This is a genomic window from Streptomyces sp. NPDC001157 (genome assembly GCF_053598255.1).
This window is the reverse complement of the sequence record NZ_JBSFJW010000052.1, coordinates 1-49021: the sequence shown is the minus strand read 5'-3', so window position 1 is coordinate 49021 and position 49021 is coordinate 1. Positions and strand designations below refer to the sequence as shown.

The 49021-nt window shown below is 71.0% G+C and carries 32 protein-coding genes and 1 pseudogene; 18 read left to right on the top strand and 15 right to left on the bottom strand.

The features are described 5' to 3' along the window. Positions 1-476: 476 nt before the first annotated feature. Positions 477-1502, bottom strand: coding sequence for an ArsR/SmtB family transcription factor (locus ACWDAG_RS44180; protein WP_450701226.1), 1026 nt, complete (start codon positions 1500-1502; stop codon positions 477-479). Positions 1503-1796: 294 nt separating this feature from the next. On the opposite strand from ACWDAG_RS44180, the gene ACWDAG_RS44175 reads away from it, so the two are divergent. From ACWDAG_RS44175 to ACWDAG_RS44165, 3 genes are read left to right on the top strand one after another with little or no spacing between them, the layout of a single operon-like run. Further along, positions 1797-2783 carry a hypothetical protein gene (locus ACWDAG_RS44175; RefSeq protein WP_450701225.1) on the top strand — a complete coding sequence of 329 codons (987 nt, stop codon included), beginning with the start codon at positions 1797-1799 and terminating at the stop codon, positions 2781-2783. Positions 2784-2832: 49 nt separating this feature from the next. Then, a complete protein-coding gene (locus tag ACWDAG_RS44170; protein WP_450701224.1) occupies positions 2833-4680 on the top strand; it encodes an HSP90 family protein in 1848 nt (615 codons plus the stop codon). A 2-nt stretch (positions 4681-4682) separates the two neighbouring features. Continuing rightward, complete coding sequence (locus tag ACWDAG_RS44165; RefSeq protein WP_450701223.1) at positions 4683-7628, top strand: hypothetical protein; 2946 nt, start codon at positions 4683-4685, stop codon at positions 7626-7628. Between the two features lie 15 nt (positions 7629-7643). Here the strand turns inward: ACWDAG_RS44165 and ACWDAG_RS44160 are convergent, their stop codons facing one another. Together ACWDAG_RS44160 and ACWDAG_RS44155 are read right to left on the bottom strand one after the other, a co-directional pair. Next, the gene (locus ACWDAG_RS44160; protein WP_450701222.1) at positions 7644-7997 is read right to left on the bottom strand and encodes a hypothetical protein; all 354 of its coding nucleotides are present in this window, start codon (positions 7995-7997) and stop codon (positions 7644-7646) included. A gap of 170 nt (positions 7998-8167) precedes the next feature. Next, positions 8168-9229, bottom strand: a complete 1062-nt coding sequence (locus ACWDAG_RS44155; RefSeq protein ID WP_450701221.1) for an oxygenase MpaB family protein — start codon at positions 9227-9229, stop codon at positions 8168-8170. A gap of 90 nt (positions 9230-9319) precedes the next feature. On the opposite strand from ACWDAG_RS44155, the gene ACWDAG_RS44150 reads away from it, so the two are divergent. The 3 genes from ACWDAG_RS44150 (at position 9320) to ACWDAG_RS44140 (ending at position 13842) form a co-directional block, all read left to right on the top strand. After that, entirely contained in the window at positions 9320-9970 is a 651-nt protein-coding gene (locus tag ACWDAG_RS44150; protein ID WP_450701220.1) for a TetR/AcrR family transcriptional regulator, read from the top strand. 249 nt (positions 9971-10219) lie between these two features. After that, positions 10220-10498, top strand: coding sequence for a hypothetical protein (locus ACWDAG_RS44145; RefSeq protein WP_450701219.1), 279 nt, complete (start codon positions 10220-10222; stop codon positions 10496-10498). Between the two features lie 8 nt (positions 10499-10506). Continuing rightward, on the top strand, positions 10507-13842 hold the full coding sequence (locus ACWDAG_RS44140; RefSeq protein WP_450701218.1) for a BTAD domain-containing putative transcriptional regulator: 3336 nt from the start codon (positions 10507-10509) through the stop codon (positions 13840-13842). Here the strand turns inward: ACWDAG_RS44140 and ACWDAG_RS44135 are convergent. From ACWDAG_RS44135 to ACWDAG_RS44125, 3 genes are all read right to left on the bottom strand, one after another. Further along, a complete protein-coding gene (locus tag ACWDAG_RS44135) occupies positions 13826-14494 on the bottom strand; it encodes a hypothetical protein (RefSeq protein WP_450701217.1) in 669 nt (222 codons plus the stop codon). The genes ACWDAG_RS44140 and ACWDAG_RS44135 overlap by 17 nt on opposite strands. Continuing rightward, the gene (locus tag ACWDAG_RS44130) at positions 14491-16296 is read right to left on the bottom strand and encodes a serine/threonine-protein kinase (protein ID WP_450701216.1); all 1806 of its coding nucleotides are present in this window, start codon (positions 16294-16296) and stop codon (positions 14491-14493) included. Before ACWDAG_RS44130 ends, ACWDAG_RS44135 begins: the two co-directional genes overlap by 4 nt. Before the next feature lie 170 nt (positions 16297-16466). Further along, positions 16467-19853 (bottom strand): BTAD domain-containing putative transcriptional regulator, encoded by a 3387-nt coding sequence (locus ACWDAG_RS44125; protein WP_450701215.1) that lies wholly within the window; start codon positions 19851-19853, stop codon positions 16467-16469. Positions 19854-19930: 77 nt separating this feature from the next. Here ACWDAG_RS44125 and ACWDAG_RS44120 point away from each other — a divergent pair, with 77 nt between their 5' ends. Next, positions 19931-21601, top strand: a complete 1671-nt coding sequence (locus ACWDAG_RS44120) for a serine/threonine-protein kinase (RefSeq protein ID WP_450701214.1) — start codon at positions 19931-19933, stop codon at positions 21599-21601. Between the two features lie 11 nt (positions 21602-21612). Here the strand turns inward: ACWDAG_RS44120 and ACWDAG_RS44115 are convergent, their stop codons facing one another. Next, positions 21613-22398, bottom strand: a complete 786-nt coding sequence (locus ACWDAG_RS44115) for a helix-turn-helix domain-containing protein (RefSeq protein ID WP_450701227.1) — start codon at positions 22396-22398, stop codon at positions 21613-21615. An 82-nt stretch (positions 22399-22480) separates the two neighbouring features. Between ACWDAG_RS44115 and ACWDAG_RS44110 the strand changes: the two genes are divergently transcribed. Then, positions 22481-23299, top strand: a complete 819-nt coding sequence (locus ACWDAG_RS44110) for a phytanoyl-CoA dioxygenase family protein (protein WP_450701213.1) — start codon at positions 22481-22483, stop codon at positions 23297-23299. Beyond that, positions 23296-23571 (top strand): hypothetical protein, encoded by a 276-nt coding sequence (locus tag ACWDAG_RS44105; RefSeq protein WP_450701212.1) that lies wholly within the window; start codon positions 23296-23298, stop codon positions 23569-23571. Before ACWDAG_RS44110 ends, ACWDAG_RS44105 begins: the two co-directional genes overlap by 4 nt. A 231-nt stretch (positions 23572-23802) precedes the next feature. On the opposite strand, the gene ACWDAG_RS44100 is transcribed toward ACWDAG_RS44105, so the two are convergent. Further along, positions 23803-26256, bottom strand: coding sequence for a SpoIIE family protein phosphatase (locus ACWDAG_RS44100; protein WP_450701211.1), 2454 nt, complete (start codon positions 26254-26256; stop codon positions 23803-23805). 394 nt (positions 26257-26650) lie between these two features. Here ACWDAG_RS44100 and ACWDAG_RS44095 point away from each other — a divergent pair, with 394 nt between their 5' ends. After that, entirely contained in the window at positions 26651-26851 is a 201-nt protein-coding gene (locus ACWDAG_RS44095; RefSeq protein WP_450701210.1) for a hypothetical protein, read from the top strand. Between the two features lie 69 nt (positions 26852-26920). On the opposite strand, the gene ACWDAG_RS44090 is transcribed toward ACWDAG_RS44095, so the two are convergent. The 5 genes from ACWDAG_RS44090 to ACWDAG_RS44070 form a co-directional block, all read right to left on the bottom strand. Continuing rightward, complete coding sequence (locus tag ACWDAG_RS44090; RefSeq protein WP_450701209.1) at positions 26921-28687, bottom strand: cellulase family glycosylhydrolase; 1767 nt, start codon at positions 28685-28687, stop codon at positions 26921-26923. Positions 28688-28733: 46 nt separating this feature from the next. Further along, complete coding sequence (locus ACWDAG_RS44085; RefSeq protein ID WP_450701208.1) at positions 28734-30242, bottom strand: glycoside hydrolase family 43 protein; 1509 nt, start codon at positions 30240-30242, stop codon at positions 28734-28736. 41 nt (positions 30243-30283) lie between these two features. Then, positions 30284-32422, bottom strand: a complete 2139-nt coding sequence (locus ACWDAG_RS44080) for an alpha-galactosidase (RefSeq protein ID WP_450701207.1) — start codon at positions 32420-32422, stop codon at positions 30284-30286. A 16-nt stretch (positions 32423-32438) separates the two neighbouring features. Beyond that, positions 32439-34424: a beta-galactosidase gene (locus ACWDAG_RS44075; RefSeq protein ID WP_450701206.1), complete on the bottom strand. Its 1986-nt coding sequence runs from the start codon at positions 34422-34424 to the stop codon at positions 32439-32441. Between the two features lie 283 nt (positions 34425-34707). Then, complete coding sequence (locus tag ACWDAG_RS44070; RefSeq protein WP_450701205.1) at positions 34708-35667, bottom strand: expansin EXLX1 family cellulose-binding protein; 960 nt, start codon at positions 35665-35667, stop codon at positions 34708-34710. Positions 35668-36299: 632 nt separating this feature from the next. Here ACWDAG_RS44070 and ACWDAG_RS44065 point away from each other — a divergent pair. Beyond that, positions 36300-36752: a hypothetical protein gene (locus ACWDAG_RS44065; protein WP_450701204.1), complete on the top strand. Its 453-nt coding sequence runs from the start codon at positions 36300-36302 to the stop codon at positions 36750-36752. Positions 36753-36763: 11 nt separating this feature from the next. Here the strand turns inward: ACWDAG_RS44065 and ACWDAG_RS44060 are convergent, their stop codons facing one another. After that, on the bottom strand, positions 36764-39652 hold the full coding sequence (locus ACWDAG_RS44060; RefSeq protein ID WP_450701203.1) for a glycosyl hydrolase family 95 catalytic domain-containing protein: 2889 nt from the start codon (positions 39650-39652) through the stop codon (positions 36764-36766). 135 nt (positions 39653-39787) lie between these two features. Further along, the gene (locus ACWDAG_RS44055) at positions 39788-42019 is read right to left on the bottom strand and encodes an alpha-L-fucosidase (RefSeq protein WP_450701202.1); all 2232 of its coding nucleotides are present in this window, start codon (positions 42017-42019) and stop codon (positions 39788-39790) included. Positions 42020-42453: 434 nt separating this feature from the next. Here ACWDAG_RS44055 and ACWDAG_RS44050 point away from each other — a divergent pair, with 434 nt between their 5' ends. From ACWDAG_RS44050 to ACWDAG_RS44020, 7 genes and pseudogenes are all read left to right on the top strand, one after another. Continuing rightward, positions 42454-43518 carry a sugar ABC transporter substrate-binding protein gene (locus tag ACWDAG_RS44050; protein ID WP_450701201.1) on the top strand — a complete coding sequence of 355 codons (1065 nt, stop codon included), beginning with the start codon at positions 42454-42456 and terminating at the stop codon, positions 43516-43518. Positions 43519-43561: 43 nt separating this feature from the next. Next, positions 43562-45124, top strand: coding sequence for a sugar ABC transporter ATP-binding protein (locus ACWDAG_RS44045; RefSeq protein WP_450701200.1), 1563 nt, complete (start codon positions 43562-43564; stop codon positions 45122-45124). Then, entirely contained in the window at positions 45117-46160 is a 1044-nt protein-coding gene (locus ACWDAG_RS44040; protein WP_450701199.1) for an ABC transporter permease, read from the top strand. The genes ACWDAG_RS44045 and ACWDAG_RS44040 overlap by 8 nt, the downstream gene beginning before the upstream one ends. A gap of 91 nt (positions 46161-46251) precedes the next feature. Beyond that, positions 46252-47595 carry an L-fuconate dehydratase gene (locus tag ACWDAG_RS44035; RefSeq protein ID WP_450701198.1) on the top strand — a complete coding sequence of 448 codons (1344 nt, stop codon included), beginning with the start codon at positions 46252-46254 and terminating at the stop codon, positions 47593-47595. Then, positions 47588-48490: an amidohydrolase family protein gene (locus tag ACWDAG_RS44030; protein WP_450701197.1), complete on the top strand. Its 903-nt coding sequence runs from the start codon at positions 47588-47590 to the stop codon at positions 48488-48490. The genes ACWDAG_RS44035 and ACWDAG_RS44030 overlap by 8 nt, the downstream gene beginning before the upstream one ends. Continuing rightward, the gene (locus tag ACWDAG_RS44025) at positions 48481-48918 is read left to right on the top strand and encodes an RbsD/FucU domain-containing protein (protein WP_388929000.1); all 438 of its coding nucleotides are present in this window, start codon (positions 48481-48483) and stop codon (positions 48916-48918) included. The genes ACWDAG_RS44030 and ACWDAG_RS44025 overlap by 10 nt, the downstream gene beginning before the upstream one ends. Then, positions 48915-49021: pseudogene (locus tag ACWDAG_RS44020) on the top strand (Zn-dependent alcohol dehydrogenase); the annotation flags it as partial. The gene ACWDAG_RS44025 and the pseudogene ACWDAG_RS44020, both read left to right, overlap by 4 nt.

Genomic DNA, 49021 nt, shown 5'->3' with positions numbered 1-49021 from the left:
CCGCTACGACAAGACCGCGACCGTCTACCTCGCGGGACTCCACCTCGCCGCCATCTTCATCTGGTCGGCGAGGTGATCCAAAGGAAACGGCCTAGACCAGGCCTCCATGCGGCCACCACGGATCCGTCCGGACCACGGCCTTGGCCTCCTTACCAAGCGAAGACCCAGACGTCGAGGGGGCTTGCTTCCCCCTCTCCACTCGGGCTCGCCTCACCCCCGAAGCACATGCCTGCCGGAGTGCTCGGCGGACCGTCCGGCTCTGGCGTGACGTCACATGCCGATCTTCTCTTTCACCTCCTCGTCGGGAAGGCGTGTCGGTCTCACGGCCTTGGTGACGGCCCTCTGACTGGGCGCCGGGCCGGTGGCGACCGCGCACGTGGCGCAAGCGCGCTCTTTGCCGCATGCGGTCCGCACGACCAGGTGCGTCGGGCGCTGGACGTGCCCACAGAGCCGCCGAGCGCCGGCCGCGACTCCCGTTACGGGATGCCGCCGACGGTCTGACCCAGCTGCTGCAGCCGTCCTTCGTCCCCATCCAGCAGCCGGTGCCCCATGAGCGTCACCGAGTGCCGTACGTACTGTCCCTCGCGCCGGCTCGCCACCAGCCCCCCGTCCCTGAGGACGGCGAGCTGGTAACTGGCGCTGGGCAGGGCGATGCCGACAGCCGTCGCCACTTCGGAGGTGGTCCGGGGGCCGCCGCGGGCCACCTCGGTGAGGACCGAGGCCCTGGTGCGGCCCAGTAGACGGTCGAGTCCGTTGTCTTTGAGGGTGATCGAGTCGAGCGGCCGTGCGGTGACCGGGTAGACCAGGACCGGGCCGAGGGCCGGATCGGCAAGGGCGGTGGGTCTGCGCCAGCAGAAGTAGGACGGGACCAGAAGCAGCCCGCGGCCCTCCAGATGCAGGTCGCGATGGGTGGGATAGTCCACTTCCAGAACGGGAGCCCGCCACCGTGCGAGCGGACGCAGGCTCTCCAGCAGCGCCAGGACACCGCCGTCGAGGAGGACACGGGAGCGCAGGTCGACCTCGTCACGGATGGCTCTGCGGGCGTGGGCCCAGCGCGGTTCCAGCAACGTCGTGGCGGAGATTTCCAGAGCCTTCGCCAGCGACCGCATGCCGCGGTCTCCCGGTCGGCCGAGCGCCGTGGTCCACCCGGGGAGGGGACGCGCGGCAGCGAGCCTGCCCAACTCGTGTCGCAGTCGGCCGGGGGGAGTGGCCTGTATCTCCTCCAGGGCCGCGGGCAGACCTCCTTCCAGGACGGTCGGGGTGAGGAAGTCGGGGATGTAACCGACGGGCGGGACGAGTGTCTGCAGTGTGTGCAGGGCATGGCCGGCCACCGGGTCCGTGGCGAGGCGCTCACGGACGGAGCGACGCCACGCCCCGAACTCGAGCGGTCCCTGGTGGGTGGCCAACCGGCAGGTGGCACAGATGAGTTCCCACAGCGGGTCCGGCTGACGTGAGATGCGGATGTTCTGTAAGTCGTGGCTGGTGAAGTGGATACGGAGCATGCGGCCTCATTCACGGACAGTGGGGGGTTGGCCGAGGGCGAAGAGCGCTGAGCGTCATCATGGGGGACTGTCAAGTACGGTGCTTGGTTGCGGCGTTGAGACCGACGCCCGGGGAGACCGGCCGGACGCCGCCTTGCTCGGCTGCCCCTCGCAGACCTCGGTCGGACGAGCCGTCGGACGGCTGGGCACGCAGCGTCGCACCGTGAAGCGCCCGTGAAAACCCTGTGGAAGAGGTGTCAGTGGTGCCGTTTATGCTGCACCGGACGATCACGCGGACCAGGGGAGGGGCGCGGCATGTTGGGGAGGCTGTTCGGCAGGGGTGCGGGGAGAGCGGTGGCGGATCCGCACGCCCTTCCCGTTCCGCGCCGGCAGAAGAACGGGATGTACACGCTGCGCGCGCTGGGGGACACGCGGGTGCTGGCGCTGGTGGAGGCAGCGGAGGCGGGTGACTGGGAGGCGGTCAGGGCGGCGCTGGCCCCCTTCGATCTCGGCCGCGACCACCAAGTGCTGGGCGAGCTCGCCGACTTGGACGGTGTGCAGGACTGGATCGGCCGGGCCGTCGAGCAGGACAAGGAACACCGGGCCACGGCCCTGCTGATATCAGGGGCGCGTCACATCATCTGGGGCTGGGAGGCGCGCACCTCAGCCCGTGCCGTGAACGTGAGCCAGGAGCAGTGGCGGGTCTTCCACGAGCGGCTGGACATCGCCGAGGAACAGCTGCTGGAGGCCGCGGAGTTGCGGCCGGAGTGGCTCACGCCATGGCGCCGCCTGCTCACCTCCGGCCGTGGCATGTCACTGGGCCGCGCCGTCAACGAGACCCGGCTCGACGCCGCCCTGCGCCGCGACCCGCTGGACCTGGAGACCCACATCGAGTGGGTGTCGCAGCTCCAGCCCCGGTGGAGCGGCGAGGCCGGCGAGGCCCTGGCGTTCGCCCGTGAGGCGTTCACCGGCGCGCCCGAGGGCCATCGCATCGGCTGTGTCATCGCGATGGCACACATCGAGGACTGGGTCGAGTCCGACAACAAGAACTGCCTCGTCACTCCGGAGATCCAGGACGAGCTGCTGGAGGCGGCCGAGCACAGCATCCTCCATCCCGCCTACGAGCGACGCCCGGGCTGGCAGGAGGACTTCAACATCTTCGCCATGGCCCTGTCGCTGGCCTCCGAGCGCATCGCGTTGCCGCGCGTCTTCCGCGAGCTGGAAGGCGCCTACACCGCGTGGCCCTGGAAGTACATGGCGAAGCCGGAAGAGATGTACGCCCGCGCCCGGCGCAACGCCTGAACCACCACCCCGACCGTCGCTTGTCGCTCACCTCACCCCGGACTGCCCGATGACTCTGCCCGACACCACCGTCAACCCGGCCGGCGCCGACCGCACCTTCCAAGTGGACCTGCGCGGCCTCGTCGATCTCCTCTCCCATCACCTCTACTCCAGCCCTCGCGTCTACCTGCGGGAACTCCTGCAGAACGCGGTGGACGCACTGACCGCGCGGCACGGCCTCGAACCGGGCGCCCCCGCCGACGCCTTCGGCATCCGCCTGTACGCCGACGGTTCGGTGGTACGCGTCGAGGACGACGGCGTCGGTCTGACCGAGGCCGACGTGCACACCTTTCTCGCCACGATCGGCCGCAGCAGCAAGCGCGCCGACCGGATCGCCGAGCAACGCGCGGACTTCATCGGCCAGTTCGGCATCGGTCTGCTCTCCTGCTTCCTGGTGGCGGACGAGATCCACGTCCTGAGCCGCTCCGCCCGCACGCCCGACGCCCCCGCCGTGGAGTGGCAGGGACGCGGCGACGGCAGCTACACCGTCCGCACCCTGCCCGCCTCGGCCCGTCCCCGGCCCGGCACCACCGTCACACTGACGCCGCGCGCCGACGCGGGCGAGTGGACCCGCCCGGTCCAAGTGCACGCACTGGCCCGGCACTTCGGCTCGCTGCTGCGCCACCCGGTGACCTTCGACGACGGCACGGCCGGCCCGGACGCCCCCGTCAACCCCGAGCCCGCACCCTGGTCGCGTACCTACCCCACGCCGGGAGCCCGCTCGCGGGCGCTGGCCTCCTACGGCGAGGAGGTCTTCGGGTTCAAGCCGTTGGACACCATCGAGCTGGACCTGCCGGCCGTGGGCTTGAAGGGCATCGCGTGCATCCTGCCCGAGGCGGTGCCGGCCGGACGCCGCCACGGCCACCGCGTGCACGTCAAGGGCATGCTGCTGTCCGAGCAGGCCGAGGAGATCCTGCCCGACTGGGCGTTCTTTGTCCGCTGCGTCGTCGACGCGGAGAGCCTGCGCCCGACGGCCTCCCGCGAGTCCCTGTACGAGGACGACACCCTCGCCGCGGTCCGTGACGCCCTCGCCGAGCGGCTGCGCGCGTGGATCGCCCGGGCCGCCGCCAGCGACCCGGACCTGCTCGGCCGCTTCCTCCAGGCCCACCATCTGGCCGTGAAGTCGCTCGCGGTGCACGACGACGAGATCCTGCGGATGCTGCTGCTCTGGCTGCCGTTCGAGACCACCGACGGACACGCCACGCTGGACGAGTTCGCGCGCAGCCACCGCACGGTGCTCGTGACGTCGAGCGTGGAGGAGTTCCGGCAGGTCGCGGCGATCGCCTCGGCCGCCGGGCTCGGCGTCGTCAACGGCGGCTACACCTACGACCGTGAACTGGTCCACCGGCTGCCGGAGATCAGGCCCGAGGTCAGCGTCGCCGACCTCGACCCGGCGACCCTGACCGCCCATCTCGACCCCGTCGACCGGGAGACGGAACTGGCCGCCGCGGCCTACCTCGCCCAGGCCCGCGACGCGCTCGCCGTCTTCGACTGCGATGTCGCGCTGCGCACCTTCCAGCCCGCCTCCGCCCCCGCTCTCCTCCTCGACAGTCGCGAGGCCCGGCACGAGCGCACCCGCTCCCAGCTCGCCCGCGAGCAGCAAGGCGGCGTCTGGGGCGACATCCTCGGCGCCCTGCGCCAGGAGGCACCGAAGGCCCAGCTGATCCTCAACCAGCTCAATCCGCTGGTGCGCACCGCTGTCACCATCGACGAGCCCGAGCTGGCCCGCACCAGCGCCGAAGCCCTCTACGGGCAGGCCGCGATGCTGTCCCGGCGCCCCCTCAGGCCCGCCGAGTCGAGCCTCATCAACCGCTCGTTCCTCGACCTTCTCGCCCACGCCCTCCGCAAGGACAGCTGACGATGCCGACCGCACCCCAGAACACCGACGAGCTGTACCAGGCGCTCCAGGAGAACGACCGGCGCCCCTACGGCCGCACCCGCTCCGTCACCGCCGAGGAACTCGTCGACGCCGCCGAGCAGTTCGGGGAGTCCCTCCCGCTGGTCCACGCACTTCTCGAACTCCAGGAGGCGTACACCTACGGCTCCGAACCCCGGAAGTCGCCCGTCGTCTTCGCCCGCCTGCTCACCCTCTTCGACGAGCAGCCCGACGTCTTCGACGACCGCCTGCGCCACCAGCTGTTCTGGCGGTTCAAGTGGGTGGCCCACGCCCTGCTTCAGCTGCCCGAGATACCGCTGGCCAGCCTGCGCCAGTGGCTGACGGAGATGCGCGACCGGTACGAGAAGGCCGACCTCGGCCTGCAGCCCTACTACGGACAGGCCTACCAGCTCGCCGCCCATGTGGGCGAGGACACCACCCTCGCCTACGAGCTGTGGGCGGGCCGCACCCGCACCAGGCTCAGCGACTGCGAGGCCTGCGAGACCTGCGAGCGCGCCCTGTACCACCTGGAGGCGGGCGACGACGAGCGGGCCCTGCGCACCTGGGAGCCCGTCCTGGCCGGGAAGGAATCCTGTCACGAGGAGCCGGCCCGCTCCATCTCGTACGCACTGCTGCCCCTGCTGCGCACCGGCCGCAGCGACCAAGCCCGCGAACTGCACCTCGCCGGCTACCGCGGCTGCCGCCGCAATCCCTCCATGGCCCAGGAGGTCGCCCGGCACCTGGAGTTCTGCGCGCTCACCGGCAACGAGGCGCGCGGCCTGGAACTGCTCGCCGAGAACCGCAGCCTGTTCGACGACGTCGACTCGCCGCTGGATCTGCTCGGCTTCCTCACCGGCGTGGAGGTCCTCCTCCAGCGCGTCGAGCTCCTCGGCCACGGCGAGCAGCCCGCCGCCGGGTACGCGGGCCGCACCTGGACGGTGGCAGGACTGCGCGCCGAGGTGAGCGGCCGCGCCGACGACCTCGCCGCCCGTTTCGACGCCCGCAACGGAACCACGGCCCACACCGACCGCCGCCGCGCCCGCCTCGACCGTGCCCCGCTCCTGGACGCACTGGAACTGACCCTGCGCCCGCGCAGCCTCGACGACGTGGCCCCGGCCGCCCCGGTCGCCGCGCCCGCCGCCCGTACCCCCGCTGCCGTTCCCGACTCGCTGCCCGAACTCATCCTCCAGGCAAGGAAGTCGGACGAGCTGGGGCACCCGGACGCACACGCCTGCTGGGCACGGCTGCGCACGCTCGTCGCCGCCTCCGACTACACCCACCCCGACGACCCGGCCGTGGGCCCGCTCGTACGGCTGCGCGCCGACCTGCTGGCCGACGAGGCGAGCCGGGCCGGCAACAAGAACGAGTTCGCCGTCGCCGCCGAGCTCCACGAGGAGGCCGCGGCCCTGTACGACGCGGCCGGTCGGCCGGGTGACGCGGCGTCGGCCCGCGCCTGCGCGCTGCTGGCCGGCGCAGAGATCCCCGCGGAGAGTGCCACGGAAGGAGCCGACGAAGCCGAGGCGAAGGCCGCCGCGCTGACCGCAGCCCACGCGTCCATGGTCCGCCTGCACGAGGAGACGCCCGACCTGGCCCCGTTCCAGGAGGCCCGCCTGCTGCGACTGCGGGCGACCGCGCTCGCCCTGCGCCTGCAGACCTCACGGAGCGACGAGCACGTCGCGCCGGTCCTCGCCGAGGTGGACCTGCTGCACGACTTCGCCACCCGGCACGACATCGTCGGGCAGATCTCCGGCGCCCTGCAGCTGCGGGCCAGCACGTACGCCATCTCCGGCCACCTGCCCGCCGCGGTCACCCAGACCGACGCTCTCCTCGACCGGCTGAGGGAGCACGGTCCCGCCTGGCACCTGCCCCGCACGCTCGGTCTGCGCGGCCGCCTCCAGCTCGGCCTGCGGGACGCGAAGGCCGCACACGCGGACCTCACCGAGGGCCTGCGCCTGGCCGCCGACTGGCCGGCCGACTCCGTCGACACCACCCGCCTCCACGGTGATCTGGCCGAGGCCTGCATGCACCTGGGCCGGCCCGACGAGGCCCTGCGGCACCTGACCCGCTCCGCGGAGCTGGACCTGCGCCACGGCAGCCGGACGGACGCGTACTGCACCTACAGCAACGCGGCCCGACTCAGCCTCGACCTGGGCCGTGTCGAGGACTGCATCGCCCTGCTCGACTCCCTGCTGGCCGAACCGGACATCGCCGCCGGAGAGGTGGACGACCGGCTCGTCGCCCAGCTGCGCCTGACCCGCGCCCGCGCGCTGCACGCGGGCGAGGACCTCAAGGCCGCCACGGCGGAGTTCGTCGCCCTCGCGGCCGAGTCGGCCGGCTGGGACGACGACCCGGGAAGCCATGCCATGATCGCCGCGGAGACGGCCGTACTCCTGGGGGAGTCCGGCGAGTTCACCCGGGCGCGCGAGGCCGCGGACCAGGCGCTCGCCGCCCACGCCCGGGCTCCGCGGTACGAGCAGCTCAGCAACTGCCTGCGCGAACTCGCCCGTCTCCAGGCCCAGCAGCAGGGCCCCGACGGCCTGAGTGAAGCCCTCGCCTTCCTCGGCGACGCCGGCCGGATCGCCGACGAGGCCCGCACGGCCGGATACGAGGCCCACGGCCGCTCCCTGGACACCGCCCTGGCCTACGAACACGGACGGGTCAACGCCTACGCCGGCGAGTACGAGGACGCCCTGTCCGCCCTGGACAAGGCCCTCGCACTGCTCGGCGAACCGGGAACGGACGACGACCGGGCCGCAGAGTGGGCCGAGTGCATCCGCCTCGCAGCCGCCGTCGAGGGCCTCTACCTGGAACGCCCCGCCCCCGCCCTCACCCGCCTCGATGCGGCGATCTCCCACCTCACCGCCCTGGGCCACACCGAGGAGACCGAGTCGTTGACCTCTTTGGCGGCCCGGCTGCGCGACGAGGAGTGAGCAGGACGGTGCGGGTCAGGCTCGGTTCAGCCGTGCGGCGATTCCGTGACCGATCAGCAAATACATGACTGCCGGGAGGCCGTAATTGAGGATGACGCGTAGACCCTCCGTGTCCATCGTGAAAATGTCCTGCGACCACCCGGCCAGCCAGTCCGCCATTCCGTGCACGAACGTGACGAATACATTCGCCTGGTTCGCGTCGAGCAGGAACAGCAGAATCCACAGGGCCAGCAGCCCCGCCGCCGTGTCGGCGATCGTGCAGATCGTCAGCGCCGCGCGCCGGCCGGTGGCCCGACGTTGCGCGGAGCGGTCCGGCCCCGGGGGCTGGTTGTACGTCTGGTATCCGGAAACCGGGTCTGTGTTGCTCACGGGAAATCCGATCTGACGAGTTGTCGTGTTGGCACGGTCGCCCGGGGCGTCTGAATTCAGTCCGAGGTTTTTCCCACGCCTCTGTTCCTCAGCGCCCTGCCGACGTGTCCGCGTTACACCTCCATCCGCGATGTCCCAAATATGGTTGCCTATTCGGTCACTTACCCAAATTACGAGAGCGGCCCGAGAATGTCCTGGGACTCGATGAGTCCTTGGTCGCTGGGTGCCTTGCCGTCGTCGAAGACCCGGGCGGCCTGGCGGGCCCGGAATTCGAGGTGGGCCTCGGAGGGCTTGGCGTAGCCGTGGCGGGCGCGGGCCTCCGCAGGCGTCAGTACCTCCTCCTTGCGGGGAGGGACGCCGAGCTTCATCGGTGCGATCACCGCAACGGTGGAGGGCGAGAGCCGTGCCAGCAGGCGTAGTTCGGCCTTGGGGCTGAGGTGGGCGAGCGCGAAGGCCGTTCTCATGACGGGCACGATGAGTGTGTCGAGGAGACGTGACTGCCGGATTCCCGCCATCTCGCGCATCCAGCGCGGCATGGTGGCGATCGTGGCGATCCGCTGTGCCTTCGCGACGGCCAGGCTCGCCGGTTTCGCCCACCATGGCGTCGGTGGCAGCACGAGCTCACTCCTGAGCAGGTGGTTCATGGCCTGCCGGGCGATCGGGCTGGCGGACAGCCGTGGGCGCATGTGATCGAAGTACGTCCGGACGCCTTCACGGCTGCGGGGGATGTCGTCGGGGGAGCAGGTCTGCAGTTCCGCGGCGACCGCGCAGGCCTGCCAGTACTCCTTCTCCTCCTGTGCGGTGAGCTTCCCGGGGCCGTACTTCTCGTATGCGTAGAGGATCGAGTGCCAGCCGGTGAGCTGGATCCACAGCTGCGATGCAGGGTCGTTGGCGTCGTAGGTCCCGCCGCCGTAGGGCAGTTCGCCGATCGCCTTGGAGTGGACCTTGACCAGGACGTCCGCGGCTTTGCACACCTCCCGGGAGCCGGCGAAGGCCACCATCGCGAAGTAGCGCAGGGTGCGGTCGTAGCGGGTGCGGGAGCGCCGGTAGATGCCCTGGGTCGCGTGGACGGCGGCCACCAGTGGCGGGTCGAGTTCCTCCACCACCACGGCCCGCTGAAAACCCACCGTCGGCGCGGTCGGATAGCTCCAGACCTTCCACACCACCGAACCCGGGCCGAAGAAGCCGTAGTCCTCGTGCGGTGCGACCTCACTCCACTTCGACTTCGCCATGGAGCCGCTCCTCATGCGTCCGGGCGTCCGCCGCCCTCGATTACGACACTACTGTCTTAAATTAAGACACGCATGTCGTAAGATGCCAAGGTGTCAGCACCCGCAACCTCGGAAGACAGGCCGCGCAAACGACGCCCCTACGCCCCACGTGTCCCGCTCGCGGAACGCCGTGAGCAGCTGCTCGACGCGGCCCTCGCCGTGATCGTGAGCGACGGCTACGACCGGGTCTCCATCGATGCCATAGCGAAGCGGGCCGATGTCGCCCGGTCGGTGGTCTACGGCGCCTTCGAGAACCTCGACGCCCTCCTGACCGCGCTGCTCGACCGGCAGCAGGCGCGCGCCTTCACACGCCTGCTGGAGACCATCCCCGGCGCGCGGGATCTGCGCGACCCCGCCGCCTTCGTCTCCGAGGCGGTGCGCCGGATGTCCGCGATGCTCCGGGAGGACCCCGACACCTGGCGGCTGATCCTGCTGACCCCGGGCAACATGCCCGCGGTCGTCCGCGACCGCATCGAGGCGGACCGCGAGCGGTTCCGGCTCCGGGTCGAGCAATGGATCTCCATCGTCCTGGCCGACAGGGGCGGCCCCGCACTCGACCCGCAGGTCCTCGCCCATGCCCTCGTCGCCTGCGCGGAACACTTCGGACGCATCGCCCTCACCGATCCCGGCAGATTCGACCCGCCGCACCTGATCGACCAGGTACAGGTGATCCTCGACGCCCTCTGGCCGCCGACGCGTTGACGGTACGTCAGCTGAATCGGGCGATTCCGTGCCGGCTGGCGAGGGCCGCGACGATGCCGGTCCCGCGGCCGTTTTCGTGGTGTCCGGCGAGGTGCGGGCCGCCGGGTATGGGACGTCGTCGTCGACGTACCGGCCCTGCATCGGTGGCCTCGATACGGAGCCCGCGGCAGGTGCCGTGCTCCGGCATGGACAGCCCCAGCACTACCGGCGGCGGCGCGCGGACGATCGCCCGCCCGCCCGCCGGCGGCGGTGGCCGCCGGCCTCGCGAGCATCGAGAAGCTCGGAGCGGCCGCACCCGACGACCAACTCCCTTACTTCCTCAACAAGTTGCTTGACGAACTGCTCGGCACTGCCGGCCTCGACGAAGGCCCGATCATCGCCCAGCAGGTCATCGACGGCGACCGCATCCGCACCTCCGACGTCCTGGCACCGTGCCACTCCGCTGAGGGCGGATCGGGCGGGCACCGGCGGGAGAAGTGTCTTTGTTGTGAGACTGCTGTGGAGCAGTGTGGCGAAGTTCTGGTTTGATGCCCCACGTGTCGCTGCACGAACTGCGCATGACGGTGCTCGGCGAGGTCGGTGCCGGAATCCGGGCCCGGCCGCTGGAGCTGGGTGGGCGGCGGCAGCGTGCCGTGCTAGCCCTGCTGATCGTCGCCCGGGGCTCGGTCGTCACCCGTGACCGGCTGGTCGAACGCGTCTGGCGCGGTACGCCGCCGCCCAGTGCCGCCGCCTCGCTGCACGCCCATGTCTCCCACCTCAGGCGCTGCCTCGAACCGGAGCGGGAGGCGAGGGCGCGCGCCGGAGTCATCGTGAGCGAGGGGGCGGGATACGCCTTGCGGCTGCCGGACGACGCGGTGGACGCCTGGCGGTTCGAGGCGGCGCTGCGGTCCGCCGCCGTGCACTCCGACCAGGGCCGGCCCTCGGCGGCGGTGTCCGACCTGGAGGCCGGGCTGGCGCTGTGGCGGGGCCCCGCCTACGCGGAGTACGCCGGCGAACCCTGGGCACGCCCGGAGGCCGTGCGTCTCACCGAACTGCGCGAGCTGGCCCGCGAGCGTCTGCTCGCCGCCCGCCTCGCCCTCGGCGAGGACGCCGTTCTCGTGCCCGAACTCGAATCCCTGGTCGCAGAGGACCCCCTCCGTGAGGAGCGCCGGCGTCTGCTCGCCCTCGCCCTCTACCGCTCCCACCGCCAGGCCGACGCCCTGGAAGCCCTCCGACGCGCGAGGAAGCTGCTGCCCGCTGGGTCGTGTGCTCCAGGCACGGCCCTGGGCGACCTGGAAGCCGGCATCCTGGCCCAGTCTCCTGCCCTGGACGCCCCTTCCCGCCGGATACCGGCCCCCCGCACAGACGTGCTCGTGGAGCGCGACCTCCACCTCGCCGAGCTGCGCGACAGCCTGCGCGACGCCCTGGAGGGCAGACCCGGCGTCGTGCTCATCGAGGGCCCGGCCGGCATCGGCAAGAGCCGCCTGCTCGGCGAGGTTCCCGAACTGGCCGCCGGAGAACGGGTCCTGACCCTGACCGCCAGGGGCAGCCAGCGGGAGAGGGACTACGGCTTCGGGGTCGTACGCCAGCTGTTCGAGCGGGTGGTGAGCGGCAGCGAGGAGTCCTTCCTCACCGGCGCCGCCGTCGCGGCGGGCGCGGTCTTCGGAGGGATACGGGGGCAGCAGCCGCAGAGCTTCGCGGTGCTCAACGGCCTGTGCGAGCTGACGCGGAAGCTGGTGCGAGCCCGTGGGCCGCTGGTGCTGGCCGTGGACGACGTGCAGTGGTGCGACAGCGGTTCGCTGCGTTTCCTGGCGTATCTGGCGGGCCGGCTCGAAGGGCTGCCGGCGCTCATCGCCCTCACCCTGCGGACGGGGGAGCAGCAACAGGGCGAGGAGCTGCCGGGGACGTTGACGACGGATCCGTCAGTGGTGCGGATCAGGCCCGCACCGTTGACGGCGAGCGGGGTCGCAGGCCTCGTACGCCGGACGCTCGGCGAGGAGCCCCAGGAGGAGTTCACGGCGGCCTGCCATCGCGCCACGGCCGGAAACCCGCTGCTGCTACGGCAGTTGCTGCGCGCGCTGCACACGCGCGGAACGCGGCCCGATGCCGCGCACAGCGGGGAGGTCGCGGAAACCGGGGCGCGGGCGGTGTCCGGGCTGGTGCTGGGCCGGATCGCGCGGCTGCCCGAGGGGGCACGGGCCGCGGCGCAGGCCGTCGCCGTGCTGGGAGACGGGGCGGCAACGCTCGCCGAGGTCGCTGCGCTCATGGAGCGCCCGGAGGCCGAGTCGGCGCAGGCGATCGTGCCGCTCGTGCAGGCGGACATCCTGCGCGACGGCCGGCCCTACGCCTTTGTGCACCCCCTCGTCGGTGAGGCCGTCTACCGTGAACTTCCGCCCGGGGAGCGGCAGTTGCGGCATGAGCGGGCGGCCCGGGTGCTGTCCGCCGCGGGCGCACCGCCGGAGCGCACGGCGGCCCAGCTGCTGCTCGCCCCGCACCGCGGTGATCCGGGTGTGGTGGAGATCCTCTGCGCGGCGGCCCGCGAGGCCGTCGGCCGGGGCGCCCCCGACGCCGCCGCCACCTACCTCACCCGCGTTCTCGACGAACCGCCCACCCCCGAACGCCGCCCCGAGGTCCTTCTCGAACTCGGGCGCGCCGAGATGCCCGGCAACGGCCCGGCCGCCGTCGAACACCTCCGTCAGGCCTACGACACCCTCGCCGATCCGGAACGCAGAGCGGTCGCCGCCCTGCTGCTCGCCCGGATCCTGGTCTTCGCCGGCGGCCACGGCCAGGCCACCGAGTTCGCCCGCCGGGCGGCGGCGGAACTGCCCGCCGAGCTGAGCGACGAACGGCAGGGGCTGCTGGCCCTGGAGCGCATCAGCGGCTTCATGCACGGCCTGGACCAACGGCTGTGGCGCACCGTCGAGAACCCGGTCGTCGAGGGCGAGGGTCCCGGCGCGCGGATGCTCGCCGCCAACCTCGCCCGGGAGGCCGCCTCGGACGGCAGCGACCGGGCCCGAGCCGTCGAACTGGCCCGCTTCGCCGTCGCCGAAGGAGTGCTCCAGGCCGCCGGGGAGGAGATGCTCTGGTACACCGCCGCCATCGTGCTGCACCTCGCCGACGAGGACGTCGGCGAGCTGTGGGACGCGGCGGTGGCCCGCGCCGTCGAGCGCGGCTCACTGTTCTCCGTCCTCGCCACACACCTCTGGCGCGGCTTCACCCAGTGGAACCAGGGGGACCTGAACGCGGCACGGCAGTCGCTGGAGACCGCGGTCGGGCAGTCGGAGATCTGGGGTCTCGCGCCGGGCGCCCCACAGGGCCGCACCTTCCTGACCGCCGTCCTGCTGGACCTCGGCGACACCGCCGGGGCTCGCGCCTGTCTGGAGCGGATGCGCGGCTGGATTCGGGGAACGGAGGGCCAGCGGCTGCTGGGGGAGAGCGAGGCAGGCGTGCTGAACGCGGAAGGGCGCTACGAGGAGGCGCTGGCCGCCCTCGACGGCGTGGGGCACCTCCAGCCCGCGGTGGCCAACCCGGCCTGGTGGCCCTGGTCGCTGCTGCGGGTACGGGCGCTCGCGGGCGTCGGTCGGCGGGCCGAGGCGCTTGCGCTGGCCGAGGAGCAGCTGACGGTCGCCCGCGGGTGGGGAGCCCCCAGCACGCTGGGGCGGCTGCTGCGGATCGTCGGACAGCTGCGCGGGAGGGAGGGCGAGTCCCAACTGCGTGAGGCGGTCGCCCTCCTGGCACCCGGCCCGGCACGCCTGGAGCACGCCCGCGCGCTGTGTGCGCTCGCCGCACATGCCTCGGAGGACGAGGCCGGCTCCCTGCTGAGCCGGGGGCGGAGCATCGCGCGGGAGTGCGGGGCCGTGGGCCTCGCGGAACGGTCTAACAGTCGTACGTGAAGCTGGTCGAGGCCGTCACCCGGTCCGGCGACAGCACTTCGAGGGTGGCGGTGGCCTTCATGGTGCCGCGGCCGTCGAAGCTCCAGCGCAGCACGACCTTCGAGCTTCTGACGTTGCGGCCGACTTCCTGGTGGAGGACGGCCGACGCCGTGCCGTCGCTGCGCTTCCAGCGGTAGTCGACGGTGCCGGCATGGCCGTCCGTCCTGAGGACTCCGGTGACGACGACCGTCTTCGCGCAGTGGCCCACCTCGGGCGCCGTGACCGTGGCGTCCAGCACGTTCAGCGGTGACCCGGCAGCCGTGCAGGAGCGCATGGCCAGCACGACGGCCACGACCAGGGCGATCACCACCACCAGGGACCGCAGTTCGCGTCGCCACCACGGCCGGGGGCGCCGAGCGGTCACGCCTGACGGGACCTCCGGGGTGACCGTGCCCCGCCAGATGCCCGTCGCGCGGTTGTCGGCCGTGCCCGACGTACCGGGTACGCCGGGCCCGAACCGGGTCTCCCCCTCGGCCGCTTCCGAGGGCGGAAGGTGCAGGGTGGCGGCCGGATCCGTCGGCGGGAGGGTGGCGGTGAGGTCGGGATCGCCGGGCCGGGAGGCCGGGTCGGTACGGGCGAACCGCAGCCGGGGGTCCTCGGAAGGTGTGCTCATCGGGGCGGGTCGCAATCGACGGGAGCCGCAGTGGACTGGAAGGAACCGTTGCCGGAGTCGGCCGCGGGATCGGTGGTGATCCTGACGCCGAGGTAGTCGGAGCGCGTCGGGACGGGGAAGGCGTGGGTGTAGCGGCCCGAGATCTGCGTCTTCCCCTTGGGCAGTGCGACCGGGTCGGTGGCGACGACGGTGCCGACGGCACCGGCCGAGTCGCTGACGTACCAGCTGAGGTAGAGGGTGCCGTCGGCGGCGCCGTCGGTCGTCGCGCTGACGGAGGCCACGATCGTGCAGGCGGCCGAGGTCGGGCCTACCGCGTTGATCTGCGCCGAGGTGACGTCGAGGGCGGGCGGCGGTGAGGAGGTGCCACCCCCGCTCGTGGAACCACCGGCTGTCGTCGTCCCGCCGCCGGTGGCGCCACCGCCGCTCGTGCTCGTACCGCCGGTGGAGGTGCTGCCGCCGACGGTCCCACCGCCGCCCGTGCTGCTCGTACCGCCGCCCGTCGTGGACGTCGTCCCACCTGCGCCCGACGATCCGCCGCCCGAGCCGGCGGAGGTCCCGTCGGCACTGGGTGAGGCGCCGTCTTTTCCGGACGCCGACGCGGACGGCGAATCGGTGCCGGAGGGCGACGCGGAGCCGTCCGATGCCGAGGGACTGCCGTCCGGGGAGTCGGCCGACCCGCTCGGACCGGTCCCGTCGGCGGAGCCGCCCGATCCCGCACCGGACCCGGCACCGTTCGTCGTGCGGTGCCCACCGCCCCCACCCGTGGCGACCGCCGTCACCGCGACCCCGCCGACCACCAGCACAACACCCGCCGCCAGTCCGGCCAGGATCTTCCCTCTCCTGCCGGGCAGCCGACGGGCGCCCGCCCCGAGGGTGGTCGTGGCCAGGGCGGTCGTGCCCGAGGCCGTACCGTCCGCCAGCGGGAAGAGCAGGAAGAACAGAGCGGCGAGGGCGGCGAGTTCGCGTCGGCCGTTCTCCTCCCACTCCTCTCCGTACGCGCCCGCCGCGACGGCCTCCAGCTCCTCGACGAACGCCGCCGCGCTCTCCGGACGCTCCTCGGGCGTCTTGGCCAGGCCCCTGCGGATCAACGGGCGCACCGGCTCGGGAGCCAGCTCGTCCGGGATCGGCGCCTCGATGTGCTGGATCGCCAGCTCGGCCAGCGTCTGACCCGGGTAGGGCTTCATTCCGGTGAGGCACTCGAAGAAGGTCGCGGTCGCCGCGTACACATCGGTGGCCGGCCCGGCCGCGCCTCCGGTCCACTGCTCGGGTGCCATATAGGTCGGGGTGCCCGAGGCATTGGCGGCCACCCCGCTCGGCACGGCGATGCCGAAGTCCACCAGCTTGGAGGAGCCGTCGGCGGCGACCAGGACGTTGTCCGGCTTGTAGTCGCGGTGCACGACCCCTTCCGCGTGGGCGGCCGCGAGGCCGAGCAGCGAACCCTTGAGCACGACGAGCGCGGCTTCCGGGGTGGTGGCGCCGTGCTCGCGCAGCAGCTTGCGCAGCGGCACGCCGTCCACGAGCTCCATGACGATGGCGGCACCGCGCGGACTCTCGACGTACTCGTACAGCGCCACGACATGGGGGGAGCGGAGCTCGCCCAGCAGCCGGGCCTCGGCGCGGAAGACCTCACGGAAGGCGGGGTCGTCACAGAGCTGTTCGGCGAGGTACTTGATCGCCACGTGGGTGCCGGTGGTGTCGTGCGTGGCCAGGACCACCCGCCCGCTGGCCCCCGAACCCAGCTCCTTGATCCGTGTGTAGCCGGGGACCGCCCACGGGTCCCCACCGCGTGTCGCTTCGCTCATGTCCTCTGCATCCGGCCCGTCCCCCGGACCGCCCCCGTTCGTGCGCCTGCTGCGTGATGCGTCTGCTTCGTCTGGGACCTGGACGATGCACCATCGGTCTTGCGAACCGCTTGCAAGCCGATCGCAAGTCGGGCGTCGGATTCTCCTGCCGACGGCATGTCGTACGCCGGTCACACAGGGGGGAATCGGCGTACGACGCCGTCCTTCGAGGTATCCCCGCAGGTCACGGCGGACAGGGACTGCCGGGCACGCAGGTGCTCCAGGCGAGCCGGGCCGTCGGTCGCAAGGGCGAGCGCCTCCCGGAGTTCGGCCGCGCCGTCGGTTCCGCGCGCCTCACCGAGCAGCCGCAGCACCCGGGCAACGGTGCCCGGCGCGCCCCACCTGCGGGCCATCGACAGCTGCTCCCGGGCAAGCAGTTCGGCCCGGTCCTGCTCACCCAGCCCGGTCAACGCCCGCACCCGCAGCAGTTCCCCGTCCCACCACACGGGGTTCAGCACCTCGGGCTGGAGATGCCGTACGTCGTCCAGAACGGCCAGCGCCTGCGCGTACCGGCCCTCCGCGATCAGCACGCGAGCCTCGCTCTCCCCGCGCAACCGCGCCCCCTCGGCACCCGCGCTCCGTTGCCGCATCCGTTCCAGACAGGCACGCGCCGCGGCGACGTCCCCCAGGTCGAGCAGCACGCCCGTCAGGAAGGCCCGGCACTGCGGGGCGCCGGGCCTGACGCCCCACGCCCCGAACTGTTCGAGCGCGGTCTCCAGAGACCGGCGCGCCTGATCCAACTCGCCGTGCCGCCACCGCGTGAACCCCTGCCACAGGTGCGCCGAGAGCGCCCCGATCAGCGACCCCCGCTGCCCGGCGTACGTCAGCGTCTCGTCCCACAGTCGCCTCACGTCCTCGCCGGACAGCTGCAGCACCACGCCCGCGGTGCACCAGGAGAGGATCTCGCCGCTGTGCAGCAGTACCCGTTCGGTGAGCGCGAACCGGGCGGAGGCGAGGGCCGCGGCGCGGTCGAGGCCCCGGACGGTGGCATCCCTCGCGGCCTCGGCGGCGAGCATACGGGCGCCGGGCCCGTCGCCGAGGGTAGCCGGCGGTCGACCGTCCGTGCCTTCGGTGCCGGCGGTGCCGACGGTGCCTTCGGTGTAGAGCCCGTGCGCGAAGGCGCCGAGCCGCGCCAGGGCCACCAACCCCTGCCGCTCGTCGGCCGTACCGTCCGCGACGGCTCCCCCGCTGGGCGTCAACCGCGCCGCCGCCCGCGCCGCGAACTCGGCCGCCTCACCGGGCTTGCCGGTGTAGATCAGCGTCTGCGCGAGCAGGCGCGCGGCGCCCACGGCCGACGGTGCCGCCTCGTACGCCTCCCGCAGATGCCGGGCCGCCGCCGGCCCGTCGACGAGCGCTTCGGCCCGGCCCAGTTCCAGCAGCACTTCGGGCCGGACGTCCCGCGCGGGCGGTTCGAGCAGCGCCCGGGTGAGCAGGGTGGCTGCGGCGTCGTGGGCGCCGCGGGCGCTCGCGCGGGCCGCGGCGGCGCGCAGGACGTCGACCACCCAGCGGTCGCCCCTGTAAGGGACCAGGAGCAGATGCGCGGCGATCCGCTCCGGAGCCGCCCCGGCACGGTCGAGCAGCCGCGCCGCCCTCGCGTGCAGGGCCGGACGCTCCCGCTGGGACACCCTCCGCAGCACGGCCTCGCCGACCAGGGGGTGGACGAAGTCCAACGGGTACTGGTCACGGACCACTTCCGCCCGCACCAGCGCGGCCGTCGCCGTGGTCACGTCCTGCTCGGACAGTTCCGCGAAGGCGGCGACCGCCGGCAGCGAGGCCCCGCCTCCGAGCACCGCGATCGCCCGTACGACGTCCGCGGTGGCCGACGGCAGCCGGTCAAGGCGGGCGAGCAGGAGATCGGAGACGGCACGGATGCCGGCCTCCTCCACGACGCGCGGATCCGTCCCCTCTCCCGCCGTCTCCAACGTCGCGAGCACATGCGTCAGCAGCAGCGGCAGCCCCGCCGACACCCGGTGGCAGGCCTGGACGACGTCCTCGTGCACCAGGGCGCCGAGTCGGCGGCGTACAAGAAGACCGACACCTGCCGCGCCGAGCGGCTCCGGCCGGATGTGCACCACCGCCGGATCCTGCACGATGTCGGCCAGGACCTGCTCGTTCTCGTCCAGGGCAGCAAGTTCGCCCGTGCGCAGCGCGGTGACGACGAGAATCGGCAACCTCTGGATGCGCGGCAGCAGATGGGCAAGGAAACGCAGGGACGCCGTGTCGCAGGCCTGTAGGTCGTCCACGAGGAGCAGCAGGGGCCGTTGCGGCGTTTCGTCGACGGTGACGAGGCGCTCGGTGAGTCGGTACAGCGCGTGCAGAACGTCGAAGCCGTCCGGTCCGTCGGTGCTCCGCCCATCGGAAACCGGCGTCGCCTCGGCCGGCAGCAGGCCACCCTCCTCGGTGACTTCAGGGCCGAGCAACTGGCGTACGACGGCGTAGGGTTCGCGCGGGCGGGAGAGCGAGGGAGCGTGCGCACCGCGTACCCGTACGCCCGACTCCCGGCCCAACCGGGCCGCCTCCGCCAGCAGTGCGCTCCGGCCGATCCCGGCGGGGCCCTGTACACACACCAGCCCACCGCGTCCGGCGACCGCGTCCGACACGCACTCCTGCAGCTCGGCCAACTCGTGTGCCCGCTCGACGGGTTGGCCAAAGGCAGACGTGACCGACGACCCAGGCGGCGGTACGGGCACGGCGAGGCGCGGCGCATCGGACAGGACCTCGGCCTCGACGGCACGCAGGGCGGGACCTGGATCAATGCCCAACCGGTCGGCAAGAGTACGGCGGGCGCGACGCAGGACGGAGAGGGCCTCGGCCTGACCACGGGCCCGGTAGCAGGCAAGGGCCAGCAGGGACCAGCGCTCCTCGCGCAGGGGCTGTTCGGCGACGAGGTCCTCGGCCTCGTCGAGCGGCGCCTCGCCATGCTCCCCGCGCTCCAGGCGGGCCGCCAGGAGCCGCTCTCGTACCACCTCACGCAGCTCCGCAAGACGCGCCGTCTCGGCCCGCGTCCAGGGTTCGTCCTCGAACCCCGCGAAGGCCGGGCCCCTCCAGAGGGCGAGTGCTTCGGTGAGCAGGCCGACCTTGTCCGTCGCGGATGTTCCGTGCCGACCGGCCTGTTCGAGCAGCGCCTCGAACCGCCAGGCGTCCACCTCGTCGGGGGCGAGACGGATCGCGTAACCGGCGCCCTCCCGCAGGAGGACACCGCTGCGGGAACCGGCCGTCCGGGCCGGTTCCAGCTCCCGCCGCAGCCGCGAGACGTACGCCTGCAGAGCACCGACCGCGCTCGGCGGCGGCTCCTCGCCCCACAGGGCGTCGACCAGCCCGTCGCAGGTGACCACAGCGCCCCGAGCCAGTACCAGCAGCACGAACAGCGCACGCGGCCGGGGCCCACCGAGGCTCAGGACCCGTCCGCCGCGCGTCACGGTCAACTCACCGAGCACACCGACCCGCAGCCTGGCGACCCCCCAGGCCTCCGGCCCCGGGGCGCCCGGTCTCGGCCCCTCACCGTCGGCGTGCTCCACACGCCCCATAGTGCCTGGCACGGGCCCACCTGGACGAGTGGTCAGAGGGGTCATCGCGGCCAACTAAGCTCCGGCCCATGAGTGAGGCAGACAGAGGTCCCGCCGGACGAGTCGTCGACGGGCGCTTCGAGTTGGAGGCCCGCCTCGGCGGCGGTGGGATGGGCACGGTCTGGCGAGCCAGGGACCTGGTTCTGCACCGGTCGGTGGCGGTCAAGGAGGTCCGCCCGCCCGACCGGGACCTCGCCGAGTACGACCCCGACAGCGCACGGATGCTGCGCGAACGTGTCCTGCGCGAGGCTCGGGCTCTGGCCCGGATCGACCACCCGAACGTGGTCACCATCCACCACATCGTCGACGGCGGCGAGGGCACGTACCCGTGGCTCGTGATGGAGCTGGTCGCCGGAGGCTCCCTGGCCGACCGCCTGGCCCGTGGACCGATGCACCCGGCCGAGGCCGCACGGATCGGCCGCGGCGTCCTCGCGGCGCTGACCGCGGCGCACGACGCCGGCATCCAGCACCGGGACGTCAAACCCGCCAACGTCCTGCTCCGGCCCGACGGACGACCCGTCCTCACCGACTTCGGCATCGCCGCCATCCGCGAGACGACCACCCTCACCGCCACCGGCTCCATCATCGGCACGGCCGACTTCATGGCACCCGAGCGCATAACCGGCGACGAGGGCGGAGCCGCCTCCGACCTGTGGTCCCTTGCGATGATGCTGTACACCGCCGTCGAGGGCCGCCACCCACTGCGCCGGGGCACCACCCTGGCAACGCTCGCCGCGGTCCTCCACGAGGACGTCCCGCCACCGACGCAAGCCGGCCCTCTGGGCGCCGTCCTGATGGACGTCCTCGTACGAGACCCCGCGGCGCGCCCGTCGGCCGCCGTGCTCGACCGACGCCTGGCCGAGATCGAGGCGGATCCGACCGGACAGGCGAGCACGCGAGACGAGCCGACCTCGTACCAGCTGACCCCGCCGGCGCCCCCGTCCACCCCGACGACCCACCCGGGCAACCCCTCTTCCCCGCCCACCTTCGTCCCCTACGGCGGCGCTCCGGCCGGCGCGCCCACGGCTCCTGCGACCGCACCCCGCCGACGCGGTCCCGCCCGGCCCGTCCTGCTCAGCCTCTCCGCAACCTCGCTGGTCGGGGCCCTCGCCGTGTTGTGGTGGGTGCTGCCCCTGGGCGGCAACGACTCCGCGGGCGCGGGCGGTTCGACCTCCACCCCGACCGGCTCGCCGGGTGCCACGCCCGTCTCCCGGAAGCCGCAGGACTCCGGGACCCTGTCCGTGCACACGGACATGCTCACTCCGGACCACATCCGCACGGCCATCAAGGCGATCGAGAAGAAGACCGGCCGCGGGCGGTTCGGCGACCTCACCGTCTACTCGGACTACGTGTCGGCGGAGGTGATGGTCAACGGCAGCGACGTCGCGTACGAGGACTACACCTACCGCCCGGGCAAAGGCGTGGAGAAGGACATCATCGACGGCAGCCTGACCAGCCTCGACAAGCCGTTCACTCCCGAACGCTTCAACTGGGACAAGATTCCCGCGCTCATGAAGGAGGCGGACAAGAAGCTCAACGTCAAGGTCCCGGAGAACCGGTACATCACGGTGATGATGCCCGACGCCTTCCACCCCGAGTTCGGCTTGGGTGTCTATCGCACCGACAAGTACGGCCGGACGGGATACCTGAGGACTGACACCAAGGGCAGGGTCGTCGACGTGAACCCCGCCGAGAACTGAGCGGGACCCCCTCAGCGTCCTGGACCGTCCGGCTCCGCGGGGCCAGCCGCACGTACGTCACGAGGGCTCGCGCCGAGTTCACGGCGGCAGGCCTTGTTGAAGGCCTGGAGATCGGCGATGCCCACGGCCGCGGCGATGGCGGTGACGGACAGGGTGGAGGACAACAGGAGGTGGCGGGCGCGTTGCAGGCGTCGGTGCCGGATGTACGACACGACCGTGCGGCCGGTCTCGGCACGGAACACGCGCGTCAGGTGTGTGTGGGAGATCCCGACGGCGTGTGCGACCTCCGGTACCGACAGCGGGCCGGCCAGGTGTTCCTCGACGTAGGCCTGTGCGGCGGACACGAAGGGGTGGCGACGCCCGGCGCCCTCGCCCCTCGGCAACTCGGCGATGCGCCACAGAGCGGCCCAGACCTCGGCGGTGGCTCGCGGGGGAGAAGTCGGCATGGCCGTCACGGCATGTCGGAGCAGTTCCGCCAGGCGTGTGCTCTCGGCCGCGGCGTCCTGCATCACCGGCAGCACCCGCGCGGTTCCGCCGTCGTGCAGCCGTAGATGGACGTAGAGATGCTCCGACCTGCCCCGGTAGTGGAAGTGCACCTCCGTGTTGGGCGGCACCAGGCTGACGTGGCCGGGGCGTATGGGGTGGACCGACTGCCCGAGGGACAGGGCACCCTCGTAGTTGTAGAGGTGCAGCTGCCACAGGTCGGGCAGCCGGAAGACGTCGTGGGCGGTGGAGACGCCGTGCACCCCGATACCTGCGCCGACCACGGTGGGCGCCTCGTCGAGCCGTAGTGTCACGTGTTTCACGAGGATGGAAAACTACCAGCACTGGACGATTTCAGCCCACGACCGATCCGCACCGGGCACGTACGTTCGTCGCATGTCAACCAGCAAGCAACTCCTGACATCGGTTCAGGTGGCGCGCTTCGTCGCGCAGGGATTTCTGCGCCTGGACGGGGTGGTGCCGCAGGAGATCAACGAACGGGCCGTCGCGGCCTTGACCGAGGGCCTGCCGGGAGTGTCCTACGGCACTCCGCTGGGCAAGGCGTTCGCACCGGGCACCTTCGTCCACGAGCTGCTCGCCCTGCCGGTCGTCGCAGGCGCCGTCGAGAGCCTGGTCGGCCCCGAGCCGACCGTCGACCACCACGCCGTTCATGTGCGCGAGCCGCACGAGGGACAGGCGCAGCCGCTCCACGGGGACGCCATCATCGACGTGCGCCCGGATGCGTTCGACATCCAGCTCATGTACTACCCGCACGAGGTGACCGCCGATATGGGCGGCACCCTCAGTGTGCCCGGAAGCCATCTGCGCAGGATCAACGAGACGGACATCGGCCGCGTCCAGAACCTCAGAGGGCAGACCCGTCTGACCTGCCCGGCAGGCACGGTCGTCCTCCTGCACCACGGCATCTGGCACAGCGGCCGCCGCAACGACACCGCGGGCCGCCGCTACATGTACAAACTCCGCCTCAACCCGACCGTGCCGCAGGTGCGTCTGTGGGACGTCTCCGACCTGAACGATCCCGCGGTGACCGCGGAACTCAACACGTACTTCCCCTGGTACGAGCAGGCCACGGCCCGACTGGAGATCTACAACCGGGTCCTGCTGTGGCGGGCCCTGACCGGTGACGACTCGTTCGACGTCGAGTACTGGGTCACACGCGTCAGCAACCGCCCCGCCCTGAGGAGTCACACATGAGACAGCAGGTTCTGGTCCTCTATCTCGCGACGTCGACGCTGGACTCCGACGTCGTGGGCTGGTCCCGCTACGACGGGACCGGCCGGACCCGTCCGACGACCGGCGACAGCGACGAGCCGCCCTATCCCACCGGGCTGGCCGCGCTGCTCGACGGGTGGCGCCTGCTCCAGGCCTCCCAACTACTGCCGCCTCAGTCCGGTCACGAGTACGACGTCTCCTTCCTCAAGCACGAGTTCTTCTTCGAGAAGCTGGAGGACGACCCTCGCCCCTGACCGGGCGCCGGAACCAATGACGCCGGTGACAGCCGGGTCCGCTACTGGGCCCTCGACGACACGGGCCTGGACTTCCTCGGCTGCGACCGGCACTGCTCGGGCCACGCCGACCGGCTCATCGCCGACCGGCTCACCTCGTTCGTCGCCGGTCTGCCGACGGGCCGGTGACCTGCCTGCAGGGCCGTCGCCGAGCCCTCCCACGGGGACGGCGGCGGCCCGCGGGTCTGAGTCTCAGTGAAGCGCGGACAGCGGGAGGGTCTGCGCGCACCAGATCGTCTTGCCGTTGGTGGTGTGCCGGGTGCCCCACCCCTGGGTCAGCTGGGCGACGAGCAACAGGCCCCGGCCGCCCTCGTCGAAGGCGCGGGCCCGGCGCAGATGCGGGGCGGTGTTGCTGGCGTCGGAGACCTCGCAGATCAGGGAGGTGTCGCGAATCAGCCGCAGCCTGATCGGCGGCTCGCCGTATCTGATGGCGTTGGTGACCAGCTCGCTCACGACCAGCTCGGTGACGAAGGCGGCCTCCTCCAGGCCCCAGGCGTCCACCTGGTCGACGGCGAACTTCCTGGCGCGCGGCACCTGCGCGGTGTCCGGCTCGACGTCCCAGTCTGCGACGTGCTGGGGAGCCAGCGCGTGCGTGCGGGCGAGCAGCAGGGCCGCGTCGTCGGTGCGGCGATCGGGGAGCACCGCGTCGATCACCGTGTCGCACAGGGCCTCCAGTGAGGTGGCCGACTGGTTCAGGACCCGCTCCAGTTCGTCGACTCCCTTGTCGGCGTCGTGTGCGCGGCCGTCCAGCAGCCCGTCGGTGTAGAGCGCGAGCAGGCTGCCCTCGGGCACTTCGAGCTCGGTGGCCTCGAACGGCAGCCCGCCGATGCCGAGCGGAGGTCCCGGCTGGGCGGTCACCGGGATCCTGGTGCCGTCCGGGGAGATGATCAGCGGCAGAGGATGGCCGGCGCTCGCCAGCGTGCACCGTCGCGACACCGGGTCGTAGACGGTGTACAGACAGGTGGCCCCGGACTCGCCGGTCGGCTGGAAGTCGCCGGTGGGCTGGAGGTCGCCGGAGAGGTGGAGGACGAGGTCGTCCAGGTGGGTCAGCAGTTCGTCCGGTGGCAGGTCCACGTCGGCGAGGGTGCGGACCGCCGTCCGCAGCCGGCCCATGCTGGCCGAGGCGTGCAGGCCGTGACCGACGACATCGCCGACGACCAGGGCGACCCGGGCGCCGGACAGCGGAATGACGTCGAACCAGTCACCGCCCACTTCCGCGCCGGCCCCGCCGGGCAGATAGCGGTATGCCACCTCGACCGCCTCATTGTCCGGCAGCTCCTGTGGCAGCAGGCTGCGTTGCAGGGTCAGCGCGGTCGTGCGCTCGCGCGAGTAGCGGCGGGCGTTGTCGATGGCGACGGCTGCCTTGGCGGTCAGCTCCTCGGCGAGGATCAGGTCGTCGGCGGTGAAGGCCTCGGGCCGGTCGAGCCGGGAGAAGGCGACGACCCCGAGCAGCGCGCCGCGCGCCCTGAGCGGAACGGTGATCCGGCCGGTCAGCCCGTCCGCGGCGAGGGACCCGTCGATCACCGGGTTGCCCGGTGGCCAGTGCGCCGGGTCGGCGGCGAGCCCGGGCCCGAAGGCCCATTCGCCGCCCTCGCCGGGTTCGGCGGCGAGCTCGACCGTGGACCTGCCGGTGGCCAGGCAGCGGGCGGCGACGGAACCGGGAGGGTGGCTGACCGGCGTCGTGGGCCCGGGAGCTCGTTCGGTGTCCTCGTGTGCGCTGTGCCGGGCGGCACGGCTGAGCAGGATGGGCTCGCCGGAGGTGAACGCGGACACGGAGGGGGGTTCCTCTCCGCGCAGCACCTCGTCGAAGAGATCCACGGTGACGAGGTCGGTGAATCCCGGCACCGGGGTCGTGGCCAGTTCCTGGGCGGTGCCGATCACGTCGAGTGTCCGGCCGATGCCGCCGCTGGCTTTGTTGAGGATGAGCAGGCGTTGCCGAGCCCAGTACTCGGCGCTCATGTCGAATCCCCAGTTGGCGACCGCGCGGACTCGGCCCTCTTCATCCCGGACGGGCCAGATGCTGGTGGCCCAGGCGTTGGCGTAGTTACTGCCGAGCGGACGGAAGACGGTGATGAGACGCGTGGGCTCGCCCGTCCTCGCCACTTCGGCGAGCGCGTCCGTATAGGGCTTGTCGTCCCGTTCGGGAAACAGCGTGCGGTCGAATTCGGGAAACAGATCGCGGTACTTCTTGCCGAGCACTTGCTCCTCGGAGTGCGCGATCACCCGGCCCGAGGAGGCGTTGATCCACAGAAACCGCAGATCGGGGTCGTAGACGCCCAGGGCGAAGGGCGACTGCTCGAAGGCCCGGTCGGCGATCACCGGTCGGCTTCCCCAGCGCTGGGCGGTCACCGCGTGACCCAGTGCCCGCCCGTCGGAGCCGGTCAGCGGATGAGCCGAAAGCACGGCGTCCACAGTGGAACCGTCCCGGTGGCGCAGGGGGACGAACCCCGTGGGGGCGGGGCCGGCGCCGTAGGCCTCGGGGAAGCCGGCTGGTCGGGGATCGACCAGCAGCTCGGTCACGGGGCGGCCGACGATGTCCTCCGCCGTCCAGCCCAGCAGGAGGCGACCCCCCTCGCTCCAGCCGCTCACCATGCCGTCCGGGCCCACCACGGCAACGGCAGTGGGCGCGTCCTGATTGTCGGCCATCTCCACGCCTCCGTCCGGACAGCCGTAATCGCCAGGGCTGGATTCCAGCGGCCGCTTCCAGCCTAGTTCCGCCCCTGATCTACGGCGCCCCGGCCGGTGCGTTCGGGTTCACGGGGGTGTGCTGCGACGCATGTGGCAGAAACATGGGATCACATGAGATGCAGCGAGGTGTATTCGGGGCCCAAATTCGAAGCGCTTCGATACATTCTGATGGGGGCTAGACATCGGCGGAAGGGCCACAAGGTCGACGCTACCTTGCTAGTGTTTCGAAGCGCTTCGACTATGAAATGCACCCCAGTGATGGGATCTTCCCCAGCTCAGCCTGTTCCAGTCACGACACCGCAGCCGACGCCCCTCCGCGGGGCGTCCAGGTGTGCCATGAAGGGTCGACGCAGTGAGGCCGAACGCCGCCTCCACCTCCTCAGGACCAAGCCGGAGAAGCATCCTCGCCTCCGCGGCGGTCGCCAGCGCGGCGGCGGCCGGCGGGATGCCGCTGGTCACCGCCTGTGGTGGCGAGGAGGTGCCGCAGATGGGACTGGAGATCGCGACCACCGTCACCGTCAGGGAGGGCACGGCTCCGCCCAAGGAGGAGTGACGCGACCGCGCGCGGAAAGGGCGGTGCCCTGGTTGCCGGAGGGGCAACCAGGGCGAGGGGGCCGGTCGTTCAGGATGTCGTGCCGGTGACCGAGCCCTGGGACTTGGTGACGTGGTAGGTGACGGTGGCGCCGCTGTAGAAGTGGAAGGTCAGCGTGACCGGCTGGCCGTCGTGCAGCGCGTTCAGGAAGTCGGGCGTCAGAATGATCGTGCCGCCCGGGTAGTCCGGTGAGAAGGCCGCGTTGAACTCCTGGTACGGGGTCCAGCTCGCCTGACCGGCGTTGCTGCCGTCGGCGTACTTGGCCTCCATGGTCGCCAGGACATCACCCCGGTACTGGGTGGGAATGGTGAACGAGCCGGTCGTACCCATGGCGTTCGACAGCACCGGAGTGTCGGACGTGATCACGTCGATCGTCCAGGGCAGTCCGCGGGAGAACCGGGCCTGCAGCGTTGCGTTGACCCCGTACGAGCGATCGCCGGTCAGCCGGGTCAGTGCCTGTGCCGTGAGGGTGAGCCGGTCGTCGGTGACGGTGTAGTCCTTTCCCGGGGCGAGCGGGGTGCTGCCCTGCCACAGGCCGCGGAACTTGGCGCCGTTGGGGTTCAGAGTGAGCGTCTTGGCCGTGATCGGGCTGGACTTGGGCACGAAGATCTTGTCGAAGGAGGCGGTTCCCGAGCGGGTGGTCCAGCTCGACTTGATCCAGGCGTACAGGGCGGGGTCGGTCCACTTCAGCGTCTGGCGGTTCAGGTAGGCGAAGGTTCCGGGGTCCCACAGGGCGGTGGTGACACCGGCGACGCGCGCCGCGTAGTTGACGTGCTCGAAGTACTTCAGCGCCTCACCGCGCTCCACACGGTCGGGGTGGTTGTGGTCCGGCCAGGCGAGCAGACCGTACTCGCCGAGGTAGACCGGGATGTTCTTGGCGACGAACGTGTCGTGCATCCGGGCGAAGGCCTCGTTGAGGTCCTTCTGGGCGGACTCGTCGTACCGTGTGCCGCCCGCGATGTTCACGCTGAACGGGTAGTAGCTGTAGTAGTGCACCGTGGCGACCAGGTTGCTGTCGTGCAGCGCGCCGATCGTGGCGGACAGGGCGTCCATGAAGGTCTGGGAGGGCGTGCAGCCCACCGTGGGCAGGACGAGCAGGCGGTTCGCGTTCCCGCCGCCCGAGGAGCGGACGATCTTGTGGAAGGAGGTGTTCAGCTCGTCCAGGAGCTGGTTCTTCTGCGCGTCCGTGGAATTGTCGAAGCCCGGCTCGTTGACGCTCTCGAAGAGCAGGGTGCGCGGCTCGTCCCGGAACGCCGAGGAGATCTGGGTCCAGCCGGCGTTGAAGCGGGCGAGGACGTTGTCGTGGTCGGTGGGCATCTTCGAGATCCACTGCCACGAGTCGTGGTGGACGTTGAGCACGACGTACAGGCCGTCGGCCTGCGCCCAGTCGACCACCTGCTTGACGCGGCTCATCCACGTGGCGTCGATGGCGTACGGCGCGGTGGCGGACTGGTGGTCGGTCCAGGACACCGGGACGCGGACGCTGCGAAAGCCCTGCGCGCGGATGGTGTCGAACAGGTCCTTGGTGACCTTCGGATTGCCCCAGGACGTCTCGTCCGGGATCGCGTCCAGGGTGTTGCCCAGGTTCCAGCTGGGCTGCATCGCTGCGACGGCGTCCATGGCACGGGCCGGAACTCCGACCGTCGACGTTGCAGGCTTCGCCGTGTTGTCGGGCGCGGCGATCGAGGTGCCGGCGCCGGCGGACAGTCCCAGGATGACGAGCAGCGCCGTCAGCAGGCCGGCCAGACGTCCGGGTCCGCGCCCGCGGTGGCGGGCGGGTAGCCGTATGTCCTTCAAGTTCTTTCCCTTCGTCCGGTCGTGCCTTCCGGTGGGTCGTTCGGGTTCAGCCGTCGAGGGACTCGTAGTCGAACCAGTCGAAGTGGACGGAGCCGTCGGCGGCGTACATGCCGATGACCCGGCCGGTGAAGCCGCCGGCCACCTCCGTCGACAGGTAGCGGCCGTCGAGGTTCGCGAGCTCGGTGAACGTTCCGTCCGGGCCTTCGACGCCCAGAGAGACGACGTCGGGTCCGGTACAGGGCCCGTGCGGTGACGGCGGGTCAGCGATGGTGACGGCGAGGACCACGGGCCCGGCGGGCACGGACTGGGCGGCCACGACCGTGCGCAGGGAGCCGACGCGCGCGATCACCTGCACCTCGGTGCCGGACGCCTCGATCTCGTAGTGGTGCGCCTCGTCCAGCCGGACCGCGAGACCGCCACGCCCCTCGGACGGGTCGATCAGGGTGCGGGCCCGGCAGGTGAGGTGCTGCTGCCGACGGCCGGTGAACACCACGTCGGGCTCGTCCAGGGAGCCGCCCCGCGCGCGGAGCGTCAGCCATCCCGGGCGCTCCTTGGTGGTGCAGAGCTCGGGGAGCCGGTCCCGCACGGAGATCCAGAGCGGCGCGAGTTCGCCGAGCTCGAAGTCGTCGCGCCGTTCCTCGGCGGGGGCGGGGTCGAGCGGCCAGGGGAGCTCGGGCAGGTCCAGGGTGACCTCGCCGACGACGGGCCAGCCGTCCTCCCAGGTCACCGGAGCCAGGAAGGTCTCCCGGCCGAGCACATGCCAGCCGGGGGTGCCGCCGCCCGGCCGTACCCCGAGGAAGACCAGCCACCAGGAGCCGTCGGGGCCCTGGACCAGGTCCGCGTGGCCGGTGTTCTGCACGGGGTGGTCGGTGCCGCGGTGGGTGAGGATCGGGTTGGCCGGGTGCGGTTCGAACGGGCCGGTCGGCGCAAGGCCGCGGGCGATCGACACGCCGTGGCCGCGCTCGGTGCCGCCCTCGGCGATGAGCAGGTACCAGTAGTCGTCGATCCGGTACAGGTGCGGCGCCTCCGGGGCCTTGGCGCCGGGACCGCCGGACCAGAGCCTGTGCGGTGTGCCGTATGTCTGTCCGGTGGACGGGTCGATACGGACCTGGGACACCCCGGCGACCGTGCACCAGCAGGTGCCGTCCTCGTCCCAGGCCAGGTCGGGATCGATGCGGGGCACGCCCGGTGCCCGGACGGGGTCCGACCACGGTCCGGCGGGATCGGTGGCTGTGACGATGAAATTGCCGCCGTCCTCGGTGCAGTTGGTCACGATCAGCCAGAACCGTCCGTCGTGATGGCGCAGGGTGGGGGCGTAGATGCCGCCGGAGGACCACGCCTGCGACAGCCGCAGTTGTTCCGGCCGGTCCAGGACGTTGCCGATCTGCCGCCAGTGCACCAGGTCGCGGCTGTGGAAGAGGGGGATGCCGGGGAAGTACTCGAAGCTGGAGCAGGCGAGGTAGTAGTCGTCGCCGACGCGGCAGATGCTGGGGTCGGGGTGGAAGCCGGAGATCACGGGGTTGGTGGCGCGGGCGGGCGGGTTCTGGGCGGTCACCCTCGGTCGTCCTTTCGTCGGGTGGGCGGCAGGGTCGGCGCTCAGGGAGCGTCCGGTTCCGTGCGGGTGATGCGGAGCAGCACAGCGGACGGCGCGGCGGGCAGGGTCACGGTGAGGTCGGTGGTGTCGGGGTTCCAGACGGCGGCTGCCTGACCTGCGGCGGGGTACAGCACCTCGACATGGGCTGCGCCGCCCGCGAGTTCAGACATCCGGAGAGTGGTGGCCTCGCCGCCCGCGCGCCGCCAGACGGTGAGGTAGGTGGTGGCGGGGGTGTGCAGGGCGAGCGCGATCCAGGGGTCGTCCCAGCCGGGGAGGCCCAGCGGCCAGGAGGGCACCGCTCGCGGCAGATCGGCGCGGATGGCCTTGTACGTGGCGACCGCCTCGTGGACCAGGGCGCGGGCCTCGGGCCCCAACTCCAGCAGGCGGCCCGAGAGATGGACACGGCCGAGGAGGGCGCTCGCCATGGTGAAGGCGACCTCGTCGAGTGAGTCCTCCGGCTGTGGATAGGCCCATACGGCGCCCTGCTCGGGGGTGACGGCGGTGGGTGCGGAGGCCGCGATGGGCGCGTAGCGGGTGAGGTTCTGCTGGTCGCTGGTGGACTGGAGCTGCAGCCGCGACAGCAGGGCGTGGTCCCAACGCATGCCGCCCGATGCGCAGTTCTCCACCACCAGGTGCGGATGGCGGTCCAGGATGCCGTCGAGCCAGTCCAGGTGCGCCCGGTTGTGGCCGAGCAGTCCGGCGCCCGCGCTCTCGCCGGGGTGGGCGCTGGTGCCGGAGCCGGGGTCGATGTTGTGGTCCAGCTTGAGGTAGCCGACGCCCCACTCGCCGACCAGGCGGTCCACGACCTGGTCCAGGTGGGCCCGGGCGGACGGGTGGCGCAGGTCCAGGTGGTAGCGGCCGGACTCCGTGACGCGGACGCCGTCGCGGCGGAAGTACGCCTCGTCGGGCAGGGAGTCGGCCACCGGGCTGTGGACGCCGATCACCTCCGGCTCCAGCCACAGACCGGGCACCATGCCGCGCTCCCGGATGCGGTCCAGCACCTCGTGGATGCCCTTCTCCCCGGGGAAGCGCGAGGCGGCCGGTTCCCAGGCGCCGACGGTGGTCCACCAGCCGCCACCGCCATCGTCGTACCAGCCCGCGTCGATGACGAAGTACTCGGCGCCGGCCTCGGCCGCCGCGTCGATCAGCGGCAGCAGCTTCTCGGTGGTGGGGTCTCCCATCAGGCAGTTCATGTAGTCGTTGAAGATGACGGGCAGGCGTTGGTGGTCGGGATGCGGGCGGCGCTGGGCGCGTCGATAGCGGGTCAGCGCGGCGAACGCGGCGTCGGGGCCGCCGTCGGCGCTGAAGGACAGGGCGGCGGGTACGGTGCGGAAGGCGGCGCCGGGTTCCAGGGGATGGCGCCAGCCGTGGTGGGCGTCGGTGGGCCCGAACAGTGCCGCGTAGGCGGCCCGGTCGTGCTCTTGGCACTCCCAGTGCCAGCCGCCTCCGTTGTGCTCGATCTGCCACACCCAGGTGTGACCGGTGCGCCGGTCCGTCAGTCCGCCCATGGGCAGATGTCCGCAACTGGACCAGGTGCCCTGGCCGTTCAGGGCGAAGCCGGCCTTGCCGTGCCCGTACGTCACGCGTCCGCTGACGCCGGGTGTCGTCCGGCGCATCGGCTGTCGCTGCCAGCGGCATTCGGCGAGCCAGTCGTTCTCCGCCCACAGCAGGTCGGCGGCGTCCAGGTCCGCCGGATCCTGCGTGGTCAGGCACCCCATGGCGAACGAGCTGACCGACTCCAGGTGGAGCGTGTCCTGCCCTTCGTTGCGCAGGCTCACCTCGCTGCGGAGCACGGGGATGCCGTCCGGCGACCGGTAGGTCACCTCCGCGACCAGACCGGTGTCCGGGTCGTGGAGTTGGACGGTCAGGGTGTGCCAGTCACCGTCGCGGCCCGCGCGGTGGGATCGGTGGCGCAGCCGCCCGCCGATCGCCGTCCGGACCAGGCGGCTGCCCGACCAGTCGCGCCCGTGACCCGTGGCCGTCACCTCCACCAGAGGCAGGGACCCACGGGGGCCGTTGGCCGTCTCGCCCGGCAGTCCGAGGTGTGTCAGACGAGCGTCGCCGTCGTCGCCGAGGACGAACTCGAGGTGCAGGGCCTCATGACCCCAGCGGAAGCTCCGCAGTTCCGATTCCGATTCCATGGTGGCCTTTTCCAGGTCAGTGGCCGCGCACGACCGCGCAGGCGCCGGGCGGCAGTTCGTGGGCCGTGGTGCCGGTGAGCAGGTCGTGGGCGGGTTCCGGCAGGGGCACGGTGTCCTCGGTGTGGTTGATCAGGACGTGCCAGCGGCGGCCGTCGGCTGCCTGCCGGGTGACGGCCTCGACACCGGCCGGAAGACCCGCCGGCTCCGGCTCGACGCCGGCTTCCTTCAGGAGCCGTCCGACCAGTGCGCCGTAGTCGGCGTCGTCCAGGCGGGTGGAGAGATACCAGCCCTGTCCGGTGCCGAAGCGGTGCCGGGTGAGTGCCGGGCTGTCCGTGAGCATGCCGTGGGTGTAGGCGGCGAGCGTTTCGGCGCCTACGGTGCGCAGGGACTCGCTCCAGACGGTGCCGTGCGAGCCGTCGGACAGGGTGATCCGCTGCTCCGTCCGCAGCGGCCGGTGCTCCTCGACGCGGATGCCCAGCGCCTCGCGCAGCGGTGCGGCCGGGTAGCCGCCGAGACGGGCGTGCATGCGGTCGTCGACGTAGCCGGCGGCGTGCTGGACGAGAAGCGTTCCCCCGCCCTCGACGTATCGGCGCAGGTTCTCCGCGCCCCTGTCGGACAGCAGGAACAGAGAGGGGGCGATGACCAGCCGGTAGCGGCTCAGATCGTGCTCCGGGTGGGCGAAGTCCGTCGTGACGCCCGCGTCCCACAGAGCGCGGTGCGCCCCGGCGAGCGGTGCATGGTAATCGAGGCGGGAGGAGGGCAGGCCGTCCACCTCCAGCGCCCACATGGCGTCCGGGTCGTCGAGCACGGCCGCCTGCGCGGTGACCGTCGAGCCCGCCAGCTCCCCGAGGCGGGCGACTGCCTCACCGGTCCGCGTGACCTCGCGGAAGATACGGCTGTCCGGGCCCGCGTGCGGGAGCATCGCCGAGTGCCAGGTCTCGGCGCCCGCCCGGGACTGCCGCCACTGGAAGAACAGGGCGCCCTCCGAACCGCGCGCGATGTGACCGAGGCTGTGGCGCAGTACGTCACCCGGCTCCTTGCCGATCACCTGATCGCCGTCGTAGACCGTGCTGGTGCCCTGCTCCATGAGCAGCCAGGGCCGGCCGCCGGCCAGGGAGCGGGAGCGGTCGGCGTAGAAGGCCGCATGTGCGGCGCCGTCGGGGCCGTTCGCGTCCGGGTACTGGTCGGAGCTGACGACGTCGAGTTCGCGGGCGAACGCCCACACGTTCAGCCGCAGGTCGTAGGGCAGCATCAGGTTCGTCGTCACCGGGCGGTCACTGTGCTCGCGGATCGCGTCGCGCTGCTCGCAGTAGGCGGCGATGATCTCGTCGGCCCAGAAGCGGTGGAAGTCCACTGTCTGGCCTGGGTTCTTGTGGTACTGCGTCGCACGCGGCGGCAGGACCTGCTCCCAGGAGGTGTAGCGCTGGCTCCAGAAGGCCGTGCCCCACGCCTCGTTGAGGGCGTCCAGCGAGCCGTGCCGGGCGCGCAGCCACACACGGAACGCGGCCGCCGCCTGGTCGCACCAGCACAGCGTGCCGTACTCGTTGTGCACGTGCCACAGCGCGAGCGCGGGGTGGTCGCCGTACCGTTCGGCCAGGGCGGAGGCGATCCGGCGGGCCGCGTTGCGGTAGGCGGGTGAGGCGAGGCAGTAGGTGTCGCGGCTGCCGTGGACCAGGCGGGTGCCGTCGGCCCTGACTGCCAGCGCCTCCCGATGGGCGAGGGTGAACCAGGGCGGCGGGGAGGCCGTCGGGGTGGCGAGGTCGACCGCCACGCCGTTCGCATGGAGGCGTTCGATGTGGGTGTCCAGCCAGGTGAAGTCGTAGCGTCCCTCCTCCGGTTCGAGCAGGGCCCAGGAGAAGACGCCCAGCGTGGCCAGGTTGACCCTGGCCCGACGCATGAGTTCGTCGTCCTCTTTCCAGACCGGCTCGTCCCACTGCTCGGGGTTGTAGTCCCCGCCGAAGGCGAGGCCACCGAGGCGGTCGGTGATGCTGCGTGCCGTCATGAGGCTTCCTTGGGTACGGAGGGACGAGTGACCCTCTGACGAAACGTCAGGACGGGTACTCGGGATTGTCGAAGCGCTTCACCTCGCAGGCGAAGGTAACGGAGAAGTTTCGTGCGGAACAAGAGTTCAGGCGCCAGGAAGCTCTCTTTTCCCTGGTCCATTGACAGTTCCCCAGGGGCGAAGGCTCTGTCGATGCGCTTCGACACTCCAAAGACGCCAAAGCCCTGCTGGGTCAACTACTCATGACCCAGCAGGGCTTCGGTATGGCCGACGAGGGCGCGTGTCAGTGCCGCGCGAACTGGACCCGGGTCGGTTGCACGACGTTCGGCCGCAGGGCGATCCCGCTGACGGTCAGCTGTTCCCCGTAGATGTCCGTGACTCTGATCGTGCTGCCGCATCCAGTGCCGTTGGCGGACAGGAAGTAGTTGTAGGAGGTGCGGGGCAACTGCCGCCAGCCGCTTCCGGTGCGGACCTCCAGCCGCGTCACCGGATTGCGTTGGCCGATCGTCTGGATGCCGCACCAGTAGGGGCTGGACCCGGTCTTGTACCTGATGGACAGCGTCTGGGACGTGCTCGGGCTGACCAGGTTCCAGGTGATCGAGAGCCGGCCGACCCTGAGGTCGGCGAGTTTGGCGAAGGCCTGCTGGCTGAGGTCGAGTTGCCCGGGTGCGCAGGGCAGGGGGCACTCGTTGGTGATCCGTACCGTGATGGAGGCGCCGTTCGCCGCGCGGACGTGGACGTACGCGCCGCATGCCCTGGACGTCTCGTAGTCGGTGGTGTTCATCGCCGCGATCATCATGTCGCCGCTCGGGCCGAATCCACAGGCGCCGTCTCCGTCGCCTGCTTCGTAGGCGGTGGCGACTCCTGTGTAGGTGGCCCCGGGCCGTATCCGTCCTGTCGACGGTGCCGTGGTCGACGTCGTTCGCGCGGCCCGCGGGGTGGGCGCGGCCGACGGTCGTTTCGACGGGGTGTGCGCGGGGGCCTTCGGGGTCGGCGAGCCTGTGGCGGTCGGCGTGCCGGTCGCGGTGCCCGTGGGACTCGGGGTGCCGGTCGGGGGCGTGGTCCTCGCCGGGGTGCCGGCGGCGCGTGCGACCGCGACCGACGTCCCGTCGGTGTCGCGGTCGGGGAGCAACATCATGACCAGGGCGGCGACGACGCCCGCGGAGGCCAGCGCCACCGAAGTGCCCACCAGCAGCCTGTGTCTGCGCCTGCGCTGCCGTGCGGCCTGCCGTGCTGTCTTCATACCTGTCCGTTCGGATGCTCGAGTCGACGGTGCACTGTTCAGTCGCCGCAGGGAGCGCAAAGGTTGCCGACAACTTTTTCGGCTTCGGACGACGAGGGTCCGGCCTGTCGGCGGGGGTGGTCCCGCTGGTCGGCGGAGTGAACACCGAGGGGACCCGCGATGGGATGGAGGCGCGGACCAAGACCATGAGGAGTGCGGAATGAGCAGACTGAGGCGCGGGCGGCTGACCGGCCTGGGCATGGCCCGGCGCACCCGGCTGCTCACGGTCGACTGCCGGGTGCTGCCAGGAGGCTCGCTCGCCTTCGAGGTGTCCGCAGGTCAGTCGGTGCCTCGGAACGGGCAGTTGGTCGTGCAACCCCGTCACGAGAACCTCGCCGCCACGTCGAGGATCGAGTTCGAACAGTCCGGCACGGGCGGCGACTGCCGCGTACGGGCCATCCTCGACAAGCGTCACTGGGACCTTGCCGAGGGCGACTGGACGTGTTCCTTCGTCATTCGGGCGGCAGCAGGTCGCGCCCGGTCGGGCGGGGCTCGTCGAGACGGCGCGCCTCCTGGATCCCGCGGCCCGGCGGCCGGCGGACGGGGCAGGGCGCACGTGGATCCCGTACACGACGGAGGACGGAGGACTCGCCGTGCGCGCCCGGCACCGTCCTGCGCACGCCGAGGTCGTCTCCGTCGAAGTGGACGACCATGTGATCCGCGTGCAGGGCTCGCTCCGCGGAAGGACCGCGCGGGCGTACCACTACCGCTTCCTGGCGCGGCTCCAGGACAGCGCAGGGCCTGTCGTCGACGCCCCTTGTTTCGTGGATCAGGACGGCTGCTTCCACATCACCCTGCCGGTCGACGTGGTGGCGGAACGCCATGCGGGGGGCGAGGCGCTGTGGGATCTGCGCCTGAGCGCGTACGGCGGGCCGGAGATCCGGCTGGCTATGCCGGCCGGTGGTGTTGTCGACCGCCGGGACATCAGCGTGTTTCCGGCCCTCCGGTGCGCGGGCCCCGGCGGCGCGCTGTCGCTGCGGCCCCAGCTGACACGTGATCACGACCTGGTGCTCAGAGCCGCCGATCCGGTGCTGGGGCGCGCGTAGAGCGGCGACGGTCAGAGGGCGACCAGCCGCCACTGCTGGTTGGTCCCGTCGCCGACGGGCCACTGGATCACCTTGGCGCCGTTGTCCGCCGATCCGCCGTCCACGTCCGCGCACAGGCTGGTGCGGACGTTGACGAGCCGGACGTATCCACCGCCTGCGTCGACCACCTTCCAGTGCTGGTTGTCGCTGTTGCCGTCCGGCCACTGGATGAGTTGGGCACCCTGTCCGGAACTCCCGGGGCTGTCGACGACCTTGCCGCTGTGGCGGGCGACGAGGCGGAAGGAGCCGTCGGCGTCGGGCTGGAGCCGCCACTGCTGGTTCTGGCTGCCGGACCAGCCCCACTGGATGAGGCCGGCGCCGTCGGCCGTACTGCCGCCGGCGACGTCGAGTACCTTGCCGCTGCGCCGGTTCTCGAGCCGGAAGAAGCCGCTGAGCAGGGAGACGGTGATGTCGGTGCGCTGCCCGGCGGTCAGGGAGACCTTCCTGGCGTGGCTGCCGAGGGATGAGGCCGTGACGGTCGCGGTCGTGGTCACGGAGGTCATGCCTCGGCGGCTGATCAGCGTGACGTCCTGGTTGACGTCGGAGGTGACGGACAGAGTGGCGGTCCGGGCGTTCAGGTCCCAGGCGAAGTTGTGGATCCGGATCCGGCCGCGGGCCCGTACCCCGGTGATCGTGCCCTTGGGCAGTTGGTCGGGCAGCGCGGGGAGGATCTCCAGCACCCCGGGCCGGCTGTAGATCAGGGTCTCGGCCAGCACGCCGGGGATGGCGTTCGCCGCGTCGGCGTTGTAGATGTCGAGGTTCGGATTGTGCGAGGTCATCAGCGACTTGAAGACCATGTTGTTGCCGAGGATCTTGCGCAGGTTGCCGTAGACCTGGCCGCCGTCCTTCAGCCGGGCCCAGGCCAGTGCCCGGTGCAGGCTGCCGTGTGCGGAGATGTTCTGGTCGCCGCGCAGTTCGAGGGCCCGTTGCGCCGGGCGGACCAGGGAAGGCGCGGTCTCGGGGTTGATCTCGTGCAGCGGCCAGGCGCCGTACAGGTGCTGGACATGCCGGTGGTTGTAGTTGTCGGTGAGGCTCGGCCAGGACCATTCGGCCAGTGCGCTGTCGCCGTTGACGCGGTAGTCAGGGAATTTCTTCAGCAGCGCCGTCCAGCGGGCGACGCCCTGGCCGCCGCCCTGTTCGACGGCGAGGGTGTTGGCCGCGTCGACGGCGGCCTGAAGGGCGTGCTTGCCGGCCATGATGTCGCCGGTGGCGTTGATCGAGAGGTACACGCCGGTGTTGCGGGGGGCGTTCTCCATGGAGAAGGACGGTACGAAGACCGCCTTGCCGTTCGCGTCGGTGCGGGTGAGGAAGTCCTCGTAGAACAGGGCCAGTTCCATCAGCGCGGGGCCGAGCTTGTCGCGCAGGAACGCCTGGTCGCCGGTGACCTGGTAGTACTCCAGGAGCGGGAAGAGGAGCCAGTCGGCGCCGCCGGTCCAGCACTGGCCGGGGAAGTTGCCGTTGTTGAAGTGGAGCATGTGGCCGTACTCGCCGTCGGTGCGGGAGGGGGCGAGGAAGCCGCGGGCTCCGTAGAGGTTCTTCGCGTTGGTGCGCCAGTCGTCGAGCTGGCCCAGGATCAGGTCGAAATAGCCCTGCATGGGCTCGGTCAGGTCGAGGATGTTGCCGCCCGCGACCTGGAGGTTGACGTTGGCGTCGGTGGTGAAGTCGTCGGCCCAGGCGGCGCCCCACGATCCGGCCCAGATGCCGGTGAGGCGGGGTGGCAGGATGCCGCTGGAGCTGAGGAAGAGGTAGCGGCCGGAGTCGTAGAGCCGTTCCAGCAGTGCCGGGTCTATGACCGTGCGGTCGGCGTTCTGGCGGGCGATCAGTTCACTGACCGAGAGCTGCCGGTCGGCGGCCGGGACGTTCAGGTCGAGGCGGGAACGGTCGTAGACAGGGGTGTGCAGGGCGGTGTGCCGCGCGAGCAGTCCGGCGTAGTCGGTGCCGAGCGCGGCCAGTTGGGTGTGCAGCGGCTGGGAGTCCCAGCCCGTGGACGACTCGTAGCGGCCCAGCTTCGTCAGCAGCAGCACCTTGGCCGCCTTGGCCACCACGATCGTGGAGCCGTTGACGGTGACCGTGGCGCCGGTGCCCGAGACGACGACGCGGGTGACGCCCTCGTAGCCGAAGGCGCCCTGCCCCGAGGGGTAGGTGCCGCGCAGATTCAGGTAGCCGGAGCCGCCGCTGACGGTGGCACGCGTGGTGAAGCTCATGCTGCTGGGGACCCCGGTGAGCGCGGTGTTGGCGCTCAGCGTGGTGTCGACGGTGCGGCCGGGAGCGGGCGTCAGCTCATGGACGATCACCTTGTCGGCCCGCGAGACGAACGCCCGCCGGGTCCAGGTGCCGAACTGGTCCGTCCAGCTCGAACTCACCTCGCCGGTACGGAAGTCGGTGACCCGTGCGTAGTCGTTGACCGTGGTCATGCCGGGCGTGTCGATCTGCAGTTCGTACGCGGGGTGGTAGGCCTGCGTCCACCGCAGCGACCAGCCCGCGGCGAAGTCCCGGTCGGCGCCCGCGTAGTCACCCGCGAGTGCCTTGTCGCGGGCGCCTTCCAGACGGCCGGAGATCACGGGCGGGGTCAGGTCACGGGTGCCGTTCGGCAGCACCAACCGGTGATGGTTGAAGACCACCTTCTCCAGGGCGGGAGCGCCGTGCAGCACGGCCCCGTACTCGCCGTTGCCGGTGAGGAAGCCGTCGGTCCAGGAGGAGGCCGGGGACGTGTCATGGATGCCGCGCTCGGGGAGGGTGATCTGCGGGGGGACGGCCGCCTCCGCCGTGCCCGGGAGCAGGCCGCCTGGCAGGGTCGCGGCTCCCGCGGTCAGTGCGGCTGCGGTGAGGAACCGTCTGCGGTCCATGGCGCTGTCCGTCAAGGGGACTCCTGTGGCCGGTCGGCGGTGCGTGGTCGTGGAAGAGAGGAGCGGTGGCCCGTCGTGGTGGTGCCCCACCGCCGCCCGGTCGACTTAAAGCGGAATCCGGGCGGCGGCGGGGGTTCGCGGGGAAAGGGATCAGACGGCCGTGAAGGACCACAGCAGGTTGGAGCTGCTGCCGTACGTCCACTGCTTGGTGACGGAGCCCGAGGAGACGTTGCCGCCGCCGTCGAGGACCAGGCCGGTGGTGCGGTTGGCGATCGAGTAGCTGCCGCCGCCCCGGTGGGTGATCTTCCACTGCTGGTTGCTGCCGCCGTTCCAGGCGGCCTGTCGGGCCACGGAGCCGTCCGCGGTGGCACCCCAGCCGTCGGCGACCATGCCGTTGGTGCGGTTGACCAGCTTGTAGTAGCCGCCGCCCACATCGACCGCCTGCCACTGGAGGTTGGAGCTGCCGTTCCAGGTCCACTGCTTGAGGTTCGATCCGGAGGCGACGTTGCCGCCGCTGTCCAGGGCGAGGCCGTCGGTGACGTTGGTGAGCCGGAAGTACGTCGACGGGTTGAACTGGACCCTCAGCGAGGTGATCTGATCGTTGTTGCCGGTGACCCTGAGGTCGGGGTTGTCGGCGGTGAACGTCCAGGCGGTGCCGGTGAAGTTGTCTGCTGAGTAGCCGATCACCTGGTAGCCGGGGGCCGGCCGGAGGGAGGAGATGCTGCGCGCGCCCACTCCCGCCGCGGTCAGGTCGGCCGCGGTGTGGTCGCCGAGGGCGAACGTGGCCGAGCTGCCCGTGTAGTTGACGTCCGCGAAGGCGGCGGCCCCGGCGAGCGGCGTCAGGGCCGGGATGGTGCCGGAGAAGGAGAGCTTCAGGACATAGGCGCCCGCGCTGTACGGCGCGGAGGACGGCAGGGTGACCGTGAGGCCGGAGGCGCTCTGGGTCGGCGTCGGCAGGTCGATGTAGGTGCCGGCGGTGGAGCCGAGAAGCTTCACCGAGGTCAGCGACGACAGGTTGATGCTGCCCGAGCCGAGTGTCTTGATCGTCAGCGAACTGCCCGGCCAGCCCAGGACGGTGGCGTACAGGACGTTGTTGTCCTTGTTGCGGGTGAAGCGGATGTCCTGCGCCGTGCCGGCCGTCGGATTGGTGAAGGCGCCGCCGCCCATCTTCGTCGGGCCCTCGCCGTACACGCTCCACGCGCGGGTCGAGTAGATCGACTCGCCGAAACGCTTCAGATGGTCGCCTATGCCGAGCAGGACGTCCTTCTGCGCCTGGGGGATGGTGCCGTCGGCCATCGGCGCGATGTTCAGCAGCATGTTGCCGTTCTTGCTGACCCGGTCGATGAACGCGTGCAGCATCTGCTGGATGCTGTAGTAACCGATGCCCTGGGTGTAGCACCAGCTGGAGCTGGAGATGCTGTCGTCGGTCAGCCAGTACGGCGTGGTGATGTCGGCCGGACCACCGCGCTCGTAGTCGAAGACCTCGCCCTTGTTGTCGAACCCGTCCTTGTAGGTGGCGACCACCTCACGGCCCCAGCTGTTGGCCTGGTTGTAGTAGTACGACAGGAAGTTCAGGCGCTGGGTCTCGTCGACGGCGTCCAGCTTGAAGTCCTGCCACAGGATGTCGGGCTGGGCGCGGTCGACGACCTCCTTGAGCTTGTCGTACCAGAGCTGGTTCTCCGCGGCCGAGCCCAGCTGTCCGTAGAGCTTCTTCAGGCTCGGGTCCGTCTGGGCGGGGACGTGCTCGTAGTAGCCGTTGAAGTGGTACGCGTGGTGCATGGCCACCAGCAGTTTGAGGCCCTTGGCGCGGATGGCCGTGGAGAAGAGCTGCAGCAGGTTCAGCCCCGGGCCCTTGTTCACCGAGTTCCACTCGTTGACCTGGCTGTCCCACATCGAGAAGCCGTCGTGGTGCTCGGCGACCGGGCCGGCGAACCTGGCGCCCGCGTCGACGAACAACTGGGCCCACTCGTTGGGGTCGAAGTTCCCGCCGGCCGACTTCAGCTTCGGCGCGAACTTCACGAAGTTGCCCGCCAGGTCCTGCGCGCCGTTGATGAAGTTGTGGTACGGCCACGCCGATGGCTGGCCGTAGGTCGCGATGTGGTGCTGGTTGGCGTTGCTGCCCGCCTGGTACATGTTGCGCGGGTACCACTCGTTGTCGTACGCGGGGACGCTGAAGACGCCCCAGTGGAAGTAGATGCCGAACTTGGCGTCCTGGAACCACTCCGGGGCCGGCGGGTGCTGGTCGACCGAGTTCCAGTCGGGCGTGTACGTGCTGGGCGCCGCCTGGGCGATCCCGGCACCGAAGAGACCTCCGGCAACGGCCGCAGCGGCGACGCAGGTCGCACCGGCCAGGAAGTGGCGTCTGTTGATCGAACTCGACATGGAGACATCCCTGGTGCAGAAGGGGAGAGGGGAGTGCAGGGCGCCGCTTGTTACGGATGAAGGTCGGCCATGTCTCCCTGGGATGTCAACCAGTGTGCAGGGATGAAAAGCGCTACATGCCAAGGCAGTTGGACATGCTTGAGGGCGATTTATTGCGATTCACCACTGGCTAAACATGGCATGTCTGTCAGGGTGGCGTGACCGATTTGAATGATCCAAGCGCGACAATTGATGGGATGGATCTTGCCCCCTTGGTGCCACCCGTGTTCATCCCGGGTGGGGTTTGAGCTGGTATTACGAAGATCCCTCGATCGCGGGGGTAGACAGGGGGTCGTGGGCCCACCTATAAACATCCCATCTCTACAGCACGGCGATACACAGATGTCGTCGAGGCGAAACATCTCCCGCTACGGGACCGGCGCGAGGAAGCACCGATGAGACTCAGAACCGCCCTCTGTTCCGCTGTCTCCGCCCTGTCCGCACTGACTCTGCTCAGTGCGTGCAGCAGCGGCTCCACCACGTCGGCGTCGTCGGGCGGCAAGCCGCTGGTCGGCGTCGACTACCCGCGCTCCGACACGGACTTCTGGAACTCGTACATCAAGTACACACCCCAGTACGGCAAGGAGCTGGGCCTGGACCTGAAGACGACCAACTCGCAGAACGACGTCGCCAAGCTCACCGCCAACGCGCAGACGTTCATCAGCCAGGGCGTCAAGGGCATAGCCATGGCCCCGCAGGACACCGCCGCCATCGCGCCCACCCTTGCGCAGCTGGAGGCGAAGAAGATCCCCGTCGTCACCGTCGACACCCGCCCCGACAGCGGCAAGGTGTTCATGGTCGTGCGCGCCGACAACCGCGCCTACGGCGAGAAGGCCTGCCAGTACCTGGGCACCAAGCTCGGCGGCAAGGGCAAGGTCGTGATGCTGGAGGGCGGCCTGGACTCCATCAACGGCCGTGACCGCACCGAGGCGTTCAACGACTGCATGAAGAAGAACTACCCGGCCATCAAGGTGTTCGGCGAGGCCACCAACTGGGACGGCGCCGTAGCCGCCCAGAAGCTGCAGACCGACCTGACGGCCAACCCGGACATCAAGGGCGTCTACATGGAGGCCAGCTTCGCGCTCTCCGGCACGCTCCAAGTCCTCAAGCAGAAGGGTCTGTTGGTGGACCCGAAGGACAAGAAGCACGTGTTCGTCGTGTCCAACGACGGCATCCCCGAGGAGCTCAAGGACATCGCCGCGGGCAAGATCGACGCCACCGTCTCCCAGCCGGCCGACCTGTACGCCAAGTACGCCCTGTACTACCTCAAGGCCGCGATCGACGGGAAGACGTTCAAGCCCGGCAAGACCGACCACGACAGCACCATCATCCAGGTCCGCGAGGGCGTGCTCGAGGACCAGCTCTCCGCCCCGCTGGTCACCGCCGACGGTGCCACCTACGGCGGCGTGGCCAGTGTCAAGAGCGACGACAAGTCGCTGTGGGGCAACAACCTCGGCTGATTCGTCTTCCGGAACAACAGCCCACAAGATCAAGGCGGTTGAGATGAGCGACGGGGAGCGAGCAGTCACCCCCGCGCCCGCCCCGGCGGACGACGGGCGGGCCCCCTCGGACCCGCCCGTCGTCGAGGCGACGGGCATAGTCAAACGATTCGGCCCCACGGTGGCCCTGAACGGCGCCCGGATCACCATCAGGCCCGGCGAGACCCACGCGCTGGTCGGCCGCAACGGAGCCGGCAAGTCGACCCTCGTGTCGGTCCTCACCGGTCTTCAGGCCCCCGACGAGGGAACGGTGACCTTCGGCGGCGAGCCGGCCCCCCGGCTCGGCGACCGTGACGCCTGGCGCCGGCGCGTGGCCTGCGTCTACCAGAAGTCGACGATCATCCCCACGCTGACCGTCGCCGAGAACCTCTTCCTGAACCGGCACGACCACGGACAGAGCCGGCTCATCAGCTGGCAGGCCACCCGTCGCCGCGCACAGGACCTGCTGTCGGCCTGGTCGGTGGACGTCGACCCGCAGACCCCGGCCGGTGATCTGAGCGTCGAGCAGCGGCAGTTCGTCGAGATCGCCCGCGCGCTGTCCTTCGGGGCCCGGTTCATCATCCTCGACGAGCCGACCGCCCAACTCGACGCGGCGGCCATCAACCGGCTCTTCGACCGCATCCGCGACCTGCAGCGCCAGGGCGTGACCTTCCTGTTCATCAGCCACCACCTCCAGGAGATCTACGAGATCTGCGACATGGTGACGGTGTTCCGAGACGCCCGGCACATCGTGACCGCACCGGTCGCGGAACTGCCTCGCACCGACCTCGTCGCCGCCATGACCGGCGAGGCGGCGGCCGACCGGCGCGAGGAACGCACGAGTGCCCTCGACTCCGGCGCCGCGGCCGCACTGAACGTCCGCGCTCTGCGGGGCGACGCCTACGACGACGTCACCTTCCAGATCGGGGCCGGCGAGATCGTCGGCCTCGCGGGGGCCGCCGGCAGCGGTCGCACCGAGGTCGCCGAGACCGTCGTGGGACTGCGGGCGGCAGCGGCGGGCGAGGTGGAGATCGCCGGGAGCCGGCCCCGGCCGGGCAGCGTGCCCGCGGCGCTCGCCGCAGGCGCCGGGTTCGTCCCCCAGGACCGACACCACCAGGGCTTCGTGCCCGGCATGTCGATCGCGGACAACGCCACCCTGTCCGTTCCCCGCAGGCTCGGCTCCAACGGCTTCCTCAGCCGCAGCCGCCGGGACCGGCTCGCCGAGGGCATGATCAAGAACCTCGCGATCAAGACTCCCGGCCCCGACCTGCCCGTCTCCGCCCTGTCCGGAGGCAACCAGCAGAAGGTCGTCATGGCCCGCGCCCTCGCCGACGACCCCCGGCTGCTGGTCCTGATCAACCCCACCGCAGGAGTGGACGTGCGCTCCAAGGAGTTCCTCCTCGACAAGGTCGAGGAGACCGCGGCCACCGGCACCGGAGTGCTCATCGCCTCCGACGAACTCGACGACCTGCGCATGTGCGACCGGGTCCTGGTGATGTTCCAGGGCCGTGTGACCTCAGAGATCGCCCGCGGCTGGCACGACCACGACCTCGTGGCGGCGATGGAAGGAGTGGACCTCGATGCCTGAAACCGTCCTCGCGGACACCGCCGCCGCGGGCGGCACGGAGCCGGCGCCCAAGCGGACCGTGCTGCTCGGCGGCCGGATACCCCTGGCCCGTCTGCGCGACCTCGCGCTCGTCCCGGCCATCGTGGTCATCGCGATCGTCGGACAGATCGTCAACCCGGTCTTCCTGCAGGCCGACAATCTCATCAACGTCCTGCAGACCATGTCCGAGATGGCCCTGCTGGTCCTCGCCCAGACGATGATCCTGATCGTCAAGAAGATGGACCTGTCGCTGGAGTCCACCATGGGCCTCGCACCCGGTGTCGCGGCCTGGCTGGTCGTGCCGGTCGGCGCGGGGCACGGACTCGGACTGCTCCCCGGCGCGTGGTCGATTCCCGTCACCCTGGCCGTGGGCGCGCTCGTCGGCGTGATCAACGCCCTGCTGATCATCCGCTTCGGCCTCAACGGCTTCATCGTCACCCTCGGCATGCTGATCGTGCTGCGCGGTGTCCTCACCGGCATCTCCGGCGGCCAGACCTTCTTCCAGCTGCCGCCGTCGATGCTCTACCTCGGCACGGCCGAATGGTTCGGGATGCCCGCTTCCATCTGGGTCTGCCTGGTGCTGTTCGCCGTTGCGATCGTGGTGCTCGGCTGGACCAGCTTCGGGCGTTCGCTGTACGCCATCGGCGGCAACGTCGACGCCGCGAAGGCGGCCGGCATCCGCACCGACCGGGTGCTGTGGATCGTCATCGTCACCGGCAGTGTCCTCGCCGCCCTCGCCGGGCTGATGCTCTCCGGACGCCTGGCCTCGGTGGCCTCCGCGCAGGGCAACGGCTATATCTTCACCGTCTTCGCCGCCGCCGTCATCGGCGGGATCAGCCTCAACGGTGGCAAGGGCACCATGTTCGGGGCCTTCTGCGGCATCCTGCTGCTCTTCATGATCCAGAACGTGCTCACGCTGGCGGGCGTCCCCGCGCAGTGGATCGGCGCTCTCAACGGCCTGATCATCCTGGTCGCCCTCGCCATCTCGCGTATCACGGGCGGCAAGGCCCAGGAGTGAACCGGCGGGCGTCCCGGACGCCCGCCCTCCTCCGCCCTTCATCTCGTCGCCAGGGGTCGTATCACCCCCGCACCTCACAGGAGTTGCCGCCATGTCATCCGCCCTGTCCCCTTCCCAGGCATCCCCGGCCTCTGCCCGCATCACCGCCCTGGACGTGCTCGACGTGCGGTTCCCGACGTCCGAGCACCTGGACGGATCGGACGCGATGAACCCCGAACCCGACTACTCCGCTGCCTACGTCGTCCTGCGCACCGACGCCGGCGACGGACTGGAGGGCCACGCCCTGGCCTTCACCACCGGCCGCGGCAACGATGTCCAGGCCGCCGCCATCGCCGCTCTCGCGCCGTACGTGGTGGGCCTGTCGGTCGAGGAGGTCTGCGCCGACCTCGGCGCGTTCTCCCGCTCCCTCGTCCACGACCCCCAACTGCGCTGGCTGGGACCGGAGAAGGGCGCCATCCACATGGCCACCGGCGCAGTCGTCAACGCCGCCTGGGACCTGGCCGCCAAGCGGGCCGGCAAGCCCGTGTGGCGCCTCCTCGCCGAGATGTCGCCCGAGGAGCTGGTCGCGCAGGTCGACTTCCGCTGGCTGTCCGACGCCCTCACCCCGGAGGAGGCCCTGGAGATCCTCAGACGCGCCGAGCCCGGCCGCGCCCAGCGCATCGGCCACCTGCTCGACCAGGGCTACCCCGCCTACACCACCACCCCCGGCTGGCTCGGCTACTCCGACGAGAAGCTGTCCCGCCTCGCCCGCGAGGCCGTCGCCGACGGCTTCACCCAGATCAAGCTGAAGGTCGGCGCGGACCTGGAGGACGACATACGGCGCATGCGCACCGCGCGCGAGACCGTCGGGGAGGGCATCCGCATCGCCGTCGACGCCAACCAGCGATGGGACGTCCAGCCCGCGATCGACTGGATGCGTGCCCTGGCGCCCTACCAGCCGTACTGGATCGAGGAGCCCACCTCCCCCGACGACATCCTCGGTCACGCCGCCGTGCGCAAGGCCGTCAGCCCCATCAAGGTCGCCACGGGCGAGCACATCGCCAACCGGGTCGTCTTCAAGCAGCTCCTGCAGGCCGGCGCGGTGGACATCGTGCAGATCGACTCCGCGCGGGTCGGCGGCGTCAACGAGAACATCGCGATCCTGCTCCTCGCCGCGAAGTTCGGCGTCCCGGTCTGCCCGCACGCGGGCGGCGTGGGCCTGTGCGAGATGGTGCAGCACCTGTCGATGTTCGACTACGTCGCGGTCTCCGGCACGACCGAGGACCGCGTCATCGAGTACGTCGACCATCTGCACGAGCACTTCGTCGACCCGGTGCGCATCGTCGACGGCCACTACCTTGCGCCCACGCTGCCCGGGCTGAGCGCGCAGATGCACCAGGCGTCCCTCAAGGAGTACGCCTACCCCGACGGCCCCGTCTGGGTAGCTCGTGTCTGAGGCCCGGCCCCTCGTCGATGCCCATCACCACGTCTGGGACCTGGACGTCCGGCCGCAGCCCTGGCTGGACGAGCCGGGGCACGAGCCGATCCGCCGCAACTTCAGCCCGAACGACCTGCGCTCGGCCGCGACCCGGCCGATCGCCGGACGGCGACTGACGAGCTCGGTGGTCGTCCAGTGCGTCACCTCAGTGCCCGAGACCCGCGAGCTTCTCGCCCTGGCCGACATCGACCCGCTGATCGGAGCCGTGGTCGGCTGGGCGGACCTTTCGTCCCCCGCGATCGGTGACGTACTCGACGATCTGCGGGCCGGGCAGGCGGGCCGGTACCTGCGGTCCGTACGCCACCTCGTGCAGGGCGAGTCCGATCCGCACTGGCTCGGGCGGCCGGACGTGGAAAGGGGGTTGCGGGCGGTCGGGGAGCGCGGGCTCGGATACGACGTGCTGATCCGCAGCCACCAGCTCCCGCAGGCGATCCGGCTCGCGGAACGGCTCCCCGAGCTGCCGCTCGTCCTCGACCACGCCGGCAAGCCGCCGCTCGTGCGGCGCGAACTCACCGACTGGGCACAGCAGTTGCGGATGCTGGCCAGGCATCCCCAGGTCCGCTGCAAGGTGTCGGGGCTGATCACCGAGGCGGACCACGAGAAGTGGACCGTCGACGACATCCGCCCCGTGTGGGACGTCCTGCTCTCCGCCTTCGGCGCCGACCGCCTGATGTTCGGCTCCGACTGGCCCGTCGCGAACCTCGCGGGCGGCTGGAACCGCTGGGCCGCCACCGTCGAGGAACTGCTGGACGGATATTCCGACACCGAGATCCACGCGGTGCTCGCCGGCACCGCGACCGCCTTCTACCACCTCGACCCCCGTCCCATGAAGGAGGTGACACCGTGCTCCTGACGGAACTGCTGCACCCCGGGATCCTCGAATCCCTGGCCGGAGCCGGTCACGGCTCCCGTGTGCTGCTCGCCGACGGCCACTACCCCGCCAGCACCGCCACCGGCGAGCGCGCCCGGACCGTCCATCTCAACCTGGCCCCAGGCCTGCTGGACGTCACCACCGTGCTTGACGTCCTGCTGCGCGCCCTGCCCGTCGAGTCGGCCCACGTGATGGTGCCGCCCGAGGGCGAACCGGAGCCGCCCGCCATCGCCGAGTACCGCTCGATGCTGGCGCCCCTCCCGGTGGACACGCTCGGCCGCTTCGAGTTCTACGACGCCGCCCGCTCGCCCGACCTGGCGCTGGCGATCGTCACCGCCGACACCCGTACCTACGCCAACCTGCTGCTGACCATCGGCGTCCGCGCTGAAGGGACCCTGACGACACGATGACACTCGCCGTCCGTTATGTTTCCGCTCGCTCCCTGGACACGGCTCCCGTGGTCGATGTGCCGCCCGGTCCGGGTGAGGTGGAGCTGGCTCCCGCGTTCGTCGG

Bases quoted from the DNA above. Each gene is read 5' to 3' on its own strand.
- ACWDAG_RS44180 (WP_450701226.1), bottom strand. From the start codon at position 1,502: ATGCTCCGTATCCACTTCACCAGCCACGACTTACAGAACATCCGCATC.
- ACWDAG_RS44175 (WP_450701225.1), top strand. From the start codon at position 1,797: ATGTTGGGGAGGCTGTTCGGCAGGGGTGCGGGGAGAGCGGTGGCGGAT.
- ACWDAG_RS44170 (WP_450701224.1), top strand. From the start codon at position 2,833: ATGACTCTGCCCGACACCACCGTCAACCCGGCCGGCGCCGACCGCACC.
- ACWDAG_RS44165 (WP_450701223.1), top strand. From the start codon at position 4,683: ATGCCGACCGCACCCCAGAACACCGACGAGCTGTACCAGGCGCTCCAG.
- ACWDAG_RS44155 (WP_450701221.1), bottom strand. From the start codon at position 9,229: ATGGCGAAGTCGAAGTGGAGTGAGGTCGCACCGCACGAGGACTACGGC.
- ACWDAG_RS44135 (WP_450701217.1), bottom strand. From the start codon at position 14,494: ATGAGCACACCTTCCGAGGACCCCCGGCTGCGGTTCGCCCGTACCGAC.
- ACWDAG_RS44130 (WP_450701216.1), bottom strand. From the start codon at position 16,296: ATGAGCGAAGCGACACGCGGTGGGGACCCGTGGGCGGTCCCCGGCTAC.
- ACWDAG_RS44120 (WP_450701214.1), top strand. From the start codon at position 19,931: ATGAGTGAGGCAGACAGAGGTCCCGCCGGACGAGTCGTCGACGGGCGC.
- ACWDAG_RS44110 (WP_450701213.1), top strand. From the start codon at position 22,481: ATGTCAACCAGCAAGCAACTCCTGACATCGGTTCAGGTGGCGCGCTTC.
- ACWDAG_RS44105 (WP_450701212.1), top strand. From the start codon at position 23,296: ATGAGACAGCAGGTTCTGGTCCTCTATCTCGCGACGTCGACGCTGGAC.
- ACWDAG_RS44100 (WP_450701211.1), bottom strand. From the start codon at position 26,256: ATGGCCGACAATCAGGACGCGCCCACTGCCGTTGCCGTGGTGGGCCCG.
- ACWDAG_RS44080 (WP_450701207.1), bottom strand. From the start codon at position 32,422: ATGGAATCGGAATCGGAACTGCGGAGCTTCCGCTGGGGTCATGAGGCC.
- ACWDAG_RS44075 (WP_450701206.1), bottom strand. From the start codon at position 34,424: ATGACGGCACGCAGCATCACCGACCGCCTCGGTGGCCTCGCCTTCGGC.
- ACWDAG_RS44070 (WP_450701205.1), bottom strand. From the start codon at position 35,667: ATGAAGACAGCACGGCAGGCCGCACGGCAGCGCAGGCGCAGACACAGG.
- ACWDAG_RS44055 (WP_450701202.1), bottom strand. From the start codon at position 42,019: ATGTCGAGTTCGATCAACAGACGCCACTTCCTGGCCGGTGCGACCTGC.
- ACWDAG_RS44050 (WP_450701201.1), top strand. From the start codon at position 42,454: ATGAGACTCAGAACCGCCCTCTGTTCCGCTGTCTCCGCCCTGTCCGCA.
- ACWDAG_RS44045 (WP_450701200.1), top strand. From the start codon at position 43,562: ATGAGCGACGGGGAGCGAGCAGTCACCCCCGCGCCCGCCCCGGCGGAC.
- ACWDAG_RS44040 (WP_450701199.1), top strand. From the start codon at position 45,117: ATGCCTGAAACCGTCCTCGCGGACACCGCCGCCGCGGGCGGCACGGAG.
- ACWDAG_RS44035 (WP_450701198.1), top strand. From the start codon at position 46,252: ATGTCATCCGCCCTGTCCCCTTCCCAGGCATCCCCGGCCTCTGCCCGC.